This is a genomic window from Pseudomonas neuropathica, from assembly GCF_051174785.1.
Lineage (GTDB): Bacteria > Pseudomonadota > Gammaproteobacteria > Pseudomonadales > Pseudomonadaceae > Aquipseudomonas > Aquipseudomonas neuropathica_A.
The window spans coordinates 5,740,396-5,796,551 of sequence record NZ_CP195111.1 but is presented as its reverse complement, the minus strand read 5'-3'; the positions used below and the strand labels follow the sequence as shown (position 1 = coordinate 5,796,551).

General features: G+C 60.0%; 55 protein-coding genes and 1 pseudogene (2 of these 56 only partly in view). 31 read left to right on the top strand and 25 right to left on the bottom strand.

Annotated features, from left to right (window positions below; all coding sequences use genetic code 11):
- From ACRRSD_RS26130 to ACRRSD_RS26110, 5 genes are all read left to right on the top strand, one after another.
- Positions 1-21 carry the 3' portion of a tautomerase family protein gene (locus ACRRSD_RS26130; RefSeq protein WP_435036188.1) on the top strand. Its footprint begins 363 nt before the window's first position, so the window shows 21 of its 384 coding nt (coding positions 364-384); its start codon lies beyond the left edge, outside the window; its stop codon occupies positions 19-21.
- 218 nt (positions 22-239) lie between these two features.
- Positions 240-764 (top strand): cysteine hydrolase family protein, encoded by a 525-nt coding sequence (locus tag ACRRSD_RS26125; RefSeq protein WP_435036187.1) that lies wholly within the window; start codon positions 240-242, stop codon positions 762-764.
- Between the two features lie 344 nt (positions 765-1,108).
- On the top strand, positions 1,109-1,591 hold the full coding sequence (locus tag ACRRSD_RS26120) for a DUF4822 domain-containing protein (protein WP_435036186.1): 483 nt from the start codon (positions 1,109-1,111) through the stop codon (positions 1,589-1,591).
- A 15-nt stretch (positions 1,592-1,606) separates the two neighbouring features.
- Positions 1,607-2,035, top strand: a complete 429-nt coding sequence (locus ACRRSD_RS26115) for a hypothetical protein (RefSeq protein WP_038366244.1) — start codon at positions 1,607-1,609, stop codon at positions 2,033-2,035.
- A gap of 170 nt (positions 2,036-2,205) precedes the next feature.
- A complete protein-coding gene (locus ACRRSD_RS26110; protein ID WP_435036185.1) occupies positions 2,206-3,174 on the top strand; it encodes a 2-hydroxyacid dehydrogenase in 969 nt (322 codons plus the stop codon).
- Here the strand turns inward: ACRRSD_RS26110 and tssA are convergent.
- The 5 genes from tssA to ACRRSD_RS26085 are packed head-to-tail and all read right to left on the bottom strand — an operon-like array spanning position 3,171 to position 10,678.
- Positions 3,171-4,253, bottom strand: a complete 1,083-nt coding sequence (gene tssA / locus ACRRSD_RS26105; protein WP_435036184.1) for a type VI secretion system protein TssA — start codon at positions 4,251-4,253, stop codon at positions 3,171-3,173. The two genes, ACRRSD_RS26110 and tssA, sit on opposite strands and share 4 nt — an antisense overlap.
- Positions 4,250-8,071: a type VI secretion system protein gene (locus ACRRSD_RS26100; protein WP_435036183.1), complete on the bottom strand. Its 3,822-nt coding sequence runs from the start codon at positions 8,069-8,071 to the stop codon at positions 4,250-4,252. Before ACRRSD_RS26100 ends, tssA begins: the two co-directional genes overlap by 4 nt.
- Positions 8,068-8,832: a DotU/TssL family secretion system protein gene (locus ACRRSD_RS26095; RefSeq protein ID WP_435036182.1), complete on the bottom strand. Its 765-nt coding sequence runs from the start codon at positions 8,830-8,832 to the stop codon at positions 8,068-8,070. The genes ACRRSD_RS26100 and ACRRSD_RS26095 overlap by 4 nt, the downstream gene beginning before the upstream one ends.
- 18 nt (positions 8,833-8,850) lie before the next feature.
- Positions 8,851-10,182: a type VI secretion system baseplate subunit TssK gene (tssK, locus tag ACRRSD_RS26090; protein WP_435036181.1), complete on the bottom strand. Its 1,332-nt coding sequence runs from the start codon at positions 10,180-10,182 to the stop codon at positions 8,851-8,853.
- Positions 10,183-10,228: 46 nt separating this feature from the next.
- Complete coding sequence (locus ACRRSD_RS26085; RefSeq protein WP_435036180.1) at positions 10,229-10,678, bottom strand: type VI secretion protein; 450 nt, start codon at positions 10,676-10,678, stop codon at positions 10,229-10,231.
- 227 nt (positions 10,679-10,905) lie between these two features.
- On the opposite strand from ACRRSD_RS26085, the gene tssB reads away from it, so the two are divergent.
- The 12 genes from tssB (at position 10,906) to ACRRSD_RS26025 (ending at position 23,701) form a co-directional block, all read left to right on the top strand.
- Complete coding sequence (gene tssB / locus ACRRSD_RS26080) at positions 10,906-11,448, top strand: type VI secretion system contractile sheath small subunit (protein WP_435036179.1); 543 nt, start codon at positions 10,906-10,908, stop codon at positions 11,446-11,448.
- Positions 11,449-11,478: 30 nt separating this feature from the next.
- Positions 11,479-12,960 (top strand): type VI secretion system contractile sheath large subunit, encoded by a 1,482-nt coding sequence (gene tssC / locus ACRRSD_RS26075; RefSeq protein ID WP_007911038.1) that lies wholly within the window; start codon positions 11,479-11,481, stop codon positions 12,958-12,960.
- Positions 12,961-13,034: 74 nt separating this feature from the next.
- Entirely contained in the window at positions 13,035-13,532 is a 498-nt protein-coding gene (locus ACRRSD_RS26070; RefSeq protein ID WP_007911046.1) for an Hcp family type VI secretion system effector, read from the top strand.
- A 15-nt stretch (positions 13,533-13,547) separates the two neighbouring features.
- Positions 13,548-13,991, top strand: coding sequence for a type VI secretion system baseplate subunit TssE (gene tssE / locus ACRRSD_RS26065; protein ID WP_435036178.1), 444 nt, complete (start codon positions 13,548-13,550; stop codon positions 13,989-13,991).
- Positions 13,975-15,768: a type VI secretion system baseplate subunit TssF gene (tssF, locus tag ACRRSD_RS26060; protein ID WP_435036177.1), complete on the top strand. Its 1,794-nt coding sequence runs from the start codon at positions 13,975-13,977 to the stop codon at positions 15,766-15,768. Before tssE ends, tssF begins: the two co-directional genes overlap by 17 nt.
- Positions 15,732-16,757: a type VI secretion system baseplate subunit TssG gene (gene tssG, locus ACRRSD_RS26055; protein WP_435036176.1), complete on the top strand. Its 1,026-nt coding sequence runs from the start codon at positions 15,732-15,734 to the stop codon at positions 16,755-16,757. Before tssF ends, tssG begins: the two co-directional genes overlap by 37 nt.
- Before the next feature lie 2 nt (positions 16,758-16,759).
- Positions 16,760-19,300, top strand: a complete 2,541-nt coding sequence (gene tssH / locus ACRRSD_RS26050; protein ID WP_435036175.1) for a type VI secretion system ATPase TssH — start codon at positions 16,760-16,762, stop codon at positions 19,298-19,300.
- 28 nt (positions 19,301-19,328) lie between these two features.
- A complete protein-coding gene (locus ACRRSD_RS26045) occupies positions 19,329-19,943 on the top strand; it encodes a hypothetical protein (RefSeq protein ID WP_435036174.1) in 615 nt (204 codons plus the stop codon).
- 84 nt (positions 19,944-20,027) lie between these two features.
- Positions 20,028-20,561: a hypothetical protein gene (locus ACRRSD_RS26040; protein ID WP_435036173.1), complete on the top strand. Its 534-nt coding sequence runs from the start codon at positions 20,028-20,030 to the stop codon at positions 20,559-20,561.
- 17 nt (positions 20,562-20,578) lie between these two features.
- Entirely contained in the window at positions 20,579-21,079 is a 501-nt protein-coding gene (locus ACRRSD_RS26035; RefSeq protein WP_435036172.1) for a hypothetical protein, read from the top strand.
- Positions 21,080-21,136: 57 nt separating this feature from the next.
- On the top strand, positions 21,137-23,146 hold the full coding sequence (tssI, locus tag ACRRSD_RS26030; RefSeq protein WP_435036171.1) for a type VI secretion system tip protein TssI/VgrG: 2,010 nt from the start codon (positions 21,137-21,139) through the stop codon (positions 23,144-23,146).
- Positions 23,147-23,158: 12 nt separating this feature from the next.
- The gene (locus tag ACRRSD_RS26025; RefSeq protein ID WP_435036170.1) at positions 23,159-23,701 is read left to right on the top strand and encodes a toxin-antitoxin system YwqK family antitoxin; all 543 of its coding nucleotides are present in this window, start codon (positions 23,159-23,161) and stop codon (positions 23,699-23,701) included.
- A 353-nt stretch (positions 23,702-24,054) separates the two neighbouring features.
- Here ACRRSD_RS26025 and ACRRSD_RS26020 read toward each other — a convergent pair whose 3' ends face one another.
- Entirely contained in the window at positions 24,055-24,450 is a 396-nt protein-coding gene (locus ACRRSD_RS26020; protein ID WP_007911072.1) for a DUF4280 domain-containing protein, read from the bottom strand.
- A 191-nt stretch (positions 24,451-24,641) separates the two neighbouring features.
- Here ACRRSD_RS26020 and ACRRSD_RS26015 point away from each other — a divergent pair, with 191 nt between their 5' ends.
- On the top strand, positions 24,642-25,709 hold the full coding sequence (locus ACRRSD_RS26015) for a phosphotransferase family protein (RefSeq protein ID WP_435036169.1): 1,068 nt from the start codon (positions 24,642-24,644) through the stop codon (positions 25,707-25,709).
- A gap of 22 nt (positions 25,710-25,731) precedes the next feature.
- Complete coding sequence (locus ACRRSD_RS26010) at positions 25,732-26,499, top strand: SDR family oxidoreductase (protein ID WP_435036168.1); 768 nt, start codon at positions 25,732-25,734, stop codon at positions 26,497-26,499.
- A 129-nt stretch (positions 26,500-26,628) separates the two neighbouring features.
- On the opposite strand, the gene ACRRSD_RS26005 is transcribed toward ACRRSD_RS26010, so the two are convergent.
- The 3 genes from ACRRSD_RS26005 to ACRRSD_RS25995 form a co-directional block, all read right to left on the bottom strand.
- Entirely contained in the window at positions 26,629-27,018 is a 390-nt protein-coding gene (locus ACRRSD_RS26005) for a trimeric intracellular cation channel family protein (protein WP_435036166.1), read from the bottom strand.
- A gap of 1,656 nt (positions 27,019-28,674) precedes the next feature.
- A complete protein-coding gene (locus ACRRSD_RS26000; RefSeq protein WP_435036164.1) occupies positions 28,675-28,932 on the bottom strand; it encodes a DUF1652 domain-containing protein in 258 nt (85 codons plus the stop codon).
- 135 nt (positions 28,933-29,067) lie between these two features.
- Positions 29,068-30,564 carry a helix-turn-helix transcriptional regulator gene (locus tag ACRRSD_RS25995; protein WP_435036162.1) on the bottom strand — a complete coding sequence of 499 codons (1,497 nt, stop codon included), beginning with the start codon at positions 30,562-30,564 and terminating at the stop codon, positions 29,068-29,070.
- Positions 30,565-30,851: 287 nt separating this feature from the next.
- Here ACRRSD_RS25995 and ACRRSD_RS25990 point away from each other — a divergent pair, with 287 nt between their 5' ends.
- Positions 30,852-31,043 carry a hypothetical protein gene (locus ACRRSD_RS25990; protein ID WP_435036160.1) on the top strand — a complete coding sequence of 64 codons (192 nt, stop codon included), beginning with the start codon at positions 30,852-30,854 and terminating at the stop codon, positions 31,041-31,043.
- 186 nt (positions 31,044-31,229) lie between these two features.
- On the opposite strand, the gene ACRRSD_RS25985 is transcribed toward ACRRSD_RS25990, so the two are convergent.
- Positions 31,230-31,676, bottom strand: coding sequence for an NUDIX hydrolase (locus ACRRSD_RS25985; protein ID WP_435036158.1), 447 nt, complete (start codon positions 31,674-31,676; stop codon positions 31,230-31,232).
- A gap of 436 nt (positions 31,677-32,112) precedes the next feature.
- Here ACRRSD_RS25985 and ACRRSD_RS25980 point away from each other — a divergent pair, with 436 nt between their 5' ends.
- Entirely contained in the window at positions 32,113-32,544 is a 432-nt protein-coding gene (locus ACRRSD_RS25980; RefSeq protein WP_435036156.1) for a nuclear transport factor 2 family protein, read from the top strand.
- A 165-nt stretch (positions 32,545-32,709) separates the two neighbouring features.
- Here the strand turns inward: ACRRSD_RS25980 and mqo are convergent, their stop codons facing one another.
- Positions 32,710-34,356 (bottom strand): malate dehydrogenase (quinone), encoded by a 1,647-nt coding sequence (gene mqo / locus ACRRSD_RS25975; protein WP_435036154.1) that lies wholly within the window; start codon positions 34,354-34,356, stop codon positions 32,710-32,712.
- Positions 34,357-34,827: 471 nt separating this feature from the next.
- Between mqo and ACRRSD_RS25970 the strand changes: the two genes are divergently transcribed.
- Entirely contained in the window at positions 34,828-35,259 is a 432-nt protein-coding gene (locus ACRRSD_RS25970; RefSeq protein WP_435036152.1) for a nuclear transport factor 2 family protein, read from the top strand.
- Positions 35,260-35,400: 141 nt separating this feature from the next.
- Here the strand turns inward: ACRRSD_RS25970 and ACRRSD_RS25965 are convergent, their stop codons facing one another.
- Positions 35,401-36,126 carry a methyl-accepting chemotaxis protein gene (locus tag ACRRSD_RS25965; protein ID WP_435038545.1) on the bottom strand — a complete coding sequence of 242 codons (726 nt, stop codon included), beginning with the start codon at positions 36,124-36,126 and terminating at the stop codon, positions 35,401-35,403.
- Between the two features lie 132 nt (positions 36,127-36,258).
- A pseudogene (locus ACRRSD_RS25960) lies at positions 36,259-37,014 on the bottom strand (MCP four helix bundle domain-containing protein); the annotation flags it as partial.
- 244 nt (positions 37,015-37,258) lie between these two features.
- On the opposite strand from ACRRSD_RS25960, the gene sodC reads away from it, so the two are divergent.
- From sodC to ACRRSD_RS25945, 3 genes are all read left to right on the top strand, one after another.
- Positions 37,259-37,780 (top strand): superoxide dismutase [Cu-Zn] SodC, encoded by a 522-nt coding sequence (sodC, locus tag ACRRSD_RS25955; RefSeq protein WP_435036150.1) that lies wholly within the window; start codon positions 37,259-37,261, stop codon positions 37,778-37,780.
- A 159-nt stretch (positions 37,781-37,939) separates the two neighbouring features.
- Positions 37,940-38,254, top strand: coding sequence for a DUF2388 domain-containing protein (locus tag ACRRSD_RS25950; RefSeq protein WP_034152501.1), 315 nt, complete (start codon positions 37,940-37,942; stop codon positions 38,252-38,254).
- Positions 38,255-38,334: 80 nt separating this feature from the next.
- The gene (locus ACRRSD_RS25945; RefSeq protein ID WP_435036149.1) at positions 38,335-38,736 is read left to right on the top strand and encodes a hypothetical protein; all 402 of its coding nucleotides are present in this window, start codon (positions 38,335-38,337) and stop codon (positions 38,734-38,736) included.
- On the opposite strand, the gene ligD is transcribed toward ACRRSD_RS25945, so the two are convergent.
- From ligD to ACRRSD_RS25925, 4 genes are all read right to left on the bottom strand, one after another.
- The gene (gene ligD / locus ACRRSD_RS25940) at positions 38,737-41,328 is read right to left on the bottom strand and encodes a DNA ligase D (protein WP_435036147.1); all 2,592 of its coding nucleotides are present in this window, start codon (positions 41,326-41,328) and stop codon (positions 38,737-38,739) included.
- Between the two features lie 17 nt (positions 41,329-41,345).
- Positions 41,346-42,299, bottom strand: a complete 954-nt coding sequence (locus ACRRSD_RS25935) for a methyltransferase (protein WP_435036145.1) — start codon at positions 42,297-42,299, stop codon at positions 41,346-41,348.
- Between the two features lie 11 nt (positions 42,300-42,310).
- Positions 42,311-43,687: an iron-containing redox enzyme family protein gene (locus tag ACRRSD_RS25930; protein WP_435036143.1), complete on the bottom strand. Its 1,377-nt coding sequence runs from the start codon at positions 43,685-43,687 to the stop codon at positions 42,311-42,313.
- Positions 43,688-43,848: 161 nt separating this feature from the next.
- Entirely contained in the window at positions 43,849-44,622 is a 774-nt protein-coding gene (locus ACRRSD_RS25925) for a tellurite resistance TerB family protein (protein ID WP_435038544.1), read from the bottom strand.
- 259 nt (positions 44,623-44,881) lie between these two features.
- Here ACRRSD_RS25925 and pcsA point away from each other — a divergent pair, with 259 nt between their 5' ends.
- Entirely contained in the window at positions 44,882-45,604 is a 723-nt protein-coding gene (gene pcsA, locus ACRRSD_RS25920; RefSeq protein WP_007919592.1) for a phosphatidylcholine synthase, read from the top strand.
- A 150-nt stretch (positions 45,605-45,754) separates the two neighbouring features.
- Here the strand turns inward: pcsA and ACRRSD_RS25915 are convergent, their stop codons facing one another.
- A complete protein-coding gene (locus ACRRSD_RS25915; protein ID WP_122600002.1) occupies positions 45,755-46,567 on the bottom strand; it encodes a class I SAM-dependent methyltransferase in 813 nt (270 codons plus the stop codon).
- Positions 46,568-46,600: 33 nt separating this feature from the next.
- The gene (locus tag ACRRSD_RS25910; RefSeq protein ID WP_435036141.1) at positions 46,601-46,873 is read right to left on the bottom strand and encodes a DUF4242 domain-containing protein; all 273 of its coding nucleotides are present in this window, start codon (positions 46,871-46,873) and stop codon (positions 46,601-46,603) included.
- A gap of 225 nt (positions 46,874-47,098) precedes the next feature.
- Here ACRRSD_RS25910 and ACRRSD_RS25905 point away from each other — a divergent pair, with 225 nt between their 5' ends.
- The gene (locus tag ACRRSD_RS25905; protein ID WP_435036139.1) at positions 47,099-47,560 is read left to right on the top strand and encodes a GNAT family N-acetyltransferase; all 462 of its coding nucleotides are present in this window, start codon (positions 47,099-47,101) and stop codon (positions 47,558-47,560) included.
- Positions 47,561-47,577: 17 nt separating this feature from the next.
- Here the strand turns inward: ACRRSD_RS25905 and ACRRSD_RS25900 are convergent, their stop codons facing one another.
- Genes ACRRSD_RS25900 through ACRRSD_RS25890 form a run of 3 tightly spaced genes read right to left on the bottom strand, consistent with a single transcriptional unit; the run spans position 47,578 to position 49,416 of the window.
- Positions 47,578-48,789, bottom strand: a complete 1,212-nt coding sequence (locus ACRRSD_RS25900; RefSeq protein ID WP_435036137.1) for a cytochrome c biogenesis protein DipZ — start codon at positions 48,787-48,789, stop codon at positions 47,578-47,580.
- A gap of 37 nt (positions 48,790-48,826) precedes the next feature.
- Positions 48,827-49,123 (bottom strand): hypothetical protein, encoded by a 297-nt coding sequence (locus tag ACRRSD_RS25895; protein ID WP_435036135.1) that lies wholly within the window; start codon positions 49,121-49,123, stop codon positions 48,827-48,829.
- A gap of 29 nt (positions 49,124-49,152) precedes the next feature.
- On the bottom strand, positions 49,153-49,416 hold the full coding sequence (locus tag ACRRSD_RS25890; RefSeq protein ID WP_175554694.1) for a DUF2790 domain-containing protein: 264 nt from the start codon (positions 49,414-49,416) through the stop codon (positions 49,153-49,155).
- A gap of 297 nt (positions 49,417-49,713) precedes the next feature.
- On the opposite strand from ACRRSD_RS25890, the gene ACRRSD_RS25885 reads away from it, so the two are divergent.
- Together ACRRSD_RS25885 and ACRRSD_RS25880 are read left to right on the top strand one after the other, a co-directional pair.
- Complete coding sequence (locus ACRRSD_RS25885) at positions 49,714-50,454, top strand: response regulator (protein ID WP_435036133.1); 741 nt, start codon at positions 49,714-49,716, stop codon at positions 50,452-50,454.
- Complete coding sequence (locus ACRRSD_RS25880; RefSeq protein WP_435036131.1) at positions 50,451-51,758, top strand: ATP-binding protein; 1,308 nt, start codon at positions 50,451-50,453, stop codon at positions 51,756-51,758. The genes ACRRSD_RS25885 and ACRRSD_RS25880 overlap by 4 nt, the downstream gene beginning before the upstream one ends.
- 128 nt (positions 51,759-51,886) lie before the next feature.
- On the opposite strand, the gene ACRRSD_RS25875 is transcribed toward ACRRSD_RS25880, so the two are convergent.
- Positions 51,887-52,639 carry an HvfC family RiPP maturation protein gene (locus tag ACRRSD_RS25875; RefSeq protein ID WP_435036129.1) on the bottom strand — a complete coding sequence of 251 codons (753 nt, stop codon included), beginning with the start codon at positions 52,637-52,639 and terminating at the stop codon, positions 51,887-51,889.
- Entirely contained in the window at positions 52,632-53,471 is an 840-nt protein-coding gene (locus tag ACRRSD_RS25870; RefSeq protein WP_435036127.1) for an HvfB family MNIO-type RiPP peptide maturase, read from the bottom strand. The genes ACRRSD_RS25875 and ACRRSD_RS25870 overlap by 8 nt, the downstream gene beginning before the upstream one ends.
- A gap of 407 nt (positions 53,472-53,878) precedes the next feature.
- Here ACRRSD_RS25870 and ACRRSD_RS25865 point away from each other — a divergent pair, with 407 nt between their 5' ends.
- A complete protein-coding gene (locus ACRRSD_RS25865) occupies positions 53,879-54,925 on the top strand; it encodes a class I SAM-dependent methyltransferase (protein WP_435038543.1) in 1,047 nt (348 codons plus the stop codon).
- 53 nt (positions 54,926-54,978) lie between these two features.
- Complete coding sequence (locus tag ACRRSD_RS25860; RefSeq protein WP_435036125.1) at positions 54,979-55,821, top strand: NAD-dependent protein deacetylase; 843 nt, start codon at positions 54,979-54,981, stop codon at positions 55,819-55,821.
- Positions 55,822-56,022: 201 nt separating this feature from the next.
- Here the strand turns inward: ACRRSD_RS25860 and ACRRSD_RS25855 are convergent, their stop codons facing one another.
- Positions 56,023-56,156, bottom strand: partial view of a LysR substrate-binding domain-containing protein gene (locus ACRRSD_RS25855; protein WP_435036123.1) — the 3' portion only. The gene runs 754 nt beyond the window's last position; only the last 134 of its 888 coding nucleotides appear in the window; the start codon falls outside the window, past its right edge — the gene reads right to left on this strand; it ends in the stop codon at positions 56,023-56,025.

Below are 56,156 nucleotides of genomic sequence, written 5' to 3'. Positions count from 1 at the left end.
ATCGCGCAGTACGTCACTTGACCCGCCCATTGACAGCCCGGTATCAGCGCCAGCATGATCGGCCCATGAACATTCGCGCGCTGCAACTCACCCGTACCACCACGACCGCCACCGGCGGGTCGTGGTGTTGCTGTCTGAGGTAAACCCAGCGCAGCAAACCCAAGGCCCCGCCAGCAATGGACGGGGCCTTGTTGTTTCTCCCGTCCGTGCGGCATCTGCAGCACCCAAGGAGAAACACCATGCCCGCAGCACTGTTGATCATCGATATGCAGGTCGGTCTGTTCCACGGACCGGAAAAGCCCTACCAGGGCGAACGGGTTCTGGCCAACATCCAGCGCCTGGTCGCTCAGGCCCGCGCGAATCAAGTGCCGATCTTCGCCGTGCGCCACACCGGCCCGGACGACTCACCGATTGCCGCTGGTAGTACTTTCTGGCAATTACTGCCAGCGCTTGAGCTGGACGCCGAAATCGACACCCTCTTCGACAAATCCCGCCCCGATGCTTTCCATGGCACTGACCTTGCGCGGCAACTCAAAGCCGCACAGGTAGAAGAGTTCTATGTGGTCGGCATGAAAAGCCAGTTCTGCATCGACAGCACCTGTCGCAGCGCTGCCGGTCTTGGCTTCAGACCGCTGCTGGTCAGCGACGCCCACACTTGCATGGACACTGCCGCGCTGCCGGCCAAAGCGATCATCGACCATCACAATGCAACCCTCGGTGCTGCCTTCGCACGGTTAATCGAAAGCGCAGAAGTGAGATTCTAAGGAAACGATCCAAAATAGACGCAACTTCACTTGCTGCGGTTGCGTCAACCAGACATTTGTTACGGCATCCCTTGTCCTACAGCATCGTGTAATGAGTTATTTACGCCGGCGACGCCAACTACAGAAAACACCGACAAACAAATGGATTAACCAGAAAACTTTCAGAATACTCCTACATCTTAAACAGCCAAAAACATTCACAACAAAATATTTCTTAAAATCAAATACCAGCCATTTGTTACAAGCAACTACCCAGCCATTGAACAATATTCCATGGCAGGTCTATATTTTTCTCGCCCCGAATTCGAAGACTAATAATTGAAGTGTGATCAAGAGGACACAGCATGCAAAAGAACATGATGAGCGGCCTGTTGTTGGCCGCACTGCTAGCCCCGCTCGCCAGCGCCAACGCCGATGTCCGCGAGCTGGCTTCTTCGCCGCGATGGCTGACCACCAAGGTCTACATCGAGGGCGCCCCGGAAACCGACGTCAAAGAGAAGTACCCCGGCGTCGTTGGTATATCGACGTGGGATCCCGAGCGTAATCGATACGAGTTCTTTTACACCGATACAGGCGAGTCAAAATACAATAATGGCGGCGGCGGTTATTTCTTTGTCACCGGCGATCAGCAACAGCACATTCTTGTGCCGGATATCGGCCCCACCAAAACATGGATCAGACGTCTGGAAACATTGAACAACCGAGAGTTCACTTATTCCCGGGAAGTCCCTCGCGACATGGTCGAAAACAATCCTCTCGTGCGCATTCATGTCGTTCACGCGCCCTATACCGGAACAATAGAAACCAAGTCCGCCATCAAACAATAAAACCAGGAGTTCGCTATGCAAAAGTCAATTAAAACCCTGCTGATGTCGACGTTACTGATTTCTTCTGTCTATTGCGCCGGGGTCAGCGCACAAGCTGCGACCCAGCCCGCAAAAAATGCCGTCGCCACCGCCGACAATGCGATGATGCTGACCGTGTTTCTGAAACATGATCAAACCCGACCGTTAAGTGAACTCAAGGCTCAGCTTGCGCAACAGGGTTTCCATAAAACGTTCCCCCCGGCCGGCGTCGAGGTGGTGAGCTGGAACATCATGATGGGGATCGGCCAGGTCGTGACCGTGCGCTTTCCTGTCTCGCGTCTGGCGGAAGTTAACCTGGCGCTGGAAAACACTGCATGGGGCAGTTACCGCACCGAGTTCTATCCGACCTACGATATCAAGCCGCTCGCGATGGCTGAGCAAGCCAAAGCCCAAGCGGCCCAATGATACCGACAGCACACCGGATCACCGGTGTGCTCCCAGCCTTGCTTCTTGTCCGAAGCCGTCCAGACTCAAAGCACCACTGCGCCACTGACAACGATTGCCAAGTCGCTGCGGATTCAGCACTCTGAAACGACTTTCGCGATCAACCCGCAGACGTTCACAGGAGCCGCGCAATGCCCGCAACCGTTCTGGTACTGGTTGAAACCATCAATGACTATTTGCCAATCCTCGAACATCAGGGCTTCCACCTGATTCTCGCTCCGACACCCGCCGAACGTGCGCAAGCCATCGCCACCCACGGTAGCCGCATCGACGCAGTGCTGACCCGTGGCCCATTGGGCCTCAGCGCCGATGAAATCGCCGCCCTGCCCGCGCTGAAAATCATCACGGTGATCGGCGCCGGGTACGAGCACGTCGACCTGCAAGCCGCGAGCAACCGCGGCATCACTGTCACCAACGGCGCAGGGGTCAATGCCTCGTCGGTGGCCGACCATGCGATGGCGATGCTGCTGGCGCTGGTTCGCGACATCCCGCGTTGCGACGCTGCCGTACGCCGTGGGGAGTGGCCGAAGATCATGCGCCCGTCGCTTGCCGACAAACGCCTGGGGATTCTCGGACTGGGCGCCGTGGGCATGGCGATCGCCAAACGCGCGAACCTTGGCTTCGACATGCAGATCAGCTATCACAGCCGTCAAGTGCGCAGCGATGTGCCTTACGCGTTCTGCTCGACGCCGACCGAACTGGCGCGGGCGTCGGACTTCCTGATCGTCGCCACGCCCGGCGGCATCGGCACACAGCATCTGGTCACCCGCGCGGTGCTCGATGCGCTTGGTCCGAAAGGGTTTATCGTCAATATTGCCCGCGCCAGTGTGATCGCCACGGCGGATCTGATCAGCGCCCTTGAACAACGCAGAATTGCCGGCGCCGCACTGGATGTGTTCGACCACGAGCCACAAGTGCCGGATGCGCTGAAAACCCTGAGCAACGTGTTGCTGACACCACATGTCGCCGGCCTGTCACCGGAAGCGACGCAAGGCACGGTGGAACTGGTAGGCAAAAACCTCGTGGCGTTTTTCTCGGGCGAGCCCGTGCTGACGCCTATCGCGCTGCCACCGAAACTCAACAACCAGCGCGTGCACTAAAGGACGCCGAGCAACGTCCACAAACGCCGCGATTCGGCGTCGGCACTGATCAACTCACCGAGTAACTCGCTCAGCGGTTTGTTGCCCCACTCGACCCCGCGCCGGATCAGATACGGCACCGGGCTGTGGGGTTCGGTGCGGGCGAGGTATTCGGCGATCAGCAGCAGTTGGCGATACGCCTCTTCGCGATTGGCCGGCTCACGAAAGGCCAAGGCTACCGGTGCGGGTTCTTCTGGCTGCGCAACGGCGACGGGGGCTTCGACCAGCGGCGGTGGCGGTGCCGGTTGTTGTGGGTGCATGGCGATAAACTCCTGAACCAGTTTCAGCAGCGCCTGGATGGTGTCCTGCAAGGGGCGCAATCCCGGCGCCTGATCTCCCAGATAGGCATCACTCCAGGTGTTGAGCCGTTGCAAGTGTTGCAGGCTCAGGAGCAGATTGCCCTGAGTGCGCAGCCAGAACGCCAGCGGCGTGGCGCGCACTTGTTCGTTGAGTTTCTTCTGTTCATTGCGCGCGTTTTCCGCCGAGGTCTTGGCGTTCTTGCTGTCGTTGGTCTGCACTTGCTGCACCTGCAAGCGCCGCCAGACTTCCAGGGTGCAAGCCTCGAAATCGCTGTTGCGGCTACCGAATAACGGCACCCGCGTGAGCAATATTTCACTGTACCGGCGCACCAGCCATTCCAGCGGAATCACCCGCCACGACTGGTCGCCGTTCTCGGCCTGCGGGTGCAACTGCTCGGGAAAGCGTTCACACAAACCGGCGATCAGCGCCAGGCTGCCGGGCAAACCGTCGAGCGCTTGCAGGTGCAGCCATGCCTCGCCGAGCCAGGCGCTGAGCATCAGGTCCTTGCTGCGCTCCAGCAATAACGTCGTCGTAAGTTTTTCGACGTCCGGCCAGTTCGCCCGCTTCAGTGTCGATTGCCAGACCCCGGTCGGCAGGCTGGCATCGTCCTCGCGGCGCAAGTCGCGCAACTGATCGAACTCACGCTCATAACGCAAATCGACGCCACACGGCGCTTGTGCGCTGATCGGTGCGAGCAGTTGGTCAATCAAGTCCGGCAACGTCGTCGATGGCAGGCTCACAAGTCTTCCTTCTGTGATTCAAGGGCGGCGGTGCTGCCGGTCACCTGAAACGGCGAACGCGGCGCGCGGGTTGGCAATGGCGCGATCGACAGCGGCAGTTTCGAGCCTTGGCTCATCAGCGACAGGCGCACGAACATGCGCGTGAAGTCGCTGGTGACGCTGTCCGGCGCCCCGGTCACGGGTAAACGCAACGTCAGCGGGAAATCGGTGTAATCCACGTTTGGCTGACGCTGCACCGAGAAATGCGCGCGCATCAGGCGCAGCAATGACCATGGCCCGCCGTACTCCCAACCGGCCTCCAGATCACGTACCACCAGATTTGGTTGCTGTGGATCATTGACTGGCCGCTCCTTGCCGTTACGCGCCCAGCGCAGGGTCAGGCGGACAGGCTGGCCGACCATCCAGCGCAGGTTCGGTTGCTCGGCTGCCGGATAGCTGATTTGCTGATTGCCGGCGAGCAAGCCCCAGGCGATCACCTGATCGGCGCCCAGCTCATCATCGCGATCGGTGCGCCAGCGCACGTCCAGCTCGACGCCGAGGATGCCGCTCTTGTCACGCACGAACAGCGGCGTCAGCCAAATGCTGGCCTGCTTCAAGCGGTTGAGAAAGTCCGCCGCGGCCAGGCGCTCCGGGGTCTGGTTGGTGGCAAGGCCGGCCTTCGCGACCGGGAGTTTTTTGTCGATCAGTTGCAGAAAATATTCAACCCGCGCCGGATCGGCGTCCTGCATCTGCACGCCGTTGGCGAAAGGAAAGCGATCCGCCAGATATTGATTGAAGTAGTTGGCCAGCTCATTCCATGCCGCAGCGGCCTGTTGCACTTGCAGCTGCTGGCAACGCTGCATGGCTTCCTGTTGCAGCTCCACCGCGCGCATCGCCAACGTGCCGCGTCCGCCGGCGACGTTGGCGGTCTGCAACATTTGCAGGCAGGAATTGACGTCCATCTCGACGAAATCGCGGCTGACCAGCTGCTCGATCTGTGCCGGCGAACTGGCCGGGTTGGCCTCTTTGTATTTGCGCAGTTCGTCGTTGAGCGCACTGAACTGCGTCACGCGTTCGTAATCCAGTGCCGACAGATTGGCTTGCTGTGTTGTCAGCCACTGCAACGATGACGTGCGCCGCTCAGTGATGCCGAGCATAGTGTTGAACTGCTGCTTGAGGCTCAGTTTGAGATCCTGCACGTCACTGGCGCCGAACAGTTCCAGACCGAGGTTTTTCGAACCGTCCCACTGGCTGATTTCGGCCCTTCCGCCGAACAGCGGTTGCGCGGTGATGTCTTCCAGACCGCCGGTAATCTGCGCCATCGCGCGGCGGTTGAGCGCCGCTTGCAGGCGTGTGGAGAGATCCGGACGATGCACCTCGACGAAGGCCTTCTGCAGGGCCATGGCTTGCTCGGCCTGCACATTGAACACAGCGTAAGGATGCGCCTGATCGTTGTGATCCTTGAGGCTCAACCACATCGCCTGGGCGGCGGCACGCTCGGCGGCTTTGAGCACCGCAACGCGATAGTCCGGTGGAATGCGTGGCAGTTCTTCGGCGATGTAGCTGTTGTAGTCGGCGAAATATTTCAGCGATTCATTGAGGTCATCACCGTCCACGGTCTGGCCTTGCATATTGACGTTGTCTTCGCTGGCACGCAGGGCGACCGAAACGAAGTCGCGCTTGAACAGCGCCTGTATCGCGTTATCCAGCTTGATCACTTGTTCCTGCAAGGCCAACTGCCCGCTGACTTGCTGAATCAACAAATTGTCCCGCGAGCCGACCTGTGCGATCCATTGATCGCGGAAACTCTGCTGCAAGCGTGACGCTTGCGTGTCGAGGTCTTGTTGGACTTGCGCGCCCAACAATGTGCTCTTGCCCACTTTGGCGAGGAAGTCACCATAACCCGGCACCAATTCCTGGCCTTTGCCACGGCTCCACGTCGAATTGGTCAGGGCGATCGCCGCTTGCAGATCGTCGACCAGCGCGGTCAGGTCTTCGAGGTCGCGCAGGCTGTTGCCACTGCCGGCCTCCAGTTGATCGAGGTGCAACTTGAGGTAACCGGCCTTGCTGACAAAGTTGTCGGCGAGGAAATATTGATCCAGCCAGCGCTGCATCAATCCGGAAAAGTTGCTGACGATCTGCGGCCGGTCGACGCTCAGATCCAGCGCCTGCAAGCTGCCGTCCTCCCCGGCCACCAGCAGCCGATTGTAGAACGCCGCATACGGCAAGGTGCCCGTGTTGAGGTTCAGTGACAGCGCGTTGTTGCTCAGTTGCACCAGGTCGTCCAGTGGCGCGCGCGGGTTGTTCTGCACTTGATTGAACAGCTGATTCTGCTGCTCCAGACGCAAGGCCCGATCCACCAGATCGTTCGCCTTCAGATAGTTCTGCCACTGCGCCGGGTCGTCGCTTTCGACACTGCTGCGCCGGTCGGTGCTGCGGATCGCTTTGATCTGCGCCAGTTGCGCGCTCAACAGATCATGCAGCGGCACCATGATGTGGCGCTGGGTGGACTGCAATACTTGCTGTTCGAGTCGATTGTCGAGCGAGGAAAACCACGACGTCGGAAACACCAGAGAGACATAGTTCCAGTGCGGCGCACGCTCCAGCACGCGCCAGAAAGTCTGCACGTTGCGTCGGGTCGAGTCGACCCGTTGCGCCTCGTCGCTGATCGCCACGTAGCCCTTTTGCGCGCCTTGCATCTGCCGCGCCAGTTCGTGGGCATCTTTGACCGACACCTGCCAGACCCAAAGCATCGCCACCGCCCAGATCACCCCGACCACCAGCGCCACGCCGGCCGTCAGCCGCTGCCAACGCTGACGCAAGCGCAACAGACGCGGCACGCCTTGCGCCAAGCCTCGCTCGCCGACCAGTCGCTGGCGCCACAACTGGCGCACAAACACGCTTTGCTGCAAGCCGCTGTCGTCGGCGGAAAATCCGTCTCTGGCATCCTCCGAGGCCTGACTCGCGCTGAAATAGACACCGCGAAAACACGGCGCTTCACCCTGGGCGTTACCTTGAAACACCGGTTCCAGAACACTCTGCAAACCGCGCCGCAAGGTTTCCAGACGCTCCGGCAAGGCGTACAGATCGGCGCTCAACTGGCCGGACAACGTGCCGATTTCGATAATGGCTTCCGCTACCGCGCGATGGATACGATCGAGCGCCTGATCGCTCCACTGCCCTTGCCAAACCGCATCGCGTGAATACGGTGACGACCAGCCCAGGGTACGTTCGCGGGCCTCGTCGGGCAGCGCACTGATCAGTTCCTGGAAACCCGGCAATTCTTCAAGTCCGGTGATGATCACGTACACCGGCACACTCAGACCAAAACGTTGCAGCAGATCGATGAAGCGCCGGCGCGCCGCCAGACCGAGGCCTGCGGCCTGTTCAAGATTGCTCAAACGACTGACCGGCACCAGCCAGACGACCCCGTCCAGCGGCCGCTTGCTGCGCATTCGCAAGATCAAACCCAGCAAACGCCACCAGCCGCCACGCTGCAAATGCATGCCGTCGTCGGGCAGAAACAACGCCTGCGGCACCACCAGCACGGCGCCTTCGGGATCCGACCACCAGCGGCCGAACCACGCGGGTTTGTCGGTCGGTTGCAGACGCCATTCATTGACCAGTTGCGTGCCCTGGGTTTCGTCGCCGAGCATCAACAGCCATGGCATCTGATAGCGGTCGTGACTGCCCTGCTCTTGCTCCATTTGCCGTACGGCCGCGTAGAAACTGCGGATCGCGGCACCGCTCTGGGTGCGCAACCACCAGACCGCCACGGCGATGATCACCACAACCAGCAGCAGCGCGACAATCCACGCGACTATCGTCAGGGTACTCATGAGTCTTGCTCCGCCGGCACCACCGAATCGATGATCTGCAGCACCGGTTCCAGCTCCGACTGAATGTCACGCCAGAGGAACTGACCAAGCCCGGTCAGCAACAGCAGCATCGCCAGAATCCCCAGCGCCAGGCGAAAGCCATCCGGCAGCGCCGTGCGCACCGGCAGTTGCAACGGCGTGGTCAACGAAGGCTGCACCAGGCGCTGGCTGACATCGGTATAACTGGCATCGTCCTGCCAGGCAAAGGTGTACAGCGCCAACCGCCACTTCTCCAATTGCGCCTGGCTGTGTTCGCCACGCAGACGCCCATGGAAGCCGAGGATCAGACACTGCAGATAGACATTGGCCAGATCGCGGGTGGTCGGTTGCTGTTCATCGAGCAATGTCTGAATTGCCGCCGGCACTTGCTCACCGGCCTGCCGGCTGGCGTACAACCGCGACTCCAGGGGTTTGTCCTGCCATGCCGCTTGCCCGGGCCATGGCGTGAACAGCAGGGTTTCGTCGACCAGCGCGACGAATGCATACACCAGTGCCTTGACCTGCTCGGTCGCCGAATCACCGACCCGCGCATAAGCGGTGCGCCACAATCGCTGCGAAGCCTGCGTCGAGAGTTCGACAACGGTCTCCACCAGCGCCGCTTCGTCCTCGCTGTCCTTGGGCAATTGCACCCAGTCCTGTTGCCATTGCTGCCACGTCTGGCGGAACGCGCTGCTCAACGGTGCGTCCTGCAACCCAAGGCTTGCGGCACTTCCTTGCGACATACGGCGTTCCTTGTGTGATCAGGCACTTTCGCTGTTCTGGGCGACAAACAGCACCACTTGCCACGGACTGCTGGTCAGCTTCGCCGCCGGTGCGGCGATCATCAGCGGCAGTTGGGCGTCGAACCACGCGCCTTCGGCCGTCAGCACAAACAACCGCGTGTCCTCGCCGACGCTGTAGGCCACCTGTTCGCTGCGGCTCATGACCTGGTGCGGCAAACCGCTCATGCGCTGACGACTGAGCAGCGCGATGTGCGGCGCCGAAGCGATGATCGCGCCGCGCAACCAATCGATCGCGGCTTGCTCGCTGGCACCGTTAGGCATGCGCAGACCGATGACCAGACGCTGACTCGGCTGCTCGTCCGGCAGTTGAATCGAAAAGCTCTGTTCACCGCGTTCGAACGGCAAGCTGCGGTAGCCGGCGCGGATCAGTTCGAGGGTGTTTTCCAGCCATTGCAGCACCGTGTCATAACCGCGCTGCAATTCGACGAAATCCAGTGGGGCAAATGCCGGCACGCCGGCCAGCGGATTGAGCGCCGACCACGCGCCCGCCAGTCCGAGCAGGTGTACATAAAGGGTTTGCGGATGGGCGATGCGGCTGTTCAGCGCGCCTTCGACTTCCGGCAGGCGAACCCACAACGCGGTTAACTGCCGACGGATTTCCAGCGCGTCGTCCTGATTGCCGGCCTGCTGCGCCTGACGCAAACGCCCGCCGAGAAACAGGCACTTTTCCCGTGCCCGCGCGCAGAGGCCGGCGATGCGTCGACCGAGTGCCGATTCCGGCAACAAGGTCGGCGTCGGCGCGGTGTAAGACAGCGGCAGGAAACCGCCGCCCTCCTTGCGGATTTTCAGCAGCGGCAGGCAGATCGAATCGGCCTTGTTCAGTTGCGTGCACAGACGTGGATTGGGGCGCCACACGGTGATCGACTCAGGGAATTCACCGCTGGTGAGATCCGGTAGTGCGTCGCCCACCACCGACTGCAAGCGGCCCTTGAGCGGCAGCAACTGCCCGGCCCGCCACATCGGGCTGATCGCCAGGTAAACGGTAACGGTGGCGTCGTCGGTGGCATCGATCGCCGCGCCGACATCCAGTTCCAGCGTCGGCCCGATCCCGGCCTGCAAATCCACGGGCAAGCCGTCGGGCATCGTCCCTTGCAGCGACACCACCCGCACCACCCCGGCACTCAGCGCCGAAGGGTCGAACTCCATGTGGCTGACACCCCAGAACCACGGGTTGCAGGCTTGCGCCAGATGCGCACCGAGTGCTTCGGCCCGCAGCCCTTGCAACTGAAAATGCTGTGGCAGCAATTGCATGCCTTCGTGCCAGCAAACCGCGTCAGGTAGCAGACTCATACGACTCCCTTCGACAAGGCCGCGAACCGGCGGCAGCGGTGATGTTTCAGTGTTCGGTAGCGTTGACCAGGCTCATCTCGCGACTGTCGAATTTCAGCCACGCCTCGCTCTGATCATCGAGCCGCAAGCGGTGTGCTCCGGGTGTGTTATAGCTGGCGAAGACCAAAAGTCCAGCGGCCTTCTTGCCCCCCAACGGGAAGGGTTGGCGGTCGATGAATTGCCCCGGCACCAGCTCCAGTCCCCACACGCTCATCAGCTGACGATAGTCGCGTTGGTACTGCTCGCGTTCAGCGAACCACTGGCTGGCATTGATACCGGACAATTGCTTGAGCAGATCAGGGTCGGCGACCGCGATGAAGTCCACGGCAATCGGCGTGTCGTCGTTGGCTTTCGGGGCGACGTCGAGGGTCAGGCTGTCGAGGTCCACTTTCGGCCCGAAGAACGAGCAACCGGCCAGAGACACCAATACCAGTGTTAGAAAAAGTCGTGTACGCAAAATGAATTTTCCTTTTCACGAGCCTGTCCAAAAATGTTTTCGCTTGCTTTTTTATAGACCTGTTCTAGCGTCTTGGGTAGTTCGGTTCCTACAGCCGAATCAAGAAGGTTTGTCAAAGGAACGACAGGTCATCTGCCTCCCTTTCTAACCTACGGTCCAGCAAGGGAAAGCGATGAACGGGCCTCCCCGATGCATTGCGCCCGCTCATCGCATCGGAGTCCGCCGTCATGGCAGAAAGTACTCAGCACAAGCTCGACCGGGTGCGCCCGCCCCGAGTGCAAATCACTTACGACGTCGAAATCGGCAACGCCATCGAGAAAAAGGAATTGCCACTGGTGGTCGGGATACTCGCTGACCTCTCGGGCAAGCCGCTCGAACCATTGGCAAAACTGACTGACCGGCGTTTTACCGAAATCGACCGCGACAACTTCAACGAAGTGCTCGCCTCGATCGGCCCGCGCGCCACGCTGCAGGTCAACAACACCCTCAGCGGCGACGACAGCAAGCTCAATATCGAACTCAATTTCAAGCACATCGACGACTTCGATCCGGTCAAAGTGGTGGAGCAAGTCACCCCACTGCGGCGCCTGTTCGAAGCCCGCCAACGCCTGCGCGATCTGCTGACCAAACTCGATGGCAACGATGACCTGGACAAGCTGTTGCGCGACGTCATCGCCAACACCGAAGGCCTGCAGGAAATCAAATCGGCCCGCCCGGACACCGCTACCCCGGCCTCTGACGCCGAGGCCCCGGCCGAACCGCAAGCTTGATCGTCCACTTAATCGAGGGGAGAATTCGCCATGCCCGCTTCAGCTCAGAAACAAGCCAGCGACAGTACGACCGAAACACTTTCCCTGCTCGACCAGATCATTCTCGACGGCCGCATGGCCCACGATGACAGTCAGCAGGATTACGCCCGTGACATGCTCGCGGAATTCGCCACCCAGGTGCTCGACGAAGGCATGGCCATCGACAAGGACACCGTGGCGATGATCAACGACCGCATCAGCCAGATCGACGAGCTGATCAGCGCACAGCTCAACGAAGTCCTGCACCACCCCGACCTGCAAAAACTCGAAGCCTCGTGGCGCGGTCTGCACCTGCTGGTGCAGAACACCGAAACCAGCACCCGACTGAAATTGCGCCTGCTCAATGTCACGCAGAAAGAGTTGCAGAACGACCTGGAAAAAGCCGTCGAATTCGACCAGAGCGCGCTGTTCAAAAAGATCTACGAAGAGGAGTACGGCACCTTCGGTGGCCACCCGTTCAGCCTGTTGGTCGGTGACTACACCTTTGGCCGGCACCCGCAGGACATAGGCCTGCTGGAAAAACTGTCGAACGTCGCCGCCGCGGCTCACGCGCCGTTCATTGCCGCCGCCAGCCCGCGCCTGTTCGACATGAACAGCTTCACCGAACTGGCGGTGCCGCGGGATCTGTCGAAGGTGTTCGAGAGCCAGGAGCTGATCAAGTGGCGCTCGTTCCGCGAGAGCGAAGATTCGCGCTACGTCTCGCTGGTACTGCCGCATTTCCTCCTGCGTCTGCCCTACGGCCCCGACACCTCGCCGGTGGAAGGCATCAACTACGTCGAAGACGTCAACGGCACCGACCACAGCAAATACCTGTGGGGCAATGCCGCGTGGGCGCTGTCGCAACGCATCACCGAAGCCTTCGCCAAGTACGGCTGGTGCGCGGCGATTCGCGGCGCTGAAGGTGGCGGTGCGGTCGAAGGCCTGCCGGCGCATACCTTCCGCACCAGTTCCGGCGATCTGTCGCTGAAATGCCCGACCGAAGTGGCGATCACCGATCGCCGTGAAAAAGAGCTCAACGACCTCGGCTTCATTGCCCTGTGCCACAAGAAGAACAGCGACGTCGCGGTGTTCTTCGGCGGCCAGACCACCAACAAGTCCAAGGTCTACAACACCAACGAGGCCAACGCCAACGCGCGGATCTCGGCGATGCTGCCGTACGTGCTCGCGGCGTCGCGTTTCGCCCATTACCTGAAGGTGATCATGCGCGACAAGGTCGGCAGTTTCATGACCCGCGACAACGTGCAGACCTACCTCAACAACTGGATCGCCGATTACGTGCTGATCAACGACAACGCGCCGCAGGAAATCAAGGCGCAGTACCCGTTGCGTGAGGCGCGGGTGGACGTCACCGAAGTGGCCGGCAAACCCGGCGCCTATCGCGCGACGGTGTTTCTGCGCCCGCACTTCCAGCTCGAAGAGTTGACCGCGTCGATCCGCCTGGTGGCGACTTTGCCGCCACCGGTTGCTGCCTGACCTGCTTTGCCCCCGCCGCTGCTGCGGCGGGGGCTTTCTCTATCTAGCGCGACACCCTTCAGGAGTTTCAAGCGATGGATGCAATCATTCTCGACCTCGGCGGCGACATCAAAGGCGACAGCCTGCTCGAAGGTTTTGCGGACAAGATCGAAGTCATGTCCTACAGCCACAACGTGGCGATGCAAGTCACCAACGACGTCAGCAACTCGGAACGCACCTCCGGCAAACCCCATGTCGGCGAGTTCACCGTGACCAAGTTTATCGACAGCTCGACACCGTCACTCAACGAATACTGCTGCGCCGGCAAACCGATCCCCGAAGCCATCATCACCATCGGCCGCAACGCCGCTGAAGGCAGCGGGCAGTTGATGCCCTTTATCGTCTACACCCTCACCAACGTGGTGTTGTCCAACGTCAGTGTCAGCGGCGGCACTGGCGGCAAACCGGTGGAAACCGTGTCGTTGAACTTCACCAAGATCAAATGGGAACTCACCGCGCAAAAAGACGACGGCACCAAGGAAGGCACCGCGGCGTCGACCTGGGACATGGCCGCCAACAAGCTTGTCAGCTAACCCGGCGCTCTGGCCATGGCAGGCACCGGCATGCGCGCACCGCTGTTCGAACGCCTCGCGTCCAGCGAGGCCGAGGGCGCGCGCGAGTTCGATCGGCAGGACTTGCTCGACTCGGTGCACGCCGAGCTCGGGCGCCTGTTCAATACGCGACGTGGCCCGCGCACGCTGACCACGCCACCCAGTGTGATCGACTATGGCATCGCCGACTGGAGCGCGCTGCAACAGCAGCGCAGCGACGACCGTCGGCGGCTGGCACGGGACATCCGCGAAGCCATCATGCATTTTGAACCGCGCCTGCTGCTGGGCGACGTTCAGGTCAATCCCTTGCCCGGGCATCCGCAGCAAATGAGCATTCGCCTGCTCGGTGAGTTGCGCAGCGGTCGCCAGCAGTGGCCGGTGGCATTCGTCATCGAGCCCGGCGGCCAAGGGCTGGAGGTGCGCCATGAGCGACTCGATTGACCCGCAACTGCTCGACTACTACCAACGCGAACTGACCTGGCTGCGCCACGCCGGCAGTCAGTTTGCCGAGCGCTATCCGAAAGTTGCGCGGCGTCTGGAGCTGTCGCCGGGCGAATGCCCCGATCCGCACGTCGAGCGTTTGCTGGAAGGTTTCGCCCTGCTCGCCGCCCGCCTGCAACGACGTCTGGATGACGACTACGCCGAGTTCAGCGATGCGCTGCTCGAGCAACTTTATCCGTTGGCGATGCGGCCGCTGCCGTCCTGCGCCATCGTGCAGTTCGAGCCTGACCCGAGCAAAGGCAATCTCGACGACGGCTATCCACTGCCCCGTGACACGCCGCTGTTCGTGACCACCAGCAAGGGCGAAAGCATTCACTTTCGTACGTCGGCCGCCGTGCATTTGTGGCCGATCGAAGTCACCGAGGCGTTGTTGCTCGGCAGCGACGAAGCCCAGGCCTTGACCGGTGTGGCGCAATCGCGTTCGGCATTACGCCTGAGTCTGCGCTGCCGCGGTGACAGCCAATGGTCGGCGCTGGGCATCGAGCGATTGCGCATTCATCTGGCGGCGTCACCGGTGGTCAATGCCTGCCTGTACGACCTGCTCGGCGCCCATGCAGTGCAGGTACTGGCGGGGTCGCCGGGCAGCGTTCCGACGGTGGTCAAAGGCCTGCCGGACATCGTCGGTTTCGCTGATGACGAAGCGCTGTTGCCGGATGAAGACGGCGTCCATCCGGGCATGCGTTTGCTCGCCGAATACTTTGCGTTCCCAGACAAATTCCACTTTTTCGATCTGCCACTGGGCGGTGTCTCCAGCGACAGTCAGACACTCTATCTGTACATCGTTTTCGACCGAGCCCCCGGCAGCCGCGTGCACTTGCAGGCCAGCGACATCGCGCTGGGCTGCGCGCCGGTGATCAACCTGTTTCCGCGTACTTCCGAGCCGCTGCGCCCCGACGGCATGCGCAGCGAGTATCGGTTGATCGCCGACAGCCACCGCGAAAACAGTGTCGAAATCCACAGCATTCGCGCCATGCGCGCCAGCTCCAGTGCCGGCGTGCAACGGCTACCGGCGTATTACGGCAGCCAGCACAGCGGCGGCGAGCAACAGCGTTACTGGCATGCGCGGCGCGTCAACGGCCTGACACCGAACCGGCTTGGCAGCGATTTGCTGGTGAGCGTGGTCGACACCCGTTTCGAGCCACAGACCGATCTGCCTGATTACAGCCTTACCGCAGAGTTGCTCTGCACCAATCGTCATCTGGCGCAAAGTCTGCCGGCCGGTACGCCACTGGGTTTCGAGCGCCCTGGCCCGGTCGCCTGGGCACGCCTGCGCAATCCGCCAAGCGCGCAAAGTCTGCCGCGTCTGGACGGTGATTCACGCTGGCGACTGGTGTCGCAACTGACCCTCAATCACCTGTCGCTGGTGGAAGGCCCGCAGGCACTGGACGCGCTGAAGGAGATTCTGCATCTGCATAACCTGCGTGAGGAGGCCAGCGCCTTAAGGCAGATCGAAGGCTTGCTGCAGCTCAATTGCCAACGTGTGATTAGCCATGTCGGTGCCGATGCCTGGCGCGGTTGGCGCAATGGTCTGGAAGTGCAATTGCAGCTTGATCCGCAGCACTTTGTCGGCAGCAGCGCGGTGCTGTTTTCGGCGGTGCTGGCGCAGTTCTTTTCCTTGTACGCCACGGCCAATCGCTTTGTGCGCACGGTGCTGATGCAGTCCGACAAGGAGGTCAAGGCATGGCAACCCCAAGCCGGCATGCCGCTGTCGCTCTGACGCTGAGCCAACGCCTGCGCCGCGATCCGCAGGCGTTCGAGTTGTTGCAGGCGTTGCTGGTGCTGGAACGCGAGCAACCTCAGGCCGAACCCCTCGGCAGCGGCACCTCGCCTCAGGCCGAAGCGGTGAAACTGCGCGGACCACTGACGCCAATGTTTGCCATCAGCCAGCTCGAAGCCCTGCGCGAAGAGCCGGGCGAGCCGCTGACGATCGACACGCCGATATTTGGCCTCGGCGGCCCTGACGGCCCACTCCCCTACGCTTATCAGGATTGGCTGCAACAACGGGCGCGGGCCAAGGATCATGCGCCGGCGGCGTTTCTCGATCTGTTCCAGCATCGCTTGCTCAGCCTGCTTTACAAAGTGATGCGCAAGCACCGGGTGGCGCTGGGCTTCGTCACACCAGGGGCATCACCGGTGCAGGCCCAGTTGCGCGCGCTGACCGGTTTGCTGCCCAAAGCTCTGCAGGAACGTCAGGCGGTACCCGATTGCGCGGTATTGGCGTGCACCGCGCTGTTTGCCGACGGCCGCCGCTCACTGGCCGGGTTCGCCGCGATTGTGCGCGAGCAGTTCGCCGTGCCCGTCGAGTTGAGCGCTTATGAAGGGGCCTGGCGCCTTATTCCAGCCGCCAGCCGCAGTGTAATGAAACCCGGTGGGCGCAATCTGCAACTGGCCCGCAGCGCAGTGGCCGGCAACCGGGTCTGGGATGAACATGCCGGCATTCGCCTGATCCTCGGACCGTTGCCGTCGGCGCAGGCCGCACGCTTCCTGCCGGATGGCGAAGCGCACCCGGCACTGGCCAGCCTCGCGGCCCTGTTTTTCGGCCCGGATCTGGAGGTCAAACTGGTGCTGCGAGTCCGCGGTGCCGTGCCGATGAAACTCAGTCGACAAGCGCCGGCCCTGGTCAGTTGGAACGGCGGTTTGCAGCGTCAGGCCAGCCTCACCGTGCAAACGATCGAAACCCGACTTCGTCAGCTGGAGATCACCTGAACATGGAACTGGCCAGCCTGATCGGACGCCTCAACCCGGACAATCGTCGCGCCCTCGAACGCGCCGCCCAGCGCTGTTTGCAGCGCGGACATCACTTTGTCGAGATCGAACATCTGTTGCTCGAACTGCTCGACATCGAAGGCGGCGATCTGACTTTTCTGTTGCCGCGCTTCGGCCTCGAACGTGACGCCCTGACAGCCGAAATCAACAAAGCACTGGATCTGTTCAAGGCCGGCAGCACGCGCACGCCAGCACTGTCGTCGCACACCTTGGGTTTGCTCGAAGACGCGGTGGTCCAGGCCAGTGTCTTGGGGCTCGACAGCATCCGTTCCGGATTGCTGTTGCTGGCGTTGGTTGATCGCGATGAGCGCCGCAGTCTGTTGCTCAACAGTGCCTCGTCGTTGTTGCGGATTCCCAAAGAAGCACTGCGCGCGAACCTGCTGGAGTGGACGGAAAACTCTCGCGAGCATGTCGGCCCGCGCGCTGTGCCTTCTGCAAACCCGGCAGCGCGCCAGGACTCGGTGCTCGATCAATACACCCAGGACCTGACCGCCGACGCCCATGCCGGGCGCATTGATCCGATCGTTGGCCGCGACGGCGAGATTCGCCAATGCATCGACATTCTGTTGCGGCGTCGACAGAACAACCCAATTCTGGTCGGCGCGCCGGGTGTTGGCAAAACCGCCGTGGTCGAAGGCCTGGCCCTGCGCATCGCCGCCGGAGACGTGCCGCCATCGTTGCAGGAAGTCAGTTTGCGCGTGCTGGATCTGGGTCTGTTGCAGGCCGGTGCGGGGATCAAAGGTGAATTCGAACAGCGTTTGAAACGCGTGATCGATGCGGTGCGCAGTGCCGACAAACCGATCATCCTGTTTATCGACGAAGCGCATACGTTGATCGGTGCGGGTGGTGCCGAGGGTGGCAGCGATGCGGCCAACCTGTTGAAACCGGCGCTGGCCCGTGGCGAGTTGCGCACCCTCGCCGCCACGACATGGCTGGAGTACAAAAAATACTTCGAGAAAGACCCCGCCCTCGCCCGCCGCTTTCAACTGGTGCAGGTTGAAGAACCGGACGAAATCACCGCCGTGGAAATGCTCCGTGGCGTCGCCGCCAAACTCGAACAGCATCACGGCGTGCAGGTGCTCGATGCGGCTATTCATGAAGCGGTGAAGCTCTCGCACCGCTACATTTCCGGCCGCCAATTACCGGACAAAGCCATCAGCGTGCTCGACACCGCGTGCGCCCGGGTCGCCCTCGGCCAGCACGACGTCCCGCCGCCGCTGGAAAGCCTGCGCCATCGCCAGCAAAGTCTGCAAGAGGAAGTCGAACGCCTGCGCCGTGAACAGGCCACCGGGCTGGTCCACCGCGAACGCATCACGCTGCTGGAAAGTGAGTCCAAGAGCAACGTGCAGGCGATTCGCGAACTGCAAACCCGCTGGGGCGAAGAGCGTGTGGCCGTGCGCGAACTGCTCGATACCCGGCGCGAACTGCTGGCCTTGAGCGAACGCGCCGACAGCGACAAACCCGATGAAGCCACCGACAGCCGCATCGATCATTTGGCCGCCGAACTGCTGCGCCTCGAGGCTGGGCTCGATGCGATCCGCCAGGACGATCCACTGGTACCCGAGCAGGTCGATACCAAAACCGTCGCCGCCGTGATTGCCGGCTGGACCGGCATCCCCGTTGGCAAAATGCTCGCCGACGAAGCCCACGCGGTGCGCACCCTCGGCACGCGCATGGGCCAACGGGTGATGGGCCAGAGCACCGCGCTCAACACCATCGCCCAGCGCTTGCAGGCCTACCGCGCCGGACTGACCGATCCGCAAAAACCGGTGGGTGTGTTCCTGCTGGTCGGCCCAACCGGCGTCGGTAAAACCGAAACGGCTTACGCCCTGGCCGATGCGTTATACGGCGGCGAACGCAACCTGATCAGCATCAACCTTTCGGAATATCAGGAAGCGCACACCGTCAGCCAACTCAAAGGCGCACCACCGGGTTATGTCGGTTATGGCAGCGGCGGCGTCCTGACCGAAGCGGTGCGGCGCAAACCCTATTCGGTGGTGTTGCTGGATGAGATCGAAAAGGCCCATCCGGATGTGCTCGAGGCGTTCTACAACGTCTTCGATAAAGGCTTGATGGAGGACGGCACCGGCTTGGTGGTGGACTTCAAGAACACCGTGATGCTCGCCACCAGCAACGTCGGCGCCGAGCTTTTGCTCGACACACCGGTTGCACAACTCGGCTCGGAAGCCTTCAACGAGGCTCTGCATAAGGTCTTGCTGCAAGCGTTCCGCCCGGCGTTTCTGGCGCGGATGACCGTGGTTGCCTATCGGCCGCTGGATGAGGCGACGCTGGAAGGGATTGTGCTCGCCAAGCTTGAGAAGTTGCGTGGCCGCTACAAGGCAGCGACCGGCAAGCAGTTCGAGTTTGATTCGGGAATTGTCAAAGCAGTGCTCGCCAAATGCAGTGCGGCGGGTGCGCGGGATGTCGAAAATGTATTGATGACGCAGGTGACGGGGAAGTTGGCGGAGTGGGTATTGGAATAAATCAGGAAACGCTAAAAAAGGGAATCGTATGTTCAAAAGAAGCCCATACATCGCCAAATCCTTGTTTCGACCGGGAACCATGGCGAGAAACTTTCACACCTCGCGCGATTTGATCGTAACGCAACAGGTCAATACCAATGACTGTACGCGGGCCTCTATCGCCACCATCCTCAACCATTTGGCAAAGCAAAAAATCGCTTCCATTTCTGGTGTAAACGATTTTTTGCTGGAGCGATGTGCAGAGTATCGCAGCCGTAACATCGATGGATTGCAACCAGCCCTTGAGACTAAAGCGGCCATCGATCTTTTTAAAAAATACGGCTTTTTTGCTCAACGAATGAATCTCGACAGCAGCATGTTGATTAATCGAGTCGAGTTGGAAAAGTTGATGTTCCCGTTGCAAAACGGGTTGATCCTTGCCAGCACTCAACCGCCTGGAAACCCCTCCACGCTAGGCCATTCCGTGGTCATCACTGACGTTTTCTACAATGATGTTGCAAAAGAACTCAACGTTGGCATTTTCGACCCCTACCCGATGCGTGACAGAGACTGCAATGGAAGAAGGACACTCAGCATCCACGATATTTTGGGTGTGGATCTGAATGCACTCATTTATGTGAGCTCAAATGAAACACGTAACTAGAAAGCTGCAGGGGATGTGATCAGTGCCTGAAACATTTTCTGGCGTGGATGGCGGTGTACGCAGACAACCAACTGGAGAAAAACAATGTCCATTCACGAGGTAAAGTTCGACGGAAAAGTCATCGCCCGAGTCAATGTCAGTGCGGCAGCGGCTAAGAAAACACACGCCATTGTGGGAGAGCCCGTGGGCGACGCGAAAAGTCGTGAGTTCGTGGCGATTGCAAAGTTATTTGAAGCCAACAGGCCGTCAAAAACGGATCTGAGCTGCATTGCCCCCACCGACGACAGCTATGACGTCGGGGTCTTGATCGCAGGTATTTTGTATCAGGCCGATATCAAAACCATCTATCCGAGTTATGAGTCCCGCCAGGGTTTCGGGACGCTTCTGGATAGTTTGATAGATGTAATGGATAAAAGTCTGGACAAGGAACACCGTCAGGGAAATATCTGCCTGTTCGACCTTTCCTATATTGAAGAGGGGCTCAGGCAATCAATGAGCAGCATCATTCACAACACATCACAAACGTCGATGACACTGGAATATGATTATTACGAGCAGCAGAACCATTTCATTCTCCCCACCAAATATGAATATCACTTCGGCAACTGGTACCACTGATACAAAAGGAGAACGTTATGGCTAACGTTGCAAGTATTCGCGAAACACTGGCGCTTTCGGATGTTGAAAGAGGGGTGATCGCTCGCATCCAAGCAGTTAACGACGATATTGCGGGTCATGTGGGCAACATTGATTTCAACAATCCGGGAGCATCGGCTTCACTTGGCTTTCATGGCATACGCAGCGCTCACGGAATCGGCAGTTTCAATGTAAGTGTCCAGAACATTGGATTTTTAAGAACGCTATACCCTAATAGAGGTTCAATCGGAAACCTCTATCAATCGAACACCATGAACAAGAAGAAAATCAAGCTTTGCTGGCTCTGTTACTCCGAGGCAGCGGCGACAGGGCACGCAAATAACCAAATTCCAACTCTCGTCGAGTTCAGCGGAACAGGAGGCGGAAGGTTATTACTTGAATATGCCAGAGACTTACTGTTTTACACGCCTGACCACTATACGACGTACTTTCTCGTGACTCTGGATAACCTTCCAGTCCGAACCATGGCCAACTGGTGATGCACAGACAGGCGTGAGCGTAGATGCACAACCCGACACGGCCATTGAGGATGTTCGATGCCACGATCCACCGACAGCAACACCTCGTTCTCCCTCACCGCCACTTCGCTGTCGGCGCTTTATCCTGAGTTTCTGTCCGGTGAAGAAGCGCTCAATGCGCTCGGTTCGCAAATGCTCAGTGGCCTCAACGATGGCGCCTCGCTCACCCTGACCACTGCCGTCGCCACCCATGTCACCACTACCCTGCACAACGACGCGCAACTGCGCCCCTTCGACGCCTTGGTCGCCGAGATTCGCCAACTGCCTGCCGATGCCACCGCCGAACGCTATCAGTTGGTATTAAGACCATGGCTCTGGTGGCTGACCCTCGCGAGCAACAACCGCGTGTTCCAGAACCTCGCCACTTCAGACATTGTCACGACGATTTTCAAGGCCCACGGCTTCACCGATTTCAAACTGTCGCTTACCGGCAGTTACACCCCGCGCGAATATTGCGTGCAGTACAGCGAAACCGATTTCGCCTTCGTCTCGCGGCTGCTGGAAGAAGAAGGCATTTTCTGGTTCTTCACCCACGACGAAGGCAAGCACACCCTGGTGCTCGGCGACAGCAACGATGCCTTCGTACAAATACCCAACGGGCCGACGGTCAAGTACCTGGGCCAGGGATTGGGCGAGCGTGAACTGCATGGGATCCGCTCCGGGCAAGTGTGTCTGCAAGCGGTAGCCGGGGTCTATCGGGCGACGGATTATGAGTTCACCACGCCGACCACTTCACTCTACGGCCAGGCCGAAGCCGTGGCCGGACCGCTTTCGATCTATGAGCACCCGGGCGGCTACAACGCCAAGGCTCGCGGTGATGCGCTGACCAAGCAACGGGTTGACGGCTTGCGCAGCGAGGAGCAACGCTTTGTCGGTGAAAGCGACTGCCGTTGGCTGATTCCGGGGCACTGGTTCACCCTCGACGGGCATGACGATGCAAGCCTGAATATCGATTGGGTCGTCACGCGAGTCACCCATGACGCTAGCCATGAAAGCTATCGCAATCGCTTCGAAGCCATCCCCAAAGCCACGCCGTTCCGTCCACAACGTCTCACGCCAAAACCGCGCATGCATCCGCAGACGGCCATTGTCGTGGGCAAGTCCGGTGAGGAAATCTGGACCGACGAATACGGTCGGATCAAGTTGCAGTTCCCATGGGATCGCGACGGCAAGAATGATGAAAGCAGTTCCTGCTGGGTGCGCGTGGTGTTGCCGTGGAGTGGAAAAGGCTTTGGCATGCAGTTCATTCCGCGCATCGGTCAGGAGGTCATCGTCACGTTTATCGACGGTGATCCGGATCGGCCGCTAGTGACCGGTTGCGTCTACAACGGCGACAACGCCCTGCCCTATGCCCTCCCGGCGAATCAGACGCAATCGGGGATCAAGACCCAATCGTCCAAGGGCGGTGGCGGTTTCAACGAATTGCGCTTCGAGGACAAGAAGGACGCTGAAGAGGTGTTCTTGCAGGCGCAGAAAGATCTCAACATCAACGTGCTCAACGACACCACCGCGACTGTCGGCCACGACGAAACCCTCACAGTCCAGAACACCCGCACCCGCACGGTGAAGGACGGCGACGAGACCGTGACGCTGGAGAAAGGCAAACGCAGCGTCACGATCCAGACCGGCAGCGACAGCCTCGATGTCAAAGACAGCCGTACGGTGACGGTCGGCGCCGACCAGAATCACAGCACCGGCGGCAATTACACCGACAAGGTCAGCGGCGATTACAGCCTGACGGTGGATGGCAACCTGACGATCAAGGTCAGCGGCACCCTGACCCTGCAAAGTGGCGGCAGCTTCACGATCAAGAGCGGCGCCGATCTGGCGACCTCGGCCAGCACCTCGATCACGCACAAGGCCGGCACTGCCTTGACCAATCAGGCCGGCACCTCACTGGACAACAAGGCCGGGACGACGCTGACCAACGACGCCGGAATCAGCCTGACCAACAAAGGCGCGGCCTCGCAGACCGTGGATGGCGGCGGCATGCTGACCATCAAGGGCGGTTTGGTGCAGGTCAACTGACAAGGAGCAGCCATGGCGATCACACCGCTGGATCTGCAGCAGGATGACAAGCAACTCAAGGGGCGTTTGCAGGACGGTCAACTCGATGGCCCGTTGCACATCAAGGATGACGGGCGCAAACAAGCCGATCTGCATTACAGCCGGGGTGAGCTGCAAGGCACGTCACTGCTCTATCACCCCAACGGCAAGGTCTCGGCGCAGATGCCGTTTGTGCGCGACAAGTTGCAAGGGCTGGCGAGTTTTTACGCGCCAGAAGGGTTTCTACAGCGTAAGGCGACGTATCGACGCGGGTTGCTGCATGGCGAAGCGTTCAATTACTTCCCCGACGGGCAAGTAGCGGAGGCTGAGTTTTATCGCGATGGCGTGCGTGAAGGCCCTTATCAGCGCTTTCATCCCAATGGCAAACCGGCGGTGCAAGCGCGCTATCTGAACGGGCAATTGCTGGAGCCGGAGCAAGGCTTTGCCGAGGATGGCCGGCCGTTAGGCGCGGATGGCAAGCCGATTTCACGGGTGCGCTGGTGGTATCGGCAGTGGGCGGATCCGCAGCAGGTTTGAAAACCCAGAAGAGCCCCTCACCCTAGCCCTCTCCCAGAGGGAGAGGGAACTGATCGGGGGAGATTGGCGAGTTACGCCGACGTGAAAGATATGCAGTGAATCCTTAATTGACTCGGTCGTTCGGGTCGAAAGATTTTTGGGAACACCACGGTCGGCTCCCTTTCCCTCCGCGGGTGGAGGGATCTGATCGAGGGGAGATTGGCGAGTTACGCCGACATGAAAGATATATTGTGAATCCATAATCGACTCGGTCGTTCAAGTCGATGTATCGCGATAGACACCTCGGTCGGCTCCCTCTCCCACTGGGAGAGGGCTGGGGTGAGGGACCGCAGTATTCGGATAAACGTAAAATCTCAGGGAATGAGCATCTGCATCTGCCCCGGCACCACAATCTTGATCACCCCCGCCCAGTTGCACATCAACGTGCTGTTGGCATCGATCGCCGGCATCCCGCCCAGCAACAACGTCGGCGCCCCGCCGGGAATCCACGGTGTGGCCGTCGCCGGAATACAAGGCATCGGCGTCAACACCCCCAGCGCGGCGGCAGTTGCAGCGGCGACCATCGGGTTGGCCATGCTCATGCACACACCGAACGGCAGGATATTCACCAGCGGGATGTGATCCATGATGTTCGCCGCCGGCATCCCGCCGGTCAGCGTGCGGTTCACTGGCAACACGTTGAGCATCGACGGCGCGGCGCCGAAGCTGCATTGCAAGGTGGCGGTGGCACAGACTTGCGGACAGCCCATTTTCCAAGCTCCTTCTCGCCCATGGCATACCCGCTAAACCTTAGCCTGCTGCGGCTCGTCGCGCACATTCCCAAAGGTGATTATCCGGCAACACGCTAACCTATAAGACCGACCCGCGCTTGTGGCGACCTGAACGCGCCATTAGATTAGCCAATGATGTCTGGCCTCCAAAATAAGCAGAAGGGATAAGCATGGCGCTTACTGACCAGTCCACCCGTATCCGCTCTGGCGAAGAACTCGATGCCAGCCGGATCGATCCGTACCTCAAGGCGCACATTCCGGGCCTCAGCGGCACACCTGCGATCAGCCAGTTTCCCGGCGGTGCGTCGAACCTGACCTACCTGCTGGAATACCCGGAACAGGAATTCGTCCTGCGCCGCCCGCCGTTTGGCCACAAGGCCAAATCCGCCCACGACATGGGCCGTGAATTCCGCATCCTCAATCAATTGCGCGACGGCTTCCCGTATTGCCCGAAAGCCTACGTGCACTGCACCGACGAATCGGTGATCGGCGCCGAGTTCTACGTGATGGAACGGGTCAACGGGATCATCCTGCGCTCGGAACTGCCGCCGGAACTGGGCCTCGACTCAGCGAAAACCGAAGCGCTGTGCAAGAGCTTCATCGACCGCTTCGTCGAACTGCACCGCGTCGATTACAACGCCTGCGGCCTCGGCGACCTGGGCAAACCGGAAGGCTACGTCGCGCGCCAGATCAAAGGCTGGAGCGAACGCTACGAAAAAGCCCTGACCCCGGACGCGCCACACTGGGAGGCGGTCAAAACCTGGCTCAACGACAAGATGCCGGCCGACCACCCGACCTCGAGCATCGTCCACAATGACTATCGCTTCGATAACGTCATTCTCGACCCACAGAATCCGATGCAGATCATCGGCGTGCTCGACTGGGAACTGACCACCCTCGGCGATCCGCTGATGGACCTGGGCAACACCCTCGCCTATTGGATTCAGGCCGATGACCCGGCGCCGGTGCAACTGATGCGTCGCCAGCCGAGCCACGCACCGGGCATGCTCACCCGCCGCGAGTTCGTCGATTACTACGCCGAGCGTTCGGGCATCCAGATCGACAATTTCGACTTCTACTACACCTACGGCCTGTTCCGCCTGGCTGGCATCGTGCAGCAGATCTACTACCGCTTCTACCACGGCCAGACCCAGGACAAACGCTTCGCGCAGTTCATTCACATGAACAAACTGCTGGAGCAGATGAGCTTGCAGGTCATTGCGAAATCGAGCCTCTGACGGCCCACACCCAGGAACCCTTATGTCCAAGACTCAGTTGTTCGACCTCGACGGCAAAATCGCTTTCGTCTCCGGCGCCAGCCGTGGCATCGGTGAAGCCATCGCCAAACTCCTCGCCCAGCAAGGCGCTCACGTGATCGTTTCGAGCCGCAAACTCGATGGCTGCCAGCACGTTGCCGACGCAATCGTCGCTGCTGGCGGCAAAGCCACTGCGGTGGCCTGCCACATCGGTGAGATGGAGCAGATCAGCCAGGTATTCGCCGGGATCAAGGAACAGTTCGGCCGCCTCGACATTCTGGTCAACAACGCCGCGACCAACCCGCAGTTCTGCAACGTGCTGGACACCGATTTGGGCGCGTTCCAGAAGACCGTCGACGTCAACATTCGCGGCTACTTCTTCATGTCGGTCGAAGCCGGCAAGCTGATGCGCGAGAACGGTGGCGGCAGCATCATCAACGTCGCGTCGATCAACGGCATCTCGCCGGGGATCTTTCAGGGCATCTACTCGGTGACCAAGGCGGCGGTGATCAATATGACCAAGGTTTTCGCCAAGGAATGCGCACAGTTCGGCATCCGCTGCAACGCCCTGCTGCCGGGCCTGACCGACACCAAATTCGCTTCGGCGCTGGTGAAGAACGATGCGATCCTCAAGCAGGCACTGACGCAGATCCCGCTCAAGCGCGTGGCGGATCCAAGTGAAATGGCCGGTGCGGTGTTGTATCTGGCGAGTGATGCGTCGAGCTACACCACCGGGGTTGCGCTGAATGTGGATGGTGGGTTCCTGTCCTGATCCCACTCGGGACTTGAACTGATCTTGTCCCTGTAGGAGCTGCCGAAGGCTGCGATCTTTTGATGTTGTTTGTAAAAAATCAAAATCAAAAGATCGCAGCCTTCGGCAGCTCCTACAGGGATTTGTGTATCAGGCGATGACTTTCGGTAATTGCCAGCCGAAATGCACCGACAACAACCGCAGCAGCAAACACCCCGCCCCCGCCAGCAACGCCGCCGCTACCGGTGAAACGCCCAACCTGCGGCCAATGACCAACACCGCCGCACCGACAAACGCAGAACTCGCATAGAGGTCGGCCTGCAGCACCACCGGTATCCGCGCCAGCACAATGTCGCGAATCACCCCGCCACCGAGGGCGACGATAAACGCAATCACCATCACCCCGAGCAAGTCGAGCTGACTGCGCATCGCCGCAATGGCGCCTTCCACGGCAAACACCGCCGTACCGGCCAGGTCGGCCACCAGCACAATCCGCTCAACCCGGGACTTGCGCCCCGCCGGCGCTATTGCGTGACGCAACGGGTAGTGGTGATGTGTCGAGTGACCTGCCCGTCGGCGTACATGTCGCCAGCGACCTCGGTGTTTTCGAGAACCTGACAAGTGCGTTCCGGCGGCGGAGGTGGCGCTACCGGTGGAGGGGGTGGAGGACTGGCGCAGCCAGCCAACAGCACTGCAAAAAAAGCCAACGGCAACACGCGTTTCCCGGGATGGTTCATAGGACGCCCCGCGATGAATGGAAGAGCCACTCCCGCGACCGAACCGACCACGGAAGACCTGACCACTCATTCTTTATAGCCGAGTGCCCTGCATGCGCCAGTAAAACCGCCATGTGGGGTTGTTATGGCTGTCGGTTTTGCGTTGGGGGGGTTGAGAAGGTTGGCAGATTGGAATGTGCATTGCCGGACAGGGCCTCTTCGCGAGCAGGCTCGCTCCCACAGGGATCATGTATATCTGGAAGATATTGGTCGGCTGTAAGGCCGCCATGTGGGGTTGTTATGGCTGTCGGTTTTGCGTTGGGGGTTGAGAAGGTTGGCAGATTGGAATGTGCATTGCCGGACAGGGCCTCTTCGCGAGCAGGCTCGCTCCCACAGGGATCATGTACATCTGGAAGATATTGGTCGGCTGTAAGGCCGCCATGTGGGGTTGTTATGGCTGTCGGTTTTGCGTTGGGGGTTGAGAAGGTTGGCAGATTGGAATGTGCATTGCCGGACAGGGCCTCTTCGCGAGCAGGCTCGCTCCCACAGGGATCATGTATATCTGGAAGATATTGGTCGGCTGTAAGGCCGCCATGTGGGGTTGTTATGGCTGTCGGTTTTGCGTTGGGGGTTGAGAAGGTTGGCAGATTGGAATGTGCATTGCCGGACAGGGCCTCTTCGCGAGCAGGCTCGCTCCCACAGGGATCATGTATATCTGGAAGATATTGGTCGGCTGTAAGGCCGCCATGTGGGGTTGTTATGGCTGTCGGTTTTGCGTTGGGGGTTGAGAAGGTTGGCAGATTGGAATGTGCATTGCCGGACAGGGCCTCTTCGCGAGCAGGCTCGCTCCCACAGGGATCATGTACATCTGGAAGATATTGGTCGGCTGTAAGGCCGCCATGTGGGGTTGTTATGGCTGTCGGTTTTGCGTTGGGGGTTGAGAAGGTTGGCAGATTGGAATGTGCATTGCCGGACAGGGCCTCTTCGCGAGCAGGCTCGCTCCCACAGGGATCATGTACATCTGGAAGATATTGGTCGGCTGTAAGGCCGCCTTCGCGAGCAGGCTCGCTCCCACCGAAGAGCAAGAGCAAATTGCGACCGCCCCTGCTTTTCACCACTCAACAGGATGAGCGTTAGCTCGGCTGCAGCTTTTGATCCTAGAGCCCGTCGGCAGGCTGAGTGGAGGGATTGATCCGGGGGTGGGAGCGCAGCGACCGTTCGACGAAGTCGAACACATCGAGAGGAGGTGCAGCGAAGCAAACCGTAGGCGATGCCCCCGGATCGATCCCGGAGCGAAGGAACCCCGAGCTCCAGCGAGGGGCCGAACGTCAGGGCAAAGCCTTTTGGGTTACCTTTTCGGCGTTTGGAAAAGGTGACTCGCTGTAAGAGCGAAACCGCCAGCAGCAGCCCCCCAAAAAACGGATATACACCCAAAACCCCAAGAGCCTGGTCGGCCCAAAGGCCGCCAAGCCCAAAAGCCCTAAGCCAAATCCGGATCCCGAAACGAACGCAAAGAATTGCTCTCCAGCTCATACCGCAATTCTTCAATCAAAGCATCAACCGACTCAGGCGTGCGCAGCGCATCAAGCTTCAACCCACTGATCACCAGATCCACCTGCCCCGACACCGGGTGATAAAGCTTCACGGTCAGCGAATGATCACCATCCACCAGACACTCACACGCCAGCGGCGAAAAACTGCGTTCAAGCTGCGCGCGCAACTGTGCAAGATTCATCATCAGACTGTTCCTTTAACGACTGCGAAGGGCCGCGATCCCGAGCCAAAAAGCCTCGTATCGCACCCCACCAGACTAAGAACAGACCTCACCCGCCAACACCTCAATTTGCACCATTCCAACTAGTGCATTTGCACCTCATCGCTGGCCCTTGCCACCCGAATCCCCGGAAAACAAACCACGCTCGCGCGCCCAGACAATCGCCTCACTGCGGCTGTGCACATCCAGCTTGGAATACACCGTCGCCACATGATTTCGCACCGTATTGGGAGCGAGTTTCAGCCGCGCCGCGATCTCCTTGTCCGCCAGCCCTTCACAGATCAACCCCAGCACATCACGCTCACGCGCCGTCAGATCAGTGAACGAAACGCTCGGCAGTTGCGGCGAGTTGACCTTCTTCACATTGGCCAGTTTCTCGATCAACGTACGGCTGAACCAGGAAGCGTCCTTCATCACCTCTTCAATCGCCGCCACCAATTCAAGTTCGGTGCGCTTGCGCTCGGTGATGTCCATCAACACCAGCAAATAACACGGCATGTCCTGAATATTCACGGTATCGGCGGACAGCGCACATTCGAGCAGATCGGCATCCTTCTTGCGTACCCGCACATCCACCCGATCCACCCGACCGTTTTTCGCCAGCGCCGCCAGCAACCGCGTACGCGCGCCGCTGTCATCGATGAAATCCAGCTGCGTCACGGTTTTGCCGAGCATGTCCTCGCTGTCGTAGGCCAGGGTATCGAGGAACGCCTGATTGACGTCGATCACTTGCTGTTCGTCGGCACTGCAAATCAGGATCGGCACCGGCGTCAGGCGAAACGCCTTGGCAAACCGCTCCTCGCTCTGGCGCAGCGCCACCTCGGCCTTGTGCCGTAGCTCCATGTCGACGAAGGAAAACAGCATGCAATCCTCGTCGTTGAGCGTCAGCGGCTGACCGGCGACGATCACCTGTTTGCTGCTGCCATCGGGCAGGCGCAGCTCGGCCTGCATCTGCGGAATGGTCGCGACATCGCGCAGGCGCTGAATAGCCAGATCCCGGCGTTCGGCCTGCTCGAAAATGTCGATTTCATAAGAGGAAGTGCCAATCACCTGCTCACGGGTGTAGCCCGTCATCTCCAGAAATCCCGGATTGACCTTGATGTAACGCAGATCACTGAGCCGGCAGATCACTGCCGGTGCCGGGTTGGCGTTAAACGTCCTTTCGAAGCGCTGCTCGGCGTTAGCCCAATCGGTGACATCGCTCATGATCAGCACCAACGACTCGGGCTGCCCCTCGCGATCCGTGAGGATCATGCTGCGCACGCTGTGCACCCAGATGCGGTCCGGATCGTCGATCGGCGACACTTCAATCAACACGTCATTGAAACTCTCACAACGCGCCACGCGGCTGATCGGGTAGTTTTCGGCGCTGATCGAGTGATTGTTGCGATAACGCAGATTGAATTTCTTGGCGTATTCGTCGGCATTGTGGCCCAGATCGGTGATCCGGCTGACACCGTGCATGGCCAGCGCGGCTTCGTTGGCCCAGAGAATGCTCTGATCCAGCTCCAGCAGAATCACCCCGTCGGACAGCCCGGCGATGATCTGCTGCAACTGGCGGCGGTTGGTTTCGGTGGTCAGGACTTCCTGGCTCATTGGATCTCCACAAGTGATACGCCCATGTGAAGAGTACGACCGCAGCCACCCGTGATCGTGCCGACGGCTTCAACCCGATCACCATTCCCTTGTGGGAGCGAGCCTGCTCGCGAAGGCGGTGTGTCATTTCGAAGCAGATGCCGACTGACACTACGCTTTCGCGAGCAGGCGAAGGCTTGCAGCGGATCGAGGTGCATTCGCGACTTCAAGCTTTGTCGTCTAACGTTAATACCTCATCGGATTGAGCCCCTGCCAGCTTCACCGGGCTTTTGATCAAGGAGAGACTGATGACGTCGCGTCGCAACATTGAACAGACCTATCGCGCCTGGTCCAGCCCGATTCTGCTGGAGCTGAAAAAGCGTGAACACCAAATGAAGCCGGTCGAGCGCAAGGCGCTGGAAAATGTTTTGGTGGAAAGAAGGCTGCTGGACATCGGCAATCCGGACGGCGTCGATCCCCGTCGAAACAGCGGTGACTGACATTCCGCTATCGCGAGCAGGCTCGCTCCCACAGGGTTTTGGGTAACTCACAAAGCTTGTGTTCAGCCGCAATCACTGTGGGAGCGAGCCTGCTCGCGAAGAGGACAGCACAGACACCGCCATCACATGGGCCGCGATTGCCAGCTTCGTCCCGGCGGCCCGATGAACCTGATCCTTCGCCGGTTCTCAGACCAGCAATCCGGCATTCTTCAGCAGATCGAGCAAGCCTTTCGGCACCAACGGCGCCTGCTCGCTGAAGCTTGAGTTGTCATGCCAACGCACGGTGAACGGCGCGCCGTCGCTTTCATGACCGTGAATCTGCGCTTGGACGTATACGCTCGGGTCGACAAACCTGGCGTCGTACACCTGAACGATTTCGTGACCCGGCTTGCCGTTGTAGACGAAGAGGCTTTCGAGTGTGCCGAGCAGGCGCACGTCGGTCATGGACAGGCCCAACTCCTCCTGCACTTCGCGCACGATAGCTTCGGCGCTGGTCTCGCCAAACTCGATACCGCCACCGATGGGCCGAAAGCAGGTTTGCCGGCTGACCGGGTCACGGAACGCGTTGACCAGAATCTTGCCGTCATGATGAAAAACGCAAAGTGCGAGTGCGCGGATACGTTGTTCGGCCATCAGGTGAAATCCATTTACGGGTTTTCAGGGCGCGGCATTTAAACACGAATCGCGCGCCCCCGAATATCATCCTCTGGCCGCAACTTCAGACCGGTGAGATCGTTGCGAGCAAGCCAATCAGAATGGTCAGTGTCAGAAAGCCACCCAGGAAAATCGCCATCTTGTTCATGTTGCTCTCCTCAATGCCGGGTTTGCGGTGCACGGGACACTTCGAAATGAAGGACTGTCGCGAGTGACCGCACTGCCGGGGCATTTTGAGGGTTTGACTGCGCCGGTTACAGAGTCAGATATAGCGAAAAAATACGGATCAGATGCGCATCTGATCTGCACGGGTCATAGGCGGATATTCAGCTCGATGCACAAGGGTTTCCTTTCGCCGCCGTTGATCTAGAGTCATTGCGGTGGCGCGAAGAACAACAAAAATCCCGGAGTGAACATGACTGACCTGAATCTGCAGCCCAACGTCGCCGAATCCCTGACGCAATGGCACGAAATGATCCGCACCGGCGACTTGCGCGCCTTGCCCAAGTTGCTTGACCCCAAAGCCGTGTTCCGTTCGCCGATGGCCCACACGCCCTACCCCGGCGCGCCGGTGGTGGCGATGATTCTCAACACCGTGTTCGAGGTATTTGAGGACTTTGAGTATCACCGTGAACTGGCAACGGCGGACGGACTGAATGTGATTCTGGAGTTCAGCGCCAAGGTGGGGCCGAAGGAGTTGAAAGGTATCGACATGATTCGCTTTGATGAGCGCGGCAAGATTGTCGAGTTCGAGGTGATGGTGCGGCCACTCAGCGGTCTGCAAGCCTTGGGCGAAGAGATGGGCCGGCGCCTCGGTGCTTATCTGGCGTCCGCCAAAGCCCTGTAGGGAGCTGCCGCAGGCTGCGATCTGTTGATCTTGATCTTTCAAAAGCAAGATCAAGATCAACAGATCGCAGCCTCGTTTCACTCGACAGCTCCTACAAAACTCTTTGCCATAAAAAAGCCCACTGACCGTCGCCGGTTCAGTGGGCTTTGTGCCTCTGGCAGCTAGTTACAGCGCCATGTCACGTGCAGCGTTTTCCTTCGGTGCTTCTGCTTTTCCAGCGGCAGGTGCAGCCGGAGCAGCCACCTGACCGATCACTGGCGGCGTCGGCAGTTCGAGGATTTTGGCGGTGTAAGCCCACTCTGCAGCCACTTTGGCTGGATCGCTGTTCAGCTGAGTGCCGTAGCTTGGCACGATCTGGTGCAGCTTGGATTGCCACTCAGGCGTTGCGACTTTGTCTTTGAAGACTTTCTGCAGCACGCTCAGCATGATCGGTGCAGCGGTCGACGCGCCTGGCGATGCGCCCAGCAGGCCGGCGATGGAGCCGTCTTGTGCAGCAACGATTTCGGTGCCCAGTTTCAGCACGCCGCCAGCGGCTTCATCACGCTTGATGATTTGCACGCGTTGGCCGGCTTGCCACAGGCGCCAGTCTTCGGCTTTGGCGTTCGGGAAGTATTCCTTCAGCGCGTTCAGACGGTCTTCATCCGACAGCATCAGTTGGCCAGCAAGGTACTCGACCAGCGGGTATTCCTTGATGCCGACCTTGGTCATCGGCCAGATGTTGTGGGTGGTGGTGCTGGTCAGCAGGTCCAGGTACGAGCCTTCCTTGAGGAACTTGGTGCTGAAGGTCGCGAATGGGCCAAACAGGATGACGCGCTTGCCGTCCAGAACACGGGTGTCCAGGTGCGGAACGGACATCGGTGGTGCGCCAACCGACGCTTTACCGTAGGCCTTGGCCAGGTGCTGCTCAGCGATGGCCGGGTTATCGGTCACCAGGAACGAGCCGCCTACCGGGAAGCCAGCGTATTCCTTGGCTTCAGGAATGCCCGACTTCTGCAGCAGGTGCAGTGCACCGCCGCCCGCGCCGATGAATACGAACTTGGCGTCGGTTTCGGTTTTAGTGCCGTCTTTCAGGTTTTTGTAGCTGACGCGCCAAGTGCCATCGGCATTCTTGGTGATGTCCTGGACTTCGCTCGACAGTTTCAGATCGAAGTTAGGCTTGGTCTGCAGGTACGCGGCGAACTGGCGAGTGATTTCGCCGAAGTTCATGTCGGTACCCAGCGGGCTCCAGGTGGCCGCGATTTTCTGGTTCGGGTCACGCCCTTCCATCATCAGCGGGACCCACTTCTTGATCACAGCCGGGTCTTCGGAGTACTGCATGCCGGCGAACAGCGGGCTCGCTTGCAGGGCTTCGTAACGCTTTTTCAGGAACTTGATGTTGTCATCGCCCCACACGAAGCTCATGTGCGGAGTGGTGTTGATGAACGAGCGAGGGTTCTTCAGAACGCCTTGCTGAACCTGCCAGGCCCAGAACTGACGGGAGACCTGGAACGCTTCGTTGATCTCGACGGCTTTCGGGATCGTCACGTTGCCTTTGTCGTCTTCCGGGGTGTAGTTCAGCTCAGCGAGCGCCGAGTGACCGGTACCGGCGTTGTTCCAGCCGTTGGAGCTTTCCAGGGCGACGCCGTCGAGGCGCTCGACCATTTCCATCGACCAACTCGGTTCCAGCTCATTGATCCACACACCGAGGGTGGTGCTCATGATGCCGCCGCCGATCAGCAGGACGTCGACTTTCTTTGCTTCGTCAGCATTGGCGGATGTCATCCCCATCGCCAAAGCCAGACCCAGCAGGGCTGTGTTCACTTTTTTAAACATCTGTTGCACCTATGATAAAACGCCTTCCGCCCGCCGCTGTTATCTGCATGCGATCCGCTTTGATGACGCTCAGGCTAGCGTCGCAGATTCCGGCACACTTCAATTTTGACGGGTGGGCACACAAGGCCGACGTGCTGCATCGACCTCAGTTAATGTCCCTTCTGAACTGACTTCTTATCATTATTGGCTCAGCTACTTGAGCGACAGGGATTCCGTCGGCCCGCCCAGAGGCAAGCAAACTGAATAAGGTCAAACCAAGTTGGCGCGAAGAATATCACGTCAGGGCAAACCCGCGCGTCTGTTCCAGACTTGAGAGTCTTTTTCCGCTCAGGACATTATCGGCCGACGAAGGCTGAACATGACCCCGACGATCAGCGCATTGAGGCAGTGCCCTATCTTGAAATTATCTGCTAGGTTGTACGATGACTGATGAATCAGTCATTACCCCATAACAACAAGGAAACAACCTCCATGACCAAGACCCGACTGCTGATCGGATTTCTCTGTGCCTTCAACGGTTACGCCATGGCCGCCCCTGCCCCGGCGGAAAAAAATGTCGCCCAAGCGGTGGACCATCTGACCCAGGCGATGCTGCACAAGGACATCGCCGAACTGAACGCGCTCACCGCGCCCAACCTGACTTACGGCCACTCCAGCGGCAAGATTCAGGACAAGAAGGAGTTCATTGCCGACATCGAAACCGGCAAGAGCGCGTTTAAGACCCTGGAAATGCAAAACCAGACCATCACCCTGTCCGGCGATACCGCGCTGGTGCGCCACCATTTTTCGGCGCAGGCGTTGAAGGGGACCGAAGTCGTGCCGACCGAGATCGAGAATTTCCAGATCTGGCAGAAGCAGGATGGCAAGTGGTTGCTGGTGGGGCGGCAGGCGTTCAAGTTCTGATCGGGGTTAACCGACTCTGAATAGATGTTGACTGGGCTGCCGTCTTCGCGAGCAGGCTCGCTCCCACAAGGGAATGCATTCCAAAGGTGGGAGCGAGCCTGCTCGCGAAGACGGCAGCCCAGGCACTACAAATCTTCCTGGTTACAACCGAAACCGATCCACCGATTGCGCCAGTTGCCCCGCCAGGCTCGACAACTCGTCCGTAGTATTCGCCGTTTTCCCGATTACCCGGCTGTTGCCCTCGGACATCCCGGCAATCATTTCCACCTGATGGGCAATCTCGTTACTGGCCTGACTCTGTTCGCCAATCGTGCGGGTGATGTCGTTGACCAGTTGCGTCGTGCTCAACGTCGCTTCAAGGATTTCGCGAATAGCGCGTTCGACATCCGCCGTCACCGCCATGCCCTTGTCGACCTGCGCGACGCCCGCCTCCATGCTGCTGACCGCCTCGCGGGTGCTGTGCTGAATGCGCGCGACCATCGCTGCGATTTCCTGGGTCGAGGCGCTGGTACGTGCCGCCAGACTGCGCACTTCGTCAGCCACCACTGCAAAGCCCCTGCCCTGCTCCCCGGCCCGGGCCGCCTCAATGGCAGCATTGAGCGCCAGCAGGTTGGTCTGGTCGGCGATACTCTTGATCACCTGAATGATGTTGAAAATGGCTTCGGATTCCTGATCCAGCGTGCGGATCACCTGGGCCGACTGTTGCGCAGATCGGGCGATATCGTCCATGTCGCTGACCACTTGATGAATCACGCCGCCGCCCTCCTTGGCCAGGGTCTCGGCCTGACTGGCCATGCTCAGGGCACGTTCGGCGTGGCGGGTGATTTCCTCGATGCTCGCGGTCATCTGGCTGGCGGCCGCAGCCATGGTGCCGGCAGCCACGCTTTGCTGCTGGCTACTGTCGGCGACCTGATGGCAGCCCTGGCTGAGTTGTTCGCTCATGCCACTGACGCCATGAGCATTGCGCCGTACCACGTCGATCATGTTGCGCAAGTCGCGCTGCATGGTCGCCAATGTGCGGATCAGGACACTGGCTTCGTCCTTGCCGGACGGCTCGGCGATCGGCTCGCTGAGGTTGCCGTGGGCGATGCTTTCGGCGATACGGCTGGCGGCCTTCAACGGCCCCATGATGCTCAGGATGACCCAGCGCCCCTGAATCAACAGCAACACGAGACTGGCGATCAACACCACGCCGAGCGCGAGGTTGGCATTGCGGATGGCAGCTTCGGTGCCTGCACTGGTCTGCCGGGTATTGGACTCGATCAGTTCGCTCAAAGCGGCCATCTGTTCTTCGAGCTGACTGAATGCCGTGTTGAAGGTGCCCAGTTCCTGTTGAGCGGCATCGGGATTGTCCAGCGCCAACCCGACGATCCGCTCGCCGGTGTTGATGTAGGTATCGAGGCTCGGCTTGATCTGCTCCAGCGCGGTGCGCAATGTCGGGTTGATCGGTAACTTGAGGTTGTCTTCAAGCACCTCGCGAAAATGCCCGGCATGTTCGTTGATCGAATCACGCACCTCGCTCGCCGTACTCGTGCTTTTGCCTAGCCCCACCAGCATCGCCGAGTAGACATCGGCGCGCAGGGCGTCGTGCATCATGTCGGCTTCCATGTGGTTGCGCAGCGCGCTCATGCTGACCGCGTTGTCGCTGACCGCCGAGGCCATCCGCTGGTTGCCGACGTAACTGACCAGACTCACGATCAAGGCCGTCAGCAGACTTGTCACAATCAGCAACACTAAACGCAGTTTGATCGACACCGGATTTTCCTCTCTCGTTACGCCCGTAAGCGCTTGTCAGCCTTCAGTTAAGCCTATTTGCACGGGTCTGCCGCGCCAGAGCGTGTCAGCAGGTGTCGACATGCAGGCAGACTGCCGCAAAACTTTCGGATTGCGCGGCAAGTCTCACTTTTCAACGCGCACGGCCAACGCCTTCATCACCGGTTAATGCCGGCAGGCTATTGATTCCGTCGTTCTGAATTCTCATGCAGCAAAAGGAAACGCTATGAAACGCGCATTGTGGTTGGGTTTGCTCGGCACCTTCGCCATCGGTACCGCACACGCGGCGACGGAAAAAGTCGCCATCAATCTGGTCAGCGCTGACGGCGCACCGCAGGCGATCGGCTCGGTCACCATCAGTGAAACCGCGTATGGCCTGTTGTTCACACCCGATCTGAAATCCCTGCCAGCAGGCGTGCATGGCTTCCATGTGCATGAGAATGCCAGTTGCGAAGCGGGTATGAAGGATGGCGTCAAAGGCGCCGCACTGGCCGCGGGTGGGCATTTCGATCCGCAGAAAACCGGCAAACATCTCGGCCCGTACGCTGACGGCCATTTGGGTGACCTGCCGGCGGTCTACGTGACGGCTGACGGCGTCGCCAATTACCCGGTACTGGCGCCGCGTCTGAAAAAAATCTCCGAGATCAAAGGGCACGCGCTGATGATCCACGCCGGTGGTGATAACCATGCCGACATGCCCAAACCGCTGGGCGGTGGCGGTGATCGCATGGCGTGCGGGGTGATCTGAACCCTCATGAAATAAAACCGGGCAGCCCGCCATGGTGTTGCCCGCGTCTGTCTCGCAATAGCGCAGACTTTCCAGCGCCACGGAACTCCCGCCCGCCGCGCCCCTCTCACATTATGTAGTCCTTCCCTTTTTGCTTCGCGCTTGTGGAGGAACACCGTCATGCGCAAGTTAGTGCTCGTTTCTTCTTTACTTTTATGCCTGCCGGTCGGCTCGGCGTTGGCCCGTGTTGATGCGGGTGACGTCGCCACTTCGGCCGGTGTCTCCGCGTCGCTGTACTCGACCTTCAAGGATCACAAAATGGTGATTCCGGCCCGTGACGACTTGTCTGCATTTGTCGCCAGCGGCGGGGCCATTCGTGGGGTTTATCTTGAATCGGTGCTGCAACAGGCGCGCCAGGACAATCCTGGACTCAATGCCAGCGATGAAGATCTGGCCAACGCGATTCTGGTGCATTACGAAGGCCTGAATCAGTAGCCGTCACGGATAAAGCAGCCGATGGATGGCCGCTGAAGGCGCATAGGCAAAACTGTCCGACGGCCTCTATGATGGAGGCCATGACGACTTCTGCGCCTTTGCGCTCCCCCTGCCCGCCCGGCGCCTGCATTTGCGGGCGCGACCCGTTGCTGGAGACACCTGGCGCGGATGTGCGCATCCTGCGTCTGACCCGTGAAGAAGAGAAGCGCCTGCTCGCTCGCCTCGAAATGCTCAAAGACCTGAATGACCTCAAACATCTGCAACAGCGGATGTTTGAGCAATTGGGCCTGCGCGTCGACGTCGCCCCCGGCTTCAACGAAGTGCGGACCATGCGCGGTATCGCCATTCAGATCGACGAGTTGCCCGGCTTGTGCCGCAAGACCCGTGCAGCGATCCCGGCCGCCATCCGCCGCGGCCTGGAAAACCACCCGGAAATCGCCTTCGAACTGCTCAACGCCCACGACTTGCTGCGCGACACCTGATTACTTTTTCAGGCCCAGGCGTTTGCGCATCTCAGCGGTAATGCTCTGGCGGGTTTTCTTCATGTCGGCCCATGGCTCGTCACCGACCTCCGCCAGCCGCTCGTGGACGTTGTGCACGTTCCACTGATTACCGCCCTTGATCTCGGCGACCTCCTCGCGAAATAGCGGCACCGACACCGGCAAACCTTCGCGGGTACGCGCGGCGTAAGCGCAGATGGTGGTGGCGCCCAGACCGTTGCGCAGGTAATCGATAAAGATCCGCCCAACCCGATTTTTCGGCCCGGACACCGCAGAAAAGCGGTCCGGCAACAGCTTGGCGATATGTGTGACGATAGCGTGGCTGAAGTCCTTGACCTCGTCCCAACCGAGTTTGCGGGTCAGCGGCACCACCAGGTGGATGCCCTTGCCGCCGCTGGTTTTGAGGAAGGCCTTGAGGCCCAGCTCATCGAGCACGGTCAAGGTCAGCGCCGTCGCTTCGACCATGCTTTTCCACGGCAGCGCCGGATCCGGGTCGAGGTCGAGGACGAAGCGATCAGGCTTGTCCAGATCGACCGTGGTCGCATTCCAGGTGTGCAGTTCGACGGTGCTCATCTGCACCGCGCCAATCAGCGCTTCGGCATTGTTGATCAGCATCACCGGTTGCCCGGTGACGTCTTTGTCCAGTGTGGTGATGCCGGGGATCGCCAGGCGTTCGGCGTTTTTCTGGAAGAACAATTCGCCGGCGATGCCGTCCGGGGCGCGCACCAAGGCGACCGGACGATCCTTGAGCTGCGGCAAAATCCATTCGGCGACGCTCGCGTAATACTCGGCCAGTTGCATCTTGGTGGTGCCGCTGACTGCGTCGATCACCCGATCGGGGTGCGTGATGCGCACCTTGCCGTTAGCCAGCCCGAGTTGAGACGGCGCGGTTTCGGCGTTGCTTGGAGGGGCCTTTTTCGGCGGTTTTTTCGCAGGCGTTTTTTTCTCTGCAGTCTTCACCGGTTTCGCTCGCTCCTCTGTGATGTCCTTGGCCGGTTTGTCATCGCGCAAGCCATGGAACACGGCGTGGCGTACCGAACCGTCCTTGGTCATTTCGGCAAATGCGACTTCTGCCAGCAGTTTCGGTTTGAGCCAATGCACACCTTTGACTTCGAACCCGCTGGGTGGATTGACCACCGCCGGCTTCTTCACCTGCAAGGGTTTGAGTTGGGCCAGAATGCTTTTCAACGTCGACTCGTTGAAACCGGTGCCGACCTTGCCGGCATAGCGCAATTCACCGCTGTCGCGGTCGTGCAGCCCCAACAGCAATGCGCCGAAGGCACTGCGCGAACCTTTCGGATCGGTGTAGCCAACGACGACGAATTCCTGACGATGTTTGCACTTGAGCTTGATCCAGTCGCCGCTGCGCCGCGACACATACGGCGAGCCGAGACGTTTGCCGATCAGGCCTTCCATCTGCATCTGGCAGGCGCTGTTGAGCAGTGCGTCCGGAGTTTCGTCGAAAGCTTCGGAGAAGCGCAGCAACGGTTGTTCATGGCTGCCAAGCACCGTGGCCAGCGCCGCGCGACGTTCCTCGACCGGCACTTCGCGCAAGTCGACGCCGTTGAGATAAGGCAGATCGAACAAGTAGTAGAGAATGTTGCCGCTGCGCCCGGCTTCGAAGGCATTTTGCAGGGCCTGAAAATCCGGCACGCCCTGTTCGTTGGCGACGATCATTTCACCATCCAGCCACGCCGACTCCAATCCCAGCGCCGCCAAGGCTGCGGCCTGTTGCGGCAACTTGTGCGTCCAGTCGTGACCGTTGCGAGTGAACAGTTGCACCTGATCATGATCGATGCGCGCCATGATCCGGTAGCCGTCGAACTTGATCTCGTAGCTCCACTGCCCCTCGGGCGCGCTGTCGACCAGCGTGGCCAGTTCCGGCTTGAGCTGCGTCGGCAGTCTGGCCTTGTGCGCACCGGTGAGCTTGCCGCTCGCGGGCTTGCGGGTTTTCGCCGCAGGTTTCTTCAGCGGTTTGCTTTGCTCGGCGGCCAGTTTGGGTTTGTCGACGATCGTGCGTTCGCTCAGCACACTGTCCGGCTCGGCCAGCAGCACGTCGTAATCATCTTGCGGCCGCGCGGCATCGTCCTGATGCTTGATCAGAAACCATTGTTCTTTTTTGCCCGGCATGTGCGTGCGCACCAGGTTCCAGATGCCACCGAGCTTTTCGCCTTGCAGTTCGAACTTGAGCTTGCCCTTGGCGTAGGCCTTCTGCGGATCTTCCAGCGGGATCCACACGCCGCGATCCCAGACAATTACATCCCCGGCGCCGTAATGCCCTTCGGGAATGCTGCCCTCGAACGTCGCGTAATCCAGCGGATGATCCTCGACGTGCACCGCCAGACGTTTGACCTTGGGATCGAGCGACGGCCCTTTCGGCACCGCCCAGCTCTTCAAGGCGCCATCGAGTTCCAGACGAAAGTCATAGTGCAGATGCGATGCGTCGTGCTTCTGGATGCAGAACTGCAACGCGTGATCCGTGGCGGCTTTACGCCCCGAACGCTTGACGGCGGCCGGCTCGGACGTCGCCGAGAAGTCGCGCATGCGGTTGTAGTCGTCAAGGTTTCTGCTCATTGCGCACCTGCCTTGCTTCAGCCAATCCGGGTCACAGTCAAAGCCACCACAGCGATCCGGTCGACCCGTTGATAACCGGGGTTAAGCAGTTCTTCGCCGAAGACATCCGGATCGAGTTCGCGGTACGTCCAGCCGAAGCGTTTTTCATCGAGTCGCGGTAACACGGTGTCGAGAAACGGATCGCGACCGTCGACCATCGCCACGCCGGTGTAGAGCAACAACGAGCCGCCGGGTGCCAGCCGATTCAGTGCCTGCTCGACAATGCGCAGCGACAGCCCTGCCCCCAGCGTGCCACCACCATGGCGATAGGCGCGCTCGGCCGGATCGGCCATGTACGGTGGGTTGGCGACAATCAGATCAAACTCGCCGTCGACGCCCTGCAACAGATCACTGGCCTGCACCTCAACGTTGGCGACCTCTGCCAGCGCCGCATTGATCGCAGTCAGACGCAGCGCCGCAGGATTGATGTCCAGCGCCAGCACCTGCGCCTCGCGGCGGGCACGGCCGATCACGATTGCACCGACGCCAGCCCCACAACCAATATCCACCGCACGCTGGATCGGCGCGAAGTTCTGCTGCAGGTGAGCGTGGATCAGTTGCGCGAAACGGTAGGTGTCGGGGCCGAAAAACACCGCATCAGCGGCCTCGGTAGGGAACGCCGAATGCACGAACAGCAAATCATCCAGGCTTGACCAGCGCACGCGACTTTTCAACTGACCTTCGTACGCATCAATGACCTGCGCTTCTTGCAATTGCCGCTGTTCATCGGCCGACAACAAGCCCGGCGCGAACGGACGCGACCAACCGAACACATCGCGCAAAGAGTCGGCCATCTGGCCTTCGTCACGCTGGTTGACCCGTTGATGGGTCAACGGCGTCGGTGTGACGAACCGATATCCGTCTGCCAACAAGCGCCGGCCCAGTTGCAGCAGCACGAGGTCGTTGGGGCAGAGTTGTTCTTCCTGATTCATCGGCAAGGTCCTTAAGGCAAACGGGATTTGAGTTCGATAAAACGCCGGGTGGCGAGCAGCCCGGCCGGGTGTGCATGGCGGGCCGGGGCGAGCCAGGGGATCAGAATCGCCATTTGCGCCAACGCATCCTGACCTTGCAGCGCAGTGTTGAGCGCTTGAACATCGGGATCGTGTTCAAGCCCCTCAATGGCCGCTGCGGTCTGACTGTGCCGTCGAACAGGTTTCGCTTTACCCGACGGCGTCCAGTCGCCGGCAATCCAGTCGTGCACCAGTTGTTTTTCGTAGGCATTGAACACGCCAAACATCGCCGCACCGTCGCCCGCGATCAGTTGCCAAAAGCGACTGGCCTGCGGGTCTTCGTGACGTTTGATCCAGCCTTTGTTCTGCAATACCTGGAGGAAACCGGGCAATTGCTCCGGCGCAGCCAGCCACTGATTGACGGTCTGCCCTTCGAAGCGGCAGTAATCGGAGTGCATGTGCTGAGCGAATGGGCATTTGCGTTCAAGCATCGCCAGCAACTCGTGCTCAAGGTCGAAACCTTCGATGATGGCGCGACTGCCCTGCCCCAGATCGTTGAGCCGATAGCCCAGCGCTACCCGACGCAAAAACTCGCCGCGATCGGCCTCGAGCGGCAGCAGATCGAGCGCCGCCTGCACGGCTTTTTGCGCGTGGCCGGTGCTGGCGTTGTCGATGGTCACGTGCAAGGTGAAATAGTACGGATCGATGCCCAGTTCACTGAGTTCGTAACTGCTGATCAACAGGTGCAACGGCAGTTGTTCATAGCCGAGGTTGTAGCCGATCACCTCGGGCAGATAATCAGCACCACAGACACCGAGGGCCAATTGTATTGCGCCTTGCAGGTAGCGTTCATCGTCGATGGCGCTGCTGTCCTGCAAGTCGTGTTCAGCGAGCAGCTTGCGGTAGATCACCACGTGGTTTTGCGCCGGATTACCTTCGCCCAGTTCTTCCAGAAAGGTACGCAGCAGGCCCTGGAAACGCGGGTCCTGCCAGCGTGGCAACAGACCATAGAGCCACGCGCCATCCACCAGCTTGGTCGGGGCCACCGCTTGCAGGAAATACAGCGCCTGCGCCTTGCCACGGAAAAATTGCCGAGGCCCGCCGGCTTTGCGTTGTTGCAGGTAGTCGGCGTATTGCCGAGCGACATCGGCGCAATGTTCTGCCACCCAGGCGTGCCACGTTGTCGGATCTTCGGGCAAAGCATCGGTGAGTGGCGCGGCGTGTTGCAGTTGTTCCTGCAAAAACGCCTGCGCAAGGCCTTGGGGATTGTCATCGCGCAACAACGCTTCATAGACCTGGCGGATGTTCCCGGCGGCATTCACAAGATGCGGTTGGGCAGGCGTAGCTTGCAGGGGGGTCAGGACAGTCATGGCAAAATTCTCGGTCGGTTGGCAGGACGCTGTTCCACACGCCTCTACAGCAGCAGAGAGGCAGCGCCTGCGAAAAATTCAATCGACGTGAAAATTGCCCGGACGGACGGCGACGCAGCTCCTTGGCGGAGCTGCTGATGACTATGGTTTTTTACGTTGTTTCAGGCCTGACCTTTGGTCTGCTGTTCCAAATGCACCTGCAACTCAGGATCGATCCGCAATGCTGCAGCCAGTTCATCCAGATAACTTCGCTCGGCGCTCTGCTGGTCATCCACCAGCATCACGCTGGCCAGGTACATTTCGGCGGCGACGGCGGGGTCGCCATCGGCTGACTGCGCCACTTCGCCAGGGTCCAACGGCTTGGCGACTTCGGCGTCGAGCCATTGCTGCAACTGCGGATCATCGGTGTGTTTGCCGATTTCGCTGCTGATCAGGTGTTTCTCCGATTCATCGATACGCCCGTCGGCCTTGGCCGCGGCGATCAAGGCGCGCAGCACCGCGTGGCTGTGTTCTTCAATCTCCGGGCCGGCAAGCAGGTTAGCCGTTTGCGGCGTTTGTTGCGGTGCCGAGCTGGCCTGGCTGCGTTGCCAGGCCTGATACGCCTGGAACGCCATCATGCCCAGCGACGCCAGCGCCGCATAATTTGTTCCACCGGAACGGTTTCGCGCACCACCTCCACCGCCCAGCGCCCCACCCAAGGCGCCGCCCAGACCGCCACCGGTACCGCCACCGAGCAAACCACCGAGCAAGCCACCTAACCCACCCAGCCCTCCGGCCGCGGAACCACCGCGTGTACCGTTGGAATCCGCGCCACCGAGCAGTCCCCCCAGCAACCCGCCCAAACCACCCAAACCATCGCCGGCAGACGCTGAAGTTTGTTGACCTGTCGGGGCCTGGCCCCGCAGCAGTTTTTCAAGCAAATCGCTGGTGTTCATGACGTCATCCTCAAGCATTGGCAGTAACTGCGTCTGGCAACGATAGACCCGTGCGGCCTTAGCGCCAGCACCGTTTGGCTGATGCTCGAAGCCTTGGCGGATTTCGCCCGCGTATTTTTTCGCCGGCCAGCTAAGATTGATCAATGGTGAACCTTATCCCGGCCAGACCGGTCGATAGCTGCAACCCCGACCCGGTTTGCCGGCGCCCTGCTACTCAAGGGTGATACCCGGCTTGCTTCACTTTCTGGAGAACGCCCCCGTGATATCGACCGTACACATCGCCAGGCTCAAAGCATGGGGCGCCCATGGTTTTACCGCGACTGGCGTGGTCACCGCTTTTCTGGCCACCCTCGCCCTGTTGGAAAACCAGCCGACCCACTGCCTGATGTGGCTGGGCGTGGCGCTGATTGTCGACGGCCTCGACGGTGCGCTGGCGCGCAAGGTCAACGTGCAATCGGTGCTGCCGAGCTTCGACGGTTCGATCCTTGATCTGGTGATCGATTACCTGACGTACGTGTTCATTCCGGCGCTGTTCATCTACCGCTACATTCCGTTGCCCGACTACACCCTGCTACTGACCGTGTCGCTGATTCTGGTGTCGTCGCTGTTCTGTTTCTGCAACGTCAACATGAAGAGCAAGGACAACTACTTTGTCGGGTTTCCGGCTGCATGGAATGTGGTCGCGCTGTGCCTGTACATCATCGGGCCGGGGCCGTGGATCACTTTTCTGACGGTGATTGGTCTGGCGCTGCTGACCGTGACCCGGATGAAGTTTTTGCACCCGTTCCGGGTACGCCGGTTCATGCCGATCAACATTGCGGTGACGGCGATCTGGCTGCTGTGCAGCTTGTCGCTGGTACTCAACCATCCGGTGATCAACCCATTGGTGATGGGCTTGTGGTTACTGATGTCGGCGTACTTTCTGGGGATCTGCATCTGGCGCACGGCGCTGGAGTGGTTTGATCGGCCGCAGGTGAAATAGGTCTTCCGCCCCAACTACATTTCCCTTGTGGGAGCGAGCCTGCTCGCGAAAGCGCTGTGTCATTCGACAAATATGTTGTCTGACACTCCGTCTTCGCGAGCAGGCTCGCTCCCACAGGTGGTCACCAAAAATTTGAAAATAGTGAGTGACTCAGCGTTTAGTGATCACCACCTCCAGATACTCACTCGGCACCACCAGCGACTCCTCCCCCGCCCGATTCAAACGATTGAGCAGATCGGCCAGATCGCTTTCCAGCGCCTGCCCGCTCTCCGGCGGCAATGCGGCGAAGGCCTTGTGTACCGGCCCGTACCAATGGCGGAAAATATCGATGAAATGCGCGGCCGAGCGATAGCGAAAGTTGAACTCGCGACGTGTCACACGCAGCAGAAAATCACGGTCATCGAAATGCTTGTGCAGCCAGGCATCAGAGCCCCAATTCGAGGGCGGCTGGGCACCGGCAGGTGGCGGCAGATGACGGCCGAGAGTCTTGAACATCTGGCCAACAAAACCTTCCGGGGTCCAGTTGGCCAGACCAATCCGCCCGCCACGACGACAAACCCGGCCCAGTTCGGCAGCAGCCTTGTCCTGATCCGGTGCGAACATCACGCCAAAGGTCGACAGCACGGCGTCGTAGCTCTCGTCGGCGAACGGCAGCGCTTCGGCATCGGCGACCTGAAACGTCACATCGAGATGCTCCGCCCGGGCACGGTCCTGTCCACGTTCCAGCAGTGCCGCGACGTAATCGGTCGAGGTGACCAGACAGCCGCGCCGCGCCGCCGCCAGCGTCGCATTACCGTTGCCGGCAGCGACATCCAGCACCTCCTCGTCGCAACGCAGGTCGCAGGCTTCGGCGAGGTTTTCGCCGACGATTTGCAACGTCGTGCCGATCACGGCGTAGTCGCCACTGGCCCAGGCGACTTTCTGGCGTTCTTTCAAGGCAGTCAGATCAATCGGGGTGCTCATAAGAGTGAACTCCGCTGCGGGTGGGATCTGTGATCATTCGGCGGTCGTCGGATCGATGACCGTCATCACACGCGCCACACTGTTGGCCGGAAAACTACCGAGCCTGGCATGCTCGCGCACCAGCTCTTCGTCAGGCGCGATGTACACGCAATAGATTTTGTCTGCGGTGACATAGCTCTGCAGCCACTGTACCTGCGGGCCGAGCTCGCGCAATACGTCACAGGACTTGTGCGACACGGCTTTGAGTTCTGCTTCCGACAGCTTCCCGGCTCCTGGAATCTCGCGTTCAATCACGAATTTCGGCATGGCAACCTCGCGTTCTTTTTATGTGGCAGGGTCGGCAGTGACCCTGCTCACGCACTATCGCGCTGCTACCGGTTGGCGTCCCTGCCGATCGTCCGGCAACCCTTGAAAACAGGGGGTTTGCCGATGAGTGGTGGAGATCTGTAAAGCCTCTGCAACAGCTTCCGGATTGCCAACGTTCGGAGATTGGTTTCTGATGCACGCTCGCTTCTGGAACGGACTCGACTGATGTCACTGCAAATCGATTGGCTGGCACATCACATGCACCACAGCGACCGTTATGCCCAATGGATTCACCAACAATTTCCCTACGAATACGTCGGCCACCCGCTGGCCGAGTGGCAGCGCGAATTTGCCGAGGGCCAAGGCAATGGTGACTGGCCCTGTCTGATTGCCATGGACGGTGATCGTCTGCTCGGCGGCGCGGCGCTGGCACGCGATGACCTCGCTCTGCGCCCTGATCTCGGGCCTTGGCTGGCCTGCGTGTTCGTCAGCCCCGACGCTCGCGGGCAAGGACTTGCGGAACGCTTGATTGAGGAGACTTGTCAGGAAGCGAAAGACTGCGGGTTTGCGCGTCTTTATCTGCACACGCAGACCAAACAGGACTACTACGCCAAACGCGGCTGGCAGGTGCTGGAGCGTTTTCGCGCCTGGGACAACGAACAATGGCTCATGGTGCGTGACCTCTGAGCCATTGGTTTTGCTGATCAAGCGGCAGGCGCCTTCGCCTCCTGCAGCAACTGCTGGATCATCTGCTCCTGCGCTTCGTAGCGACCTTCGCCGAAGTGGCTGTAACGCACCTGCCCCTTGGCGTCGATCAGGTAGTGCGCTGGCCAGTATTGATTGTCGAAGTTACGCCAGATCGCGTAGTTGTTGTCGATGGCCACCGGGTAGGTAATGCCGAGCTTTCTCACCTGATCCTTGACGTTGTCGATGATCCGCTCATAGCCATATTCCGGGGTGTGTACACCGATCACCACAAGGCCGTCCTTTTCGTATTTCTTCGCCCAGTCTTTGACGTACGGCAAGGTGTGCTGGCAGTTGATGCAGTCGTAGGTCCAGAAGTCCACCAGCACCACTTTGCCGCGCAAGGCTTCAGCGCTCAGCTGCGGCGAGTTCAACCATTGCACTGCGCCGGCCAGTGACGGCATCGCGCCTTTGCCCTCCTCCATCGGCGAGTCCGCGCGGACTTTGCTGACGAAGTAGTCGACCACTTTCGGCACATTTTCCAGAACGCTTTTTTCGACGCTCGCCACACCCTCAGAGGAGGTCTTCGCCAACAAGGTTTTATCGAAGCCGGTGGCAATCACCGCTGCCGTTGCCAGTACCGCAACCCCGGCACCACGGCGCAGCCAACCGGTGAATGGAATCGACGGTTTCAGGCGATTGACCAAGCCGCGTCCGGTGAAGATCAGCGTGCCCAGCGACAGCGCACTGCCGGCGCCGTAGGCCAGCAACAAGAGACTGGTCTGCGCGTTGGCGCCTTGCAGCATGGCACCCGTGAGGATCACGCCGAGAATCGGCCCAGCGCACGGTGCCCACAGCAGCCCTGTAGCCACGCCAAGCATGATCGACCCCATCGGCCCGGCCTTTTTCCGGGTATCCGGGTCGAGACGATTGCCGAGCATCACGAAGGGACGTGTCAGCCAGTCGCCGATACGCGCCGAGATCAGCGACAGGGCGAACACGCTCATCACGATCAGGGCGACGTAACGGCCGCTGTTGCTGGCCTGAATCACCCATTCACTGCTGACCACCGCCAGGCTTGAGATCAGCGCGAAGGTCAGGGCCATGCCACTTAAGGTCAGCAGTATTGAAGCGCGGCTGCGTTGGGCGCCGGCAAACAGAAACGGTACCACCGGCAGAATGCAGGGGCTGAGCACGGTCAGCAGACCGCCGAGGAATGCGATGAGGTACATGGTGAGTCACCCTTGATCAATGAATGTGACGAGCCATTCAAACGTTCTGGCTTTCCAGCCAATGGCTCTGCGGCGTACGGCTGGCGCCGTTCTCGGCAAACATCTGGCCTTGCGGTGTGCGACTGGAACCGTCTGCAGCAAACATCTGGCCCTGCGGTGTGCGGTTGGAACCGTCTGCGGCAATCAGGCCATCGCTGCCCTGCTTGACCACCGGCGTCAGTTGGAAGCAGGTGCCGCTGTGGCAGCTATGCTGTTCAACCGCGGCGTTGGCGTGGGCGGCGACGCCGGCCAGGGAGAAGGCGATGGCGGTCAAAAAGCGCGATACGTTGTTCATGGCTGTTTCCTTCTATAAAGAGTGATGGCTTAGTTGTCGTTGTTGCAGCCGTCAGCGAATTTGCTGTAATCAAGCACGCGGGTCTGACCGGCCGAATCGAGGTAGGTCATGCGCGCCTCGACGATGCCGCAAGCCACCGAGTTGTCCTGTTTCAGCGAGATCACTTTCTGGATATCCAGGTGGGTGCCGTAGGTGTAGGTTTGCGGGGTGACAGCGGCTTCGGCACGGGCCGACAGCGTGCAGATGTTCAGTGCGGCAAACAGGCAGGCGGCGATTACGGATTTGTTGTTCATGGCGTGTTCCTCAAGGCTTAGTGGGGTTTGAGCCGAGGCGATCTGTGTGGGCCTCGATGGAGCCTATTTGAGGCTCGCGAGGTATCGCGTCTGTGTCGGGAACAGGCGCGTTTCAATCGCTGTGTATCCCTGCCATCGGGGGATACACAGCGATACAAAACCCTGGAAAATTCGCGTTTTTGCGTCTCCGTGTATCCGCGAACACGGCAGATACACTGCAATACAAAGGCAGGCAGGCGAGCCATTGAAGGCTCTATAGACTGCACGGCATTCCCCTTCTGACTGAGGCTTGAACCGATGGATCATGTCGATCACATTCTCATCGTCGACGACGACCGCGAGATCCGTGAACTGGTAGGCAACTACCTGAAGAAAAACGGTCTGCGCACCACGGTGGTTGCCGATGGCCGGCAGATGCGCAGCTTTCTCGAAGCCAACACTGTCGACCTGATCGTGCTCGATATCATGATGCCCGGCGACGATGGCCTGCAGCTGTGCCGCGAACTGCGGGTGGGCAAACACAAGGCCACGCCGGTGTTGATGCTCACCGCGCGCAACGATGAAACCGACCGCATCATCGGCCTGGAAATGGGCGCCGACGATTACCTGACCAAACCGTTCGCCGCCCGCGAATTGCTCGCGCGGATCAACGCCGTGCTGCGCCGCACGCGGATGCTGCCGCCTAATCTGGTGGTCACCGAGGCCGGGCGTCTGCTGGCCTTCGGCCGTTGGCAACTGGACACTTCAGCCCGACACCTGCTCGACAAGGACGGCACCATGGTCGCCCTCAGCGGCGCCGAATACCGTTTGCTGCGGGTCTTTCTCGATCACCCGCAACGGGTGCTCAGCCGCGATCAACTGCTCAATCTGACTCAGGGCCGTGATGCTGATCTGTTCGACCGCTCGATCGATTTGCTGGTCAGCCGGTTGCGTCAACGTTTGCTCGATGATGCGCGCGAGCCGGCCTACATCAAGACCGTGCGCAGTGAAGGTTACGTGTTCTCGCTGCCGGTCGAGCTTCTCGGTGCCCCGGCATGAGCGTCGATCTGCACTGGCCACGCACCCTCGCCTCACGCCTGTCGCTGATTTTCCTGATCGGCCTGCTGCTTGCCCAGGCGCTGTCGTTCGGCGCGCAGTATTACGAACGTTACCAAAGCGCCAAGAACACCATGCTCGGCAATCTCGAGACCGACGTCTCGACCTCGATTGCGATCCTTGATCGCTTGCCTGCCGAAGAGCGCCCTGCCTGGCTCGAGCGTCTGGCGCGAAAAAATTATGGCTACCTGTTGAGCGAAGGCGAACCGGGCACGCCGATCGAGACCGGTGATGTACCGGTGGCTGTCACCTCGATCACCGAGGCCATTGGTGAACGCTATCCGCTGACCTTCTCCGACATTCCCGGGCCAAAGAAACATTTTCAAGGCCATCTGCGCCTGAGCGACGGCAGCCCGGTGACCATCGACGTGCGCCCCGCCATGGTCCCGTTGTCACCGTGGTTGCAGGCGGTCTTGCTCGGGCAACTGGCGCTGATGATTGCCTGCACCTGGCTGGCCGTACGCATTGCGGTCCGCCCCTTGACCCGGCTGGCCAACGCTGTGGAAACCCTCGACCCCAACGCCCATCCGATCAACCTCGACGAAAGCGGCCCGAACGAAGTGGTTTACGCAGCACGGGCATTCAACGCGATGCAGACGCGCATCGCCGCCTACCTCAAAGAACGCATGCAACTGCTGGCGGCGATTTCCCATGACCTGCAAACGCCGATCACGCGGATGAAACTGCGCGCCGAACTCATGGACGATTGCGTCGAGAAAGACAAACTGTGGAATGACCTCAGCGAGATGGAGCACCTGGTGCGCGAAGGCGTGGCCTATGCGCGCAGCATCCATGGCTCGACCGAGGAAAGCCGCCGCACCAATATGGATTCCTTCCTCGAAAGCCTGGTGTTCGACTATCAGGACATGGGCAAACAGGTGCAACTGGTCGGCAAAAGTGCGGCGGTCATCGACACCCGCCCCCATGCGTTGCGCCGGGTGCTGGTGAATCTTACCGACAACGCGCTGAAGTTCGCCGGAGCCGCCGAAGTCTGGGTCGAAGCCAACAAGGGCAGCCTTGCGATCACCGTCATGGATCGCGGCCCGGGCATCGCCGATGCCGAACTGGCGCAGGTGCTGCAACCGTTCTACCGCGTGGAAAACTCGCGAAATCGCGATACCGGCGGCACCGGACTAGGCTTGGCCATCGCCCAGCAACTGGCGATGGCGCTGGGTGGTTCGCTGACCTTGAGCAACCGCGAGGGAGGCGGGTTGTGCGCGGAACTGAAACTCCCCCTGCACTCCTGATAACAGCGAAAGTCCCTGTGGGAGCGAGCCTGCTCGCGAAGGCGTCCTGTCAGTCAATGTTTAGTTCGACTGACAGATCGCTTTCGCGAGCAGGCTCGCTCCCACAGTGTGCGGCGCGATTCAAGTGTTCAAGATGCCAGACCGATCACCTGGTCCTCATGCATCTGCCGCAACAACACCAGACCGTTATCCATGAACGAATTGCTGGCGGGCTGCCCGGCCTCCTGCGCCAGACCTTGCAACTGCTCGCGCCCCGTCAACGACGCAAACTCAGTGATGCGCTGCAACAACCGCCAAGCCAACGGACTCAGCTCGGAAAACTTCACACTCCAGTCCGTCGCACGCCGTACCAGCAACAGAGTCGGTTGAGCCGGTGGCGTTGCAGGTTGATGGATTGGATCGATTTCATGCACCGGCCACGCATACGCCAACGGCCAGGCCAGTGCCGAGACCTGCAGCGGGCGTTCCAGCATCAGCGCCGGATCGGTCGCCGGCAGCGCCTGAGCATCGGATTGTTGCAAAACCATCTCGACCCATTCGTAATGCGCCAACTCCAGCAAAAACGCCGGCCACTCGCCTTCGCGCATTACCTGCGGTTGCGTGGCCAGATAGTCGAGAAAGGTTTCGGCAATCTCGCCGAACTTCGGCGTCTGCGCCCGCCAGTCACGCAAAAAGCCGCGCACCAGCAAACCCCAGCGTTGCTCACCGATGATCCGGATCAATACCGGGAACGTGCCGCTTAGCAATTGCGATACGTTGTTGAACACCAGATCGCGATAGACGTTGACCCGCGCCGCGTTCATGTCGGCCGGCGGCAATTGATGCTCGGGGTCGCGCAAATATCGGGTCAGCGCCTGTTGTTGCAGTATCAGGTTATCCACGATGGTTGCCCCCCGACTGCAAGTGGCGAATGGTTTGCAACTCAGCGACCAGCTCAGAAAACGCCGGAAAATTGAAATCTCGCTCAAGCAGCGTTGGCTGTGCGCCAAATCGTGCGTAAGCCTCGGCCAGCAGCGACCAGACCTGCGGTTTTACCGAGGCGCCATGGGTGTCGATTTTCAGCGTGTCGGACTCATCGAAATGCCCGGCCACATGCATGCCGACCACCCGGCCCGGCTCGAGACTGGCGAGAAAGGTTTGCCCATCGAAGCCGTGGTTGATCGCGTTGACGTAGACATTGTTGACGTCCAGCAGCAGGTCGCAATCGGCCTCGCGCAGCACGGCATTAGTGAAGGTCACTTCGTCCATGTCCTGACGCGGCGCGGCATAGTAAGAAACGTTTTCGATGGCCAGACGCCGCCCCAGAATGTCCTGCGCCTGGCGGATTCGCGCGGCGACGTGGTGCACCGCCTCTTCGGTGAACGGCAATGGCAGCAAGTCATACAAATGCCCGTCATCGCTGCAATAACTCAGGTGTTCGCTGTACAGCGGCACGTTGTAATGATCGAGAAACACCCGCACTTCCTGCAAGAACCCGACATCCAGCGGTGCCGACCCGCCAAGTGACAGCGACAAACCGTGGCAGGACAACGGGTAGCGCTCGGCCAGTTCACGCAACGCCGCACCGTGGGCGCCGCCGACGCCGATCCAGTTTTCCGGGGCGACTTCGAGAAAGTCGAAATCGCCGCTGCGGGCAGCTTGCAGGTCTTTCAGCAAGCCACGGCGCAGGCCGAGGCCGACGCTGGGTTGCGCTATCAAGGGAGGAATTTGCATGGGATGTACCTCAGCAGTGGGTTTCGCCGAGTTGAACCGCTGGCTGTATCACGGCTGTGTGCACATGACCGGGCATTTGCAGCCCTGTGTATCCTTCAAGCATCGCGATACACAGTGATACACACTGAAAAACCTGTGGGAGCGAGCCTGCTCGCGAAGGCTGCCGAACAGTCGACAACGATGGCGACTGGGCTGGCCTCTTCGCGAGCAGGCTCGCTCCCACCCGATTTTTCGCTATTCACAAAGACAGCGCCAGCCCCGGACCGGGGCTAGACTCATTCATTACCCAGTCGAGGGGGACGCAGGACGTCAGCCGTGCCCTGCCCAACTCCGTGACCACCGCCCGGTGGCGCACGCCTCGACCTTCGACGCCGCCGGACGGTGATCCTGTTTCAGGAGCACACATGATGGACGAGGCGAAGCTCAACCAATTCATGGGCAAACTGGTCAACGACATGGGCGGCGCGGCGATGCTGGCCAATGTCATCGTCGGCGAAGAACTCGGCTTGTACCGGGCCATGGCCGACAGTCAGCCGATCAGCGCCGATGCCCTCGCCGCCAAAACCACCTGCAACCCGCGTCTGGTGCGCGAATGGCTCAGCGCTCACGCGGCGTCCGGCTACATGGAACACCACGACGGCCAGTTCCGTTTACCGGAAGAGCAGGCGCTGGCCCTGGCCGTCGAAGACTCTGCGGTATACGTCGCCGGCGGCCTCGGGGTGGTGGCGTCGTTTTTCCACGACAAGGACAAACTGGTCAAAGCCATGCGTGGCAACGGCGCCCTGCCCTGGGGCGATCACCACCCATGCATGTTCAGCGGCACCGAGCGATTCTTCCGACCCGGCTACAAAGGCCACCTGATCGCCGAATGGCTGCCGGCGCTGGACGGTGTGGTGGCCAAACTGGAGGAAGGTGCCAAAGTCGCCGACATCGGCTGCGGCCATGGCGCGTCAACGGTGATCATGGCCCAGGCCTTTCCCAACTCGCGCTTCGTCGGCTACGACTACCACGCGCCATCGATCACTGTTGCCACCCAGCGCGCCGAGGAAGGTGGCGTCAGCAGCCGGGCGAAGTTCTTCCAGGGTTCGGCGAAGAGCTACCCCGGCAACGACTACGACCTGATCTGCTATTTCGATTGCCTGCACGACATGGGCGACCCGGTCGGCGCCGCGCGTCACGCCTATGACTCGCTGAAAAACGACGGCACGGTGTTGCTGGTCGAACCATTCGCCAACGACACACTGGATGACAACATCAACCCGGTCGGGCGGCTGTTCTACGCGGCCTCGACGTTTATCTGCACGCCCAACTCGTTGTCGCAGGAAGTCGGCCTCGGCCTGGGTGCGCAGGCGGGAGAAATGCGTCTGCGCAAGGTGTTTGTCGAGGCCGGGTTCAAGCACTTCCGTCGGGCGACGCAAACACCGTTCAACCTGATTCTGGAGGCGCGCAAGTAACCCGCGCGGGTCGCGTGCTAACCTGCTGGCAACGTCCTTCCGGAGCGCTGACCATGCTCGACAGCCCGACCCGCGAACACCTCGACACCTTGCAAGAGGTGATGGCCGATGGCGACTTCATCGTATTGACCGGGGCCGGCATCAGCACGCCGTCGGGCATTCCGGATTACCGCGACAGCGACGGTGTACGCCGTGGCCGGCAGCCGATGATGTACCAGGAATTCCTCGCCGCCCCCGAGTCACGCCGCCGCTATTGGGCGCGTGCGATGCTCGGCTGGCCGAGGGTGCGTCAGGCGCAGCCAAACGCGGCTCACGAGGCATTGGCCGATTTGCAGCACGGTGGGCTGATCCGCGACTTGATCACCCAGAACGTCGACACCCTGCACGATCAGGCCGGCAGCCACGATGTGATCGAACTGCACGGCAGCCTGCATCGCGTCCTGTGCCTGGACTGCGGCCAGCGCAGCGAGCGCGATTCGATTCAGCAATTGATGGAATTGCACAATCCGTATCTGGCCGGGGTCGATGCGGTGCAGGCACCGGATGGCGACACTCTGCTTGATCCGGCGTTCGAGGCGCGTTTTCAAGTACCGCAGTGCCCGCATTGCGCTGGCGAACGAATGAAACCGGACGTCGTGTTTTTCGGCGAGAACGTCGCGCAGCCCACGGCGGCTCGGGCGATGGCGGCGGCAGAAAATGCGGCGGGGATGTTGGTGGTGGGGTCTTCGTTGATGGCGTATTCGGCGTTTCGTTTGTGCCGGGTGATTGCCGATCGTGGCAAGCCGTTGATTGCGATCAATCTGGGCAAGACTCGCGCGGATGATTTGCTGGATTTGAAGATTGAAGCGTCGTGTGAACAGCTGTTGCCCCTGCTGGTCAGGGAGCTGGATAGGTGAGTTGCTGCACTCTGCGCTCGACTCAGGACCCAGGCCCCTCACCCCAGCCCTCTCCCAAGGGAGAGGGAGCTGACCGGGTTGTTCTGAAGCAATACGTCGATCTGAAAATTTCGAGTCGAACCCATTTTCTGAAATGTCCCCGATCAGCTCCCTTCCCCCTCGCCCCCCTTGGGGGAGAGGGTTGGGGTGAGGGGGTAGATCTCACAGTCGCCCGAGATCTTCAGCCTTGAGAATATCGAACAACGCCTGCGCCGCTGCCGACAGTTCATTGCCCGGCTCGGTCAACACACCAATTGCCCGTTCCACCGAATCATCCAGGGTCAGACAGTGGGCGC

Bases quoted from the DNA above. Each gene is read 5' to 3' on its own strand.
- ACRRSD_RS26125 (WP_435036187.1), top strand. From the start codon at position 240: ATGCCCGCAGCACTGTTGATCATCGATATGCAGGTCGGTCTGTTCCAC.
- ACRRSD_RS26120 (WP_435036186.1), top strand. From the start codon at position 1,109: ATGCAAAAGAACATGATGAGCGGCCTGTTGTTGGCCGCACTGCTAGCC.
- ACRRSD_RS26115 (WP_038366244.1), top strand. From the start codon at position 1,607: ATGCAAAAGTCAATTAAAACCCTGCTGATGTCGACGTTACTGATTTCT.
- ACRRSD_RS26110 (WP_435036185.1), top strand. From the start codon at position 2,206: ATGCCCGCAACCGTTCTGGTACTGGTTGAAACCATCAATGACTATTTG.
- ACRRSD_RS26100 (WP_435036183.1), bottom strand. From the start codon at position 8,071: ATGAGTACCCTGACGATAGTCGCGTGGATTGTCGCGCTGCTGCTGGTT.
- ACRRSD_RS26095 (WP_435036182.1), bottom strand. From the start codon at position 8,832: ATGTCGCAAGGAAGTGCCGCAAGCCTTGGGTTGCAGGACGCACCGTTG.
- tssK (WP_435036181.1), bottom strand. From the start codon at position 10,182: ATGAGTCTGCTACCTGACGCGGTTTGCTGGCACGAAGGCATGCAATTG.
- tssB (WP_435036179.1), top strand. From the start codon at position 10,906: ATGGCAGAAAGTACTCAGCACAAGCTCGACCGGGTGCGCCCGCCCCGA.
- tssC (WP_007911038.1), top strand. From the start codon at position 11,479: ATGCCCGCTTCAGCTCAGAAACAAGCCAGCGACAGTACGACCGAAACA.
- ACRRSD_RS26070 (WP_007911046.1), top strand. From the start codon at position 13,035: ATGGATGCAATCATTCTCGACCTCGGCGGCGACATCAAAGGCGACAGC.
- tssE (WP_435036178.1), top strand. From the start codon at position 13,548: ATGGCAGGCACCGGCATGCGCGCACCGCTGTTCGAACGCCTCGCGTCC.
- tssF (WP_435036177.1), top strand. From the start codon at position 13,975: ATGAGCGACTCGATTGACCCGCAACTGCTCGACTACTACCAACGCGAA.
- tssG (WP_435036176.1), top strand. From the start codon at position 15,732: ATGGCAACCCCAAGCCGGCATGCCGCTGTCGCTCTGACGCTGAGCCAA.
- tssH (WP_435036175.1), top strand. From the start codon at position 16,760: ATGGAACTGGCCAGCCTGATCGGACGCCTCAACCCGGACAATCGTCGC.
- ACRRSD_RS26045 (WP_435036174.1), top strand. From the start codon at position 19,329: ATGTTCAAAAGAAGCCCATACATCGCCAAATCCTTGTTTCGACCGGGA.
- ACRRSD_RS26040 (WP_435036173.1), top strand. From the start codon at position 20,028: ATGTCCATTCACGAGGTAAAGTTCGACGGAAAAGTCATCGCCCGAGTC.
- ACRRSD_RS26035 (WP_435036172.1), top strand. From the start codon at position 20,579: ATGGCTAACGTTGCAAGTATTCGCGAAACACTGGCGCTTTCGGATGTT.
- tssI (WP_435036171.1), top strand. From the start codon at position 21,137: ATGCCACGATCCACCGACAGCAACACCTCGTTCTCCCTCACCGCCACT.
- ACRRSD_RS26025 (WP_435036170.1), top strand. From the start codon at position 23,159: ATGGCGATCACACCGCTGGATCTGCAGCAGGATGACAAGCAACTCAAG.
- ACRRSD_RS26020 (WP_007911072.1), bottom strand. From the start codon at position 24,450: ATGGGCTGTCCGCAAGTCTGTGCCACCGCCACCTTGCAATGCAGCTTC.
- ACRRSD_RS26015 (WP_435036169.1), top strand. From the start codon at position 24,642: ATGGCGCTTACTGACCAGTCCACCCGTATCCGCTCTGGCGAAGAACTC.
- ACRRSD_RS26010 (WP_435036168.1), top strand. From the start codon at position 25,732: ATGTCCAAGACTCAGTTGTTCGACCTCGACGGCAAAATCGCTTTCGTC.
- ACRRSD_RS26000 (WP_435036164.1), bottom strand. From the start codon at position 28,932: ATGATGAATCTTGCACAGTTGCGCGCGCAGCTTGAACGCAGTTTTTCG.
- ACRRSD_RS25995 (WP_435036162.1), bottom strand. From the start codon at position 30,564: ATGAGCCAGGAAGTCCTGACCACCGAAACCAACCGCCGCCAGTTGCAG.
- ACRRSD_RS25990 (WP_435036160.1), top strand. From the start codon at position 30,852: ATGACGTCGCGTCGCAACATTGAACAGACCTATCGCGCCTGGTCCAGC.
- ACRRSD_RS25985 (WP_435036158.1), bottom strand. From the start codon at position 31,676: ATGGCCGAACAACGTATCCGCGCACTCGCACTTTGCGTTTTTCATCAT.
- ACRRSD_RS25980 (WP_435036156.1), top strand. From the start codon at position 32,113: ATGACTGACCTGAATCTGCAGCCCAACGTCGCCGAATCCCTGACGCAA.
- mqo (WP_435036154.1), bottom strand. From the start codon at position 34,356: ATGTTTAAAAAAGTGAACACAGCCCTGCTGGGTCTGGCTTTGGCGATG.
- ACRRSD_RS25970 (WP_435036152.1), top strand. From the start codon at position 34,828: ATGACCAAGACCCGACTGCTGATCGGATTTCTCTGTGCCTTCAACGGT.
- ACRRSD_RS25965 (WP_435038545.1), bottom strand. From the start codon at position 36,126: ATGGCTGCGGCCGCCAGCCAGATGACCGCGAGCATCGAGGAAATCACC.
- sodC (WP_435036150.1), top strand. From the start codon at position 37,259: ATGAAACGCGCATTGTGGTTGGGTTTGCTCGGCACCTTCGCCATCGGT.
- ACRRSD_RS25950 (WP_034152501.1), top strand. From the start codon at position 37,940: ATGCGCAAGTTAGTGCTCGTTTCTTCTTTACTTTTATGCCTGCCGGTC.
- ACRRSD_RS25945 (WP_435036149.1), top strand. From the start codon at position 38,335: ATGACGACTTCTGCGCCTTTGCGCTCCCCCTGCCCGCCCGGCGCCTGC.
- ligD (WP_435036147.1), bottom strand. From the start codon at position 41,328: ATGAGCAGAAACCTTGACGACTACAACCGCATGCGCGACTTCTCGGCG.
- ACRRSD_RS25935 (WP_435036145.1), bottom strand. From the start codon at position 42,299: ATGAATCAGGAAGAACAACTCTGCCCCAACGACCTCGTGCTGCTGCAA.
- ACRRSD_RS25930 (WP_435036143.1), bottom strand. From the start codon at position 43,687: ATGACTGTCCTGACCCCCCTGCAAGCTACGCCTGCCCAACCGCATCTT.
- ACRRSD_RS25925 (WP_435038544.1), bottom strand. From the start codon at position 44,622: ATGAACACCAGCGATTTGCTTGAAAAACTGCTGCGGGGCCAGGCCCCG.
- ACRRSD_RS25915 (WP_122600002.1), bottom strand. From the start codon at position 46,567: ATGAGCACCCCGATTGATCTGACTGCCTTGAAAGAACGCCAGAAAGTC.
- ACRRSD_RS25910 (WP_435036141.1), bottom strand. From the start codon at position 46,873: ATGCCGAAATTCGTGATTGAACGCGAGATTCCAGGAGCCGGGAAGCTG.
- ACRRSD_RS25905 (WP_435036139.1), top strand. From the start codon at position 47,099: ATGTCACTGCAAATCGATTGGCTGGCACATCACATGCACCACAGCGAC.
- ACRRSD_RS25900 (WP_435036137.1), bottom strand. From the start codon at position 48,789: ATGTACCTCATCGCATTCCTCGGCGGTCTGCTGACCGTGCTCAGCCCC.
- ACRRSD_RS25895 (WP_435036135.1), bottom strand. From the start codon at position 49,123: ATGAACAACGTATCGCGCTTTTTGACCGCCATCGCCTTCTCCCTGGCC.
- ACRRSD_RS25890 (WP_175554694.1), bottom strand. From the start codon at position 49,416: ATGAACAACAAATCCGTAATCGCCGCCTGCCTGTTTGCCGCACTGAAC.
- ACRRSD_RS25885 (WP_435036133.1), top strand. From the start codon at position 49,714: ATGGATCATGTCGATCACATTCTCATCGTCGACGACGACCGCGAGATC.
- ACRRSD_RS25880 (WP_435036131.1), top strand. From the start codon at position 50,451: ATGAGCGTCGATCTGCACTGGCCACGCACCCTCGCCTCACGCCTGTCG.
- ACRRSD_RS25870 (WP_435036127.1), bottom strand. From the start codon at position 53,471: ATGCAAATTCCTCCCTTGATAGCGCAACCCAGCGTCGGCCTCGGCCTG.
- ACRRSD_RS25865 (WP_435038543.1), top strand. From the start codon at position 53,879: ATGGACGAGGCGAAGCTCAACCAATTCATGGGCAAACTGGTCAACGAC.
- ACRRSD_RS25860 (WP_435036125.1), top strand. From the start codon at position 54,979: ATGCTCGACAGCCCGACCCGCGAACACCTCGACACCTTGCAAGAGGTG.